The organism is Paenibacillus sp. FSL W8-0194 (assembly GCF_037969745.1).
GTDB lineage: Bacteria > Bacillota > Bacilli > Paenibacillales > Paenibacillaceae > Paenibacillus_AQ > Paenibacillus_AQ cookii.
The window spans coordinates 2,372,092-2,429,762 of record NZ_CP150205.1; the positions used below are offsets into that span (position 1 = coordinate 2,372,092).

Annotated in this window: 56 protein-coding genes and 1 pseudogene (2 of these 57 only partly in view); 52 read left to right on the forward strand and 5 right to left on the reverse strand. The window is 53.0% G+C overall.

What is annotated here, in order from left to right; translation table 11 throughout:
- From MKY58_RS10585 to MKY58_RS10665, 17 genes and pseudogenes are all read left to right on the forward strand, one after another.
- A pseudogene (locus MKY58_RS10585) lies at window positions 1-205 on the forward strand (AAA family ATPase) (its annotated part extends 215 nt beyond the left edge of the window); the annotation flags it as partial.
- Window positions 206-250: 45 nt separating this feature from the next.
- Complete coding sequence (gene hflX, locus MKY58_RS10590) at window positions 251-1,540, forward strand: GTPase HflX (protein WP_339324489.1); 1,290 nt, start codon at window positions 251-253, stop codon at window positions 1,538-1,540.
- Window positions 1,541-1,572: 32 nt separating this feature from the next.
- Window positions 1,573-2,826 (forward strand): methionine gamma-lyase family protein, encoded by a 1,254-nt coding sequence (locus tag MKY58_RS10595; protein WP_339324490.1) that lies wholly within the window; start codon window positions 1,573-1,575, stop codon window positions 2,824-2,826.
- Window positions 2,827-2,910: 84 nt separating this feature from the next.
- The gene (locus MKY58_RS10600) at window positions 2,911-3,324 is read left to right on the forward strand and encodes a MerR family transcriptional regulator (RefSeq protein ID WP_036708262.1); all 414 of its coding nucleotides are present in this window, start codon (window positions 2,911-2,913) and stop codon (window positions 3,322-3,324) included.
- Window positions 3,325-3,354: 30 nt separating this feature from the next.
- Window positions 3,355-4,683, forward strand: coding sequence for a type I glutamate--ammonia ligase (gene glnA / locus MKY58_RS10605; protein ID WP_339324491.1), 1,329 nt, complete (start codon window positions 3,355-3,357; stop codon window positions 4,681-4,683).
- Window positions 4,684-4,805: 122 nt separating this feature from the next.
- The gene (locus tag MKY58_RS10610) at window positions 4,806-5,414 is read left to right on the forward strand and encodes a DL-endopeptidase inhibitor IseA family protein (RefSeq protein ID WP_339324492.1); all 609 of its coding nucleotides are present in this window, start codon (window positions 4,806-4,808) and stop codon (window positions 5,412-5,414) included.
- 258 nt (window positions 5,415-5,672) lie between these two features.
- Window positions 5,673-7,736: an EAL domain-containing protein gene (locus tag MKY58_RS10615; protein ID WP_339324493.1), complete on the forward strand. Its 2,064-nt coding sequence runs from the start codon at window positions 5,673-5,675 to the stop codon at window positions 7,734-7,736.
- A gap of 212 nt (window positions 7,737-7,948) precedes the next feature.
- On the forward strand, window positions 7,949-8,065 hold the full coding sequence (locus MKY58_RS10620) for a hypothetical protein (RefSeq protein WP_036708264.1): 117 nt from the start codon (window positions 7,949-7,951) through the stop codon (window positions 8,063-8,065).
- Between the two features lie 467 nt (window positions 8,066-8,532).
- Window positions 8,533-9,918 (forward strand): Na+/H+ antiporter NhaC, encoded by a 1,386-nt coding sequence (gene nhaC / locus MKY58_RS10625; RefSeq protein ID WP_339324494.1) that lies wholly within the window; start codon window positions 8,533-8,535, stop codon window positions 9,916-9,918.
- 219 nt (window positions 9,919-10,137) lie between these two features.
- The gene (locus MKY58_RS10630) at window positions 10,138-10,311 is read left to right on the forward strand and encodes a hypothetical protein (RefSeq protein ID WP_156124534.1); all 174 of its coding nucleotides are present in this window, start codon (window positions 10,138-10,140) and stop codon (window positions 10,309-10,311) included.
- Window positions 10,312-10,487: 176 nt separating this feature from the next.
- Window positions 10,488-10,661, forward strand: coding sequence for a hypothetical protein (locus tag MKY58_RS10635; RefSeq protein ID WP_156124535.1), 174 nt, complete (start codon window positions 10,488-10,490; stop codon window positions 10,659-10,661).
- A 169-nt stretch (window positions 10,662-10,830) separates the two neighbouring features.
- Window positions 10,831-12,174, forward strand: coding sequence for an extracellular solute-binding protein (locus MKY58_RS10640; RefSeq protein ID WP_339324495.1), 1,344 nt, complete (start codon window positions 10,831-10,833; stop codon window positions 12,172-12,174).
- 88 nt (window positions 12,175-12,262) lie between these two features.
- On the forward strand, window positions 12,263-13,153 hold the full coding sequence (locus tag MKY58_RS10645; RefSeq protein ID WP_339324496.1) for a sugar ABC transporter permease: 891 nt from the start codon (window positions 12,263-12,265) through the stop codon (window positions 13,151-13,153).
- A gap of 14 nt (window positions 13,154-13,167) precedes the next feature.
- Window positions 13,168-14,046, forward strand: a complete 879-nt coding sequence (locus MKY58_RS10650; protein WP_339324497.1) for a carbohydrate ABC transporter permease — start codon at window positions 13,168-13,170, stop codon at window positions 14,044-14,046.
- Between the two features lie 87 nt (window positions 14,047-14,133).
- Entirely contained in the window at window positions 14,134-15,948 is a 1,815-nt protein-coding gene (locus MKY58_RS10655) for a histidine kinase (protein ID WP_339324498.1), read from the forward strand.
- Window positions 15,926-17,119: a response regulator gene (locus tag MKY58_RS10660; protein ID WP_339324499.1), complete on the forward strand. Its 1,194-nt coding sequence runs from the start codon at window positions 15,926-15,928 to the stop codon at window positions 17,117-17,119. The genes MKY58_RS10655 and MKY58_RS10660 overlap by 23 nt, the downstream gene beginning before the upstream one ends.
- 210 nt (window positions 17,120-17,329) lie before the next feature.
- Entirely contained in the window at window positions 17,330-18,361 is a 1,032-nt protein-coding gene (locus tag MKY58_RS10665) for a serine hydrolase domain-containing protein (RefSeq protein ID WP_339325116.1), read from the forward strand.
- A gap of 66 nt (window positions 18,362-18,427) precedes the next feature.
- Here the strand turns inward: MKY58_RS10665 and lexA are convergent, their stop codons facing one another.
- Window positions 18,428-19,054, reverse strand: coding sequence for a transcriptional repressor LexA (gene lexA / locus MKY58_RS10670; protein WP_212948478.1), 627 nt, complete (start codon window positions 19,052-19,054; stop codon window positions 18,428-18,430).
- Between the two features lie 193 nt (window positions 19,055-19,247).
- On the opposite strand from lexA, the gene MKY58_RS10675 reads away from it, so the two are divergent.
- From MKY58_RS10675 to MKY58_RS10695, 5 genes are all read left to right on the forward strand, one after another.
- Window positions 19,248-19,628 carry a LysM peptidoglycan-binding domain-containing protein gene (locus tag MKY58_RS10675; RefSeq protein WP_339324500.1) on the forward strand — a complete coding sequence of 127 codons (381 nt, stop codon included), beginning with the start codon at window positions 19,248-19,250 and terminating at the stop codon, window positions 19,626-19,628.
- Between the two features lie 101 nt (window positions 19,629-19,729).
- On the forward strand, window positions 19,730-19,924 hold the full coding sequence (locus MKY58_RS10680) for a DUF896 domain-containing protein (protein WP_036711911.1): 195 nt from the start codon (window positions 19,730-19,732) through the stop codon (window positions 19,922-19,924).
- Between the two features lie 34 nt (window positions 19,925-19,958).
- A complete protein-coding gene (locus tag MKY58_RS10685) occupies window positions 19,959-20,504 on the forward strand; it encodes a hypothetical protein (protein ID WP_339324501.1) in 546 nt (181 codons plus the stop codon).
- 31 nt (window positions 20,505-20,535) lie between these two features.
- Window positions 20,536-21,339 carry an HAD family hydrolase gene (locus tag MKY58_RS10690; protein WP_339324502.1) on the forward strand — a complete coding sequence of 268 codons (804 nt, stop codon included), beginning with the start codon at window positions 20,536-20,538 and terminating at the stop codon, window positions 21,337-21,339.
- Window positions 21,340-21,571: 232 nt separating this feature from the next.
- The gene (locus tag MKY58_RS10695; protein ID WP_339324503.1) at window positions 21,572-21,985 is read left to right on the forward strand and encodes a FixH family protein; all 414 of its coding nucleotides are present in this window, start codon (window positions 21,572-21,574) and stop codon (window positions 21,983-21,985) included.
- Between the two features lie 104 nt (window positions 21,986-22,089).
- On the opposite strand, the gene MKY58_RS10700 is transcribed toward MKY58_RS10695, so the two are convergent.
- The gene (locus MKY58_RS10700; RefSeq protein ID WP_339324504.1) at window positions 22,090-22,632 is read right to left on the reverse strand and encodes an acireductone dioxygenase; all 543 of its coding nucleotides are present in this window, start codon (window positions 22,630-22,632) and stop codon (window positions 22,090-22,092) included.
- A 169-nt stretch (window positions 22,633-22,801) separates the two neighbouring features.
- Between MKY58_RS10700 and metH the strand changes: the two genes are divergently transcribed.
- From metH to MKY58_RS10810, 22 genes are all read left to right on the forward strand, one after another.
- Window positions 22,802-26,245, forward strand: a complete 3,444-nt coding sequence (metH, locus tag MKY58_RS10705; RefSeq protein ID WP_339324505.1) for a methionine synthase — start codon at window positions 22,802-22,804, stop codon at window positions 26,243-26,245.
- 161 nt (window positions 26,246-26,406) lie between these two features.
- Window positions 26,407-27,336 (forward strand): ribonuclease Z, encoded by a 930-nt coding sequence (gene rnz, locus MKY58_RS10710; RefSeq protein ID WP_036711921.1) that lies wholly within the window; start codon window positions 26,407-26,409, stop codon window positions 27,334-27,336.
- Between the two features lie 316 nt (window positions 27,337-27,652).
- Window positions 27,653-28,468, forward strand: a complete 816-nt coding sequence (locus MKY58_RS10715) for a TIGR01457 family HAD-type hydrolase (RefSeq protein WP_339324506.1) — start codon at window positions 27,653-27,655, stop codon at window positions 28,466-28,468.
- 53 nt (window positions 28,469-28,521) lie between these two features.
- A complete protein-coding gene (locus MKY58_RS10720; RefSeq protein WP_339324507.1) occupies window positions 28,522-29,337 on the forward strand; it encodes a DNA-formamidopyrimidine glycosylase family protein in 816 nt (271 codons plus the stop codon).
- Complete coding sequence (locus tag MKY58_RS10725) at window positions 29,327-30,187, forward strand: deoxyribonuclease IV (protein ID WP_339324508.1); 861 nt, start codon at window positions 29,327-29,329, stop codon at window positions 30,185-30,187. Before MKY58_RS10720 ends, MKY58_RS10725 begins: the two co-directional genes overlap by 11 nt.
- A 40-nt stretch (window positions 30,188-30,227) precedes the next feature.
- Window positions 30,228-30,569 carry a cyclic-phosphate processing receiver domain-containing protein gene (locus tag MKY58_RS10730; RefSeq protein ID WP_339324509.1) on the forward strand — a complete coding sequence of 114 codons (342 nt, stop codon included), beginning with the start codon at window positions 30,228-30,230 and terminating at the stop codon, window positions 30,567-30,569.
- The gene (locus MKY58_RS10735; protein WP_212948487.1) at window positions 30,566-30,886 is read left to right on the forward strand and encodes a thioredoxin family protein; all 321 of its coding nucleotides are present in this window, start codon (window positions 30,566-30,568) and stop codon (window positions 30,884-30,886) included. The genes MKY58_RS10730 and MKY58_RS10735 overlap by 4 nt, the downstream gene beginning before the upstream one ends.
- Complete coding sequence (locus MKY58_RS10740; RefSeq protein ID WP_036711930.1) at window positions 30,883-31,656, forward strand: ATP-binding cassette domain-containing protein; 774 nt, start codon at window positions 30,883-30,885, stop codon at window positions 31,654-31,656. Before MKY58_RS10735 ends, MKY58_RS10740 begins: the two co-directional genes overlap by 4 nt.
- Before the next feature lie 6 nt (window positions 31,657-31,662).
- A complete protein-coding gene (locus tag MKY58_RS10745; protein WP_339324510.1) occupies window positions 31,663-32,718 on the forward strand; it encodes an SAM-dependent methyltransferase in 1,056 nt (351 codons plus the stop codon).
- A gap of 206 nt (window positions 32,719-32,924) precedes the next feature.
- Window positions 32,925-34,406: a protein kinase gene (locus MKY58_RS10750; RefSeq protein WP_339324511.1), complete on the forward strand. Its 1,482-nt coding sequence runs from the start codon at window positions 32,925-32,927 to the stop codon at window positions 34,404-34,406.
- Between the two features lie 33 nt (window positions 34,407-34,439).
- The gene (locus MKY58_RS10755; RefSeq protein ID WP_339324512.1) at window positions 34,440-35,567 is read left to right on the forward strand and encodes an SAF domain-containing protein; all 1,128 of its coding nucleotides are present in this window, start codon (window positions 34,440-34,442) and stop codon (window positions 35,565-35,567) included.
- A 36-nt stretch (window positions 35,568-35,603) separates the two neighbouring features.
- Window positions 35,604-36,320, forward strand: coding sequence for a hypothetical protein (locus MKY58_RS10760; RefSeq protein WP_339324513.1), 717 nt, complete (start codon window positions 35,604-35,606; stop codon window positions 36,318-36,320).
- Complete coding sequence (locus MKY58_RS10765; RefSeq protein ID WP_339324514.1) at window positions 36,317-37,162, forward strand: hypothetical protein; 846 nt, start codon at window positions 36,317-36,319, stop codon at window positions 37,160-37,162. The genes MKY58_RS10760 and MKY58_RS10765 overlap by 4 nt, the downstream gene beginning before the upstream one ends.
- A complete protein-coding gene (locus tag MKY58_RS10770) occupies window positions 37,163-39,073 on the forward strand; it encodes an ATPase, T2SS/T4P/T4SS family (RefSeq protein ID WP_339324515.1) in 1,911 nt (636 codons plus the stop codon). It begins immediately after the preceding gene.
- Window positions 39,063-41,138 carry a hypothetical protein gene (locus MKY58_RS10775; RefSeq protein WP_339324516.1) on the forward strand — a complete coding sequence of 692 codons (2,076 nt, stop codon included), beginning with the start codon at window positions 39,063-39,065 and terminating at the stop codon, window positions 41,136-41,138. The genes MKY58_RS10770 and MKY58_RS10775 overlap by 11 nt, the downstream gene beginning before the upstream one ends.
- Window positions 41,139-41,152: 14 nt before the next feature.
- A complete protein-coding gene (locus tag MKY58_RS10780; RefSeq protein ID WP_212948496.1) occupies window positions 41,153-41,632 on the forward strand; it encodes an ABC transporter permease in 480 nt (159 codons plus the stop codon).
- A 28-nt stretch (window positions 41,633-41,660) separates the two neighbouring features.
- Window positions 41,661-42,068, forward strand: coding sequence for a hypothetical protein (locus MKY58_RS10785; RefSeq protein WP_339324517.1), 408 nt, complete (start codon window positions 41,661-41,663; stop codon window positions 42,066-42,068).
- A complete protein-coding gene (locus tag MKY58_RS10790; protein WP_339324518.1) occupies window positions 42,065-42,619 on the forward strand; it encodes a hypothetical protein in 555 nt (184 codons plus the stop codon). Before MKY58_RS10785 ends, MKY58_RS10790 begins: the two co-directional genes overlap by 4 nt.
- Window positions 42,606-43,586 carry a hypothetical protein gene (locus tag MKY58_RS10795; protein WP_339324519.1) on the forward strand — a complete coding sequence of 327 codons (981 nt, stop codon included), beginning with the start codon at window positions 42,606-42,608 and terminating at the stop codon, window positions 43,584-43,586. The genes MKY58_RS10790 and MKY58_RS10795 overlap by 14 nt, the downstream gene beginning before the upstream one ends.
- A gap of 123 nt (window positions 43,587-43,709) precedes the next feature.
- Complete coding sequence (locus tag MKY58_RS10800) at window positions 43,710-45,263, forward strand: ABC-F family ATP-binding cassette domain-containing protein (RefSeq protein ID WP_339324520.1); 1,554 nt, start codon at window positions 43,710-43,712, stop codon at window positions 45,261-45,263.
- A gap of 230 nt (window positions 45,264-45,493) precedes the next feature.
- On the forward strand, window positions 45,494-46,534 hold the full coding sequence (locus MKY58_RS10805; protein ID WP_339324521.1) for a thiazole biosynthesis adenylyltransferase ThiF: 1,041 nt from the start codon (window positions 45,494-45,496) through the stop codon (window positions 46,532-46,534).
- 117 nt (window positions 46,535-46,651) lie between these two features.
- On the forward strand, window positions 46,652-47,347 hold the full coding sequence (locus tag MKY58_RS10810; RefSeq protein ID WP_339324522.1) for a response regulator transcription factor: 696 nt from the start codon (window positions 46,652-46,654) through the stop codon (window positions 47,345-47,347).
- A 28-nt stretch (window positions 47,348-47,375) separates the two neighbouring features.
- Here the strand turns inward: MKY58_RS10810 and MKY58_RS10815 are convergent, their stop codons facing one another.
- Both MKY58_RS10815 and MKY58_RS10820 read right to left on the reverse strand, forming a co-directional pair.
- Complete coding sequence (locus tag MKY58_RS10815; RefSeq protein WP_212948504.1) at window positions 47,376-47,900, reverse strand: C40 family peptidase; 525 nt, start codon at window positions 47,898-47,900, stop codon at window positions 47,376-47,378.
- 302 nt (window positions 47,901-48,202) lie between these two features.
- The gene (locus tag MKY58_RS10820) at window positions 48,203-48,844 is read right to left on the reverse strand and encodes a thiamine diphosphokinase (protein ID WP_339324523.1); all 642 of its coding nucleotides are present in this window, start codon (window positions 48,842-48,844) and stop codon (window positions 48,203-48,205) included.
- Window positions 48,845-49,010: 166 nt separating this feature from the next.
- Between MKY58_RS10820 and MKY58_RS10825 the strand changes: the two genes are divergently transcribed.
- Both MKY58_RS10825 and MKY58_RS10830 read left to right on the forward strand, forming a co-directional pair.
- Window positions 49,011-49,676 (forward strand): trimeric intracellular cation channel family protein, encoded by a 666-nt coding sequence (locus MKY58_RS10825; RefSeq protein ID WP_036712015.1) that lies wholly within the window; start codon window positions 49,011-49,013, stop codon window positions 49,674-49,676.
- 21 nt (window positions 49,677-49,697) lie between these two features.
- The gene (locus MKY58_RS10830; RefSeq protein ID WP_339324524.1) at window positions 49,698-50,162 is read left to right on the forward strand and encodes a low molecular weight protein-tyrosine-phosphatase; all 465 of its coding nucleotides are present in this window, start codon (window positions 49,698-49,700) and stop codon (window positions 50,160-50,162) included.
- Between the two features lie 204 nt (window positions 50,163-50,366).
- Here MKY58_RS10830 and MKY58_RS10835 read toward each other — a convergent pair whose 3' ends face one another.
- A complete protein-coding gene (locus tag MKY58_RS10835; protein ID WP_339324525.1) occupies window positions 50,367-51,098 on the reverse strand; it encodes an alpha/beta hydrolase-fold protein in 732 nt (243 codons plus the stop codon).
- Between the two features lie 257 nt (window positions 51,099-51,355).
- On the opposite strand from MKY58_RS10835, the gene pdhA reads away from it, so the two are divergent.
- From pdhA to MKY58_RS10865, 6 genes are all read left to right on the forward strand, one after another.
- Window positions 51,356-52,423: a pyruvate dehydrogenase (acetyl-transferring) E1 component subunit alpha gene (gene pdhA, locus MKY58_RS10840; protein WP_339324526.1), complete on the forward strand. Its 1,068-nt coding sequence runs from the start codon at window positions 51,356-51,358 to the stop codon at window positions 52,421-52,423.
- A gap of 61 nt (window positions 52,424-52,484) precedes the next feature.
- Window positions 52,485-53,465, forward strand: coding sequence for an alpha-ketoacid dehydrogenase subunit beta (locus MKY58_RS10845; RefSeq protein WP_212948510.1), 981 nt, complete (start codon window positions 52,485-52,487; stop codon window positions 53,463-53,465).
- A 31-nt stretch (window positions 53,466-53,496) separates the two neighbouring features.
- A complete protein-coding gene (locus MKY58_RS10850) occupies window positions 53,497-54,810 on the forward strand; it encodes a dihydrolipoamide acetyltransferase family protein (RefSeq protein ID WP_339324527.1) in 1,314 nt (437 codons plus the stop codon).
- 3 nt (window positions 54,811-54,813) lie between these two features.
- A complete protein-coding gene (gene lpdA / locus MKY58_RS10855; RefSeq protein ID WP_036711967.1) occupies window positions 54,814-56,235 on the forward strand; it encodes a dihydrolipoyl dehydrogenase in 1,422 nt (473 codons plus the stop codon).
- A 325-nt stretch (window positions 56,236-56,560) separates the two neighbouring features.
- Window positions 56,561-57,355: a thymidylate synthase gene (locus tag MKY58_RS10860; protein WP_339324528.1), complete on the forward strand. Its 795-nt coding sequence runs from the start codon at window positions 56,561-56,563 to the stop codon at window positions 57,353-57,355.
- 42 nt (window positions 57,356-57,397) lie between these two features.
- Window positions 57,398-57,671 carry the 5' portion of a dihydrofolate reductase gene (locus tag MKY58_RS10865; protein WP_339324529.1) on the forward strand. Its footprint extends 212 nt past the window's final position, so 274 of the gene's 486 nt are visible here — the first part of the coding sequence; it begins with the start codon at window positions 57,398-57,400; its stop codon lies beyond the right edge, outside the window.

Sequence of the window (57,671 nt, forward strand, 5' to 3'; positions counted from 1 at the left end):
GCTTAGGCAGCACTTGATTCAGGAAAAAAACGAAACCGAGCATGCCTTCAGCAACGCCAGATACGTACGCAACACGATCGAAAAAGCGATACGCAACCAGGCCGTCAGGCTTCTGAATGTATACGCGAATACGAATCCCGGGAAGCTTGAACTGATGACGCTCAGGACCGAGGATTTCAAGCTGGAGACGAAAGGTTCGACGTAAGGGCTGGGAATGCTGTAAGGCTGCGGAAAAAGGGGCTCTTATTCATTGACACATACCACATATGACACGAATATGACCATACGCGACAGGGCGGTGCTGGTCAGCCTCGTCACGGACGAGGTCAAACGATCGGGCATCAACCCGGAGCATTCGCTGCAGGAACTTGTCAGCTTGGCCGAAACGGCCGGCGTCGAGGTGCTGGACGTGATTTCCCAAAATCGCGACGTGCCGGATGCCCGCTGGCTGATCGGAAAAGGCAAGGTGGAGGAACTGCGCCAGGCGATTCTTGCCGTGCAAGCAAACACCGCGATTTTCGATCATGATCTTTCGGGCGCGCAGGTCCGCAATTTGGAGCAGAGCCTGGACGTCAAAATTATCGACCGCACGCAGCTTATTTTGGATATTTTTGCGCAGCGCGCCAAAACGCGCGAAGGCATCATTCAGGTGGAGCTGGCACAGCTGTCCTACCTGCTTCCGCGCCTGTCCGGCCACGGCAAAAATTTGTCGCGGCTCGGCGGGGGCATCGGGACGAGAGGCCCGGGGGAAAGCAAGCTCGAAACGGACAGACGCCATATTCGCAGCCGCATCGGCGATTTGAAAAGGCAGCTTGAGGCGGTCATTAAACACCGCAAGCTGCACCGGGGCCGCAGGCAAAAAAGCGGCGCCATCCAGGTCGCGCTCGTCGGCTATACGAATGCTGGGAAATCGACCCTGCTTAAACAGCTGACCAGCGCGGATGTATACATCGAAAACCAGCTGTTTGCGACGCTCGATCCGACCTCGCGCACGCTGGTGCTTCCGGGGGGAAGCGAAGTCATTTTGACGGATACGGTCGGGTTCATCCAGAATCTCCCCCATGACCTTGTGGCGGCATTCCGGGCGACGTTGGAGGAAGCTAATGAAGCCGATCTCATTTTGCATGTCGTCGATGCTTCGTCTCCGATGCGGGAAGATCAGATGAAGGTCGTCGATTCGATTTTGGAGGATTTGGGGGCTGCCGACAAACCGCAGCTGGTTTTGTTCAACAAAAAGGATGTTTGCACGCAAGAGCAGCTGGAGATGCTGCCTTCCGGTCCCGGGCATTTGAAGATCAGCGCGTTGGACGAAGGAGATTTGCTTGCCGTGAAACAGGCGATCCAGGAACGTTTGTCTGGGGGAATCCTGTCGTTCCGGGTGCCCTCAGAGGATGGCAACGCCATGGCTTTGCTGTACCGGATCGGAGACGTTGTGGAGCAAAAAACCGAAGAACATGATATGATTTATAAGGTACAGGTTCACAAACCCGATTACGATAAATGGGGACATATGGTCGAACCTTATCTGATCAGGGATTAAATGGGAAAAAGCAGAGGGGAAATTCGATAGACATGGTACAATTCGCAGAACAATTGGAACAATGGAAGGAAGCCGCGGAAGAGCGGATAACGGAGCCGTTTCGGCAGCTGGATCGCGTGATCGACCACAATCAATGGAAGGTCATCGAAGCGTTCCAGAAGCATCAAGTCAGCGACTTTCATTTTGCAGGCTCGACGGGTTATGCTTATAACGACCGGGGAAGAGAAGTGCTGGATCTGGTATATGCGGACGTATTCGGGGCCGAAGCGGCCCTGGTGCGCCCGCATTTTGCTTCAGGCACGCATACGATTTCCACAGCTCTATTCGGGGTATTGAGACCCGGCGATGAGCTGTTTTACATTACGGGGCGCCCGTACGATACGCTACATAAGGTGATCGGCCAAGAAGGCGACGGGACGGGGTCGCTGAGGGATTTTGGCATCACGTACCGGGAGGCCGCCTTGACGGCGGACGGAGGCATCGACTGGGATGCGGTGCGCGCAGGCATCCATGAATCGACGAAGGTCATCGGCATCCAACGCTCGCGGGGTTATGATTGGCGCTCATCGTTTACCGTCGGCGAAATCGGCGACATGGTGAAAAAAGTGAAAGAGATCAAGCCGGACGTCATCGTGTTCGTCGACAACTGTTACGGGGAATTTACGGAAACGATGGAGCCGACAGAGGTAGGCGCCGACCTGATCGCCGGCTCGCTGATCAAAAACCCGGGCGGCGGCATTGCGGAAACCGGCGGGTATATTTGCGGCCGGCAGCATCTGGTAGATCTGTGCGCATACCGGCTGACCGCGCCGGGCATCGGCAGCGAAGTCGGGGCCATGCTCGGGACGACGCGCGGCATTTACCAGGGGCTGTTTCTCGCGCCTACGCTTGTGGGACAAGCGTTAAAAGGAAGCATTTTTGCGGCGGCCATGTTCGAGCAGGCGGGATTCGTCACCAAGCCGGCATGGAACGAAGCGCGAACGGATTTGATCCAAGCCATCTCGTTTAAAGAAGCCGGACACCTGATCGCATTCGTGCAGGGCATCCAACGGGCAGCCGCGGTGGACAGCCATGTCGTTCCCGAACCTTGGGACATGCCGGGTTACGATCATCCGGTGATCATGGCCGCAGGGACGTTCATTCAGGGGGGAAGCCTGGAATTGTCCGCGGACGCGCCGATTCGGGAACCTTACATCGGGTATATGCAGGGAGGCTTGACCTATTCCCATGTCAAGTTTGGGGTCATGTTGGCCTTGCAACGGATGATTGACCAAAAATTATTGTGAGTTTTTCTGACATGTCATTGACGCGACAGATCAGGAAAGGTACAATATGAGTGAGAAAAGTTAACTGGAAGGTTGAGATGAGTCATGGGTGATGAGATTCGCAGAAACATGGCATTGTTCCCGATTGGGATTGTGATGAAATTGACCGATTTGTCCGCCCGACAAATCCGGTACTATGAACAGCATAACCTGATAGTTCCTGCGCGCACCTCGGGCAATCAAAGGCTGTTCTCCTTTAATGACGTGGAAAGATTGCTGGAAATCAAATCCTTGATCGAAAAAGGCGTCAATATTGCCGGCATCAAGCAAGTGATGAACCCGGTGTCAAAGGAATCGGAGGAAGCGACGGTCATTACCGCAGACACGGAAGTAAAGCGGAAAGAGATGACGGAATCGCAGCTGCACCGGTTGCTCAAGCAGCAGCTTGTTTCGGGTAAGAGACCGGGCCAGGTATCTTTGATCCAAGGCGAGTTGTCCCGGTTTTTTAATAAAAAATAACGAGTCATAATAGGAAAGGGAGAGGATCTTGTGAGCTACACAAAAGAAGATATTCTTCGCATCGCCGAGGAAGAAAACGTCCGTTTCATCCGCCTTCAATTCACCGACTTGCTCGGTACGGTCAAAAACGTGGAAATTCCCGTCAGCCAGTTGAAAAAAGCCCTTGACAATAAAATGATGTTCGACGGTTCTTCCATTGAAGGTTATGTACGTATCGAGGAATCCGACATGTACCTGTACCCGGACCTGGACACATGGGTGATTTTCCCTTGGGTAACCGAAGATCGCGTCGCGCGTCTGATCTGCGACGTTTACATGCCGGACGGCACGCCGTTTGCCGGAGATCCGCGCGGCATTTTGAAGCGCAACCTGAAGGAAGCGGAAAAAATGGGCTATACCTCCATGAACGTCGGTCCAGAGCCTGAATTTTTCCTGTTCAAAACCGATGAGAAAGGCAACCCGACGATGGAGCTGAACGACCAAGGCGGATATTTCGACCTGGCTCCGACTGACCTCGGTGAAAACTGCCGCCGCGAAATCGTGCTTACGCTCGAGGAAATGGGCTTTGAAATCGAAGCTTCCCACCACGAAGTGGCCCCGGGACAGCATGAAATCGACTTTAAATATGAAAATGCCGTTAAAGCGGCGGATCAGATCCAAACGTTTAAGCTGGTCGTAAAAACGATCGCCCGCCAGCACGGCTTGCATGCGACGTTTATGCCTAAACCGCTGTTTGGCGTGAACGGCTCCGGCATGCACTGCCACCAATCGCTCTTCAAAGGCGACGTCAACGCGTTTTACGACGAGTCCGACGAGCTGGGCCTGAGCAAGGAAGCCCGTTACTACATGGCCGGCATCCTGAAGCACGCGCGCGCGTTTGCGGCGATCACCAACCCGACCGTAAACTCCTACAAACGTTTGGTTCCGGGTTACGAAGCTCCATGTTACGTAGCATGGTCCGGCAGCAACCGCAGCCCGATGATCCGGATCCCGGCTTCCCGCGGTCTCAGCACGCGCGTCGAAGTCCGCAACCCGGACCCTGCGGCGAATCCTTATCTGGCGCTTGCCGTCATGCTTCGCGCCGGTTTGGACGGCATCAGCAAAGAAATGCCGCTTCCTGCGCCGATCGACCGCAACATCTATGTGATGTCCGAAGAAGAGCGCATCGAAGAAGGCATCCCAAGCCTGCCGGCTGACCTGAAAGAAGCGCTGAACGAACTCGTTCGCGACGAAGTCATCGTCGAAGCGCTGGGCGATCATGCCATGTCCCACTTCTATGAGCTGAAAGAAATCGAATGGGATATGTACCGCACGCAAGTTCATCAATGGGAACGCGATCAATATATGACGCTTTATTAATCTGGAAAATCCCTTGCGCCGTCCGGCGTGAGGGGTTTTTAATTTTGTTGGAAAAAGATCCGTCCGAGCTAAGCTGAAACATATTGCCTGCTTGCTTCGTATAGATGGTGGAGGCGATACATATGAAACGAAATAAAAGATTCACTTTTACGCTGACTGCAGCAGTCCTGGGTTTAAGCATGTCGATGTCCATGGGTGCCGCTGCAGCGGGAGCAGGAAACCAACAAACGCAAGGGCAAGCACAAAAGGTTGAAAAGGTGGTTGTTACCGATCCGACAGCCATCACCAAGCTCAACAGCACGAGCGTGCCGTCACTGATCGTGGAGGCCGAAAAAAGATATTTTTACGCCATGGGCGGCGGCAAGGGTTCGACCGAGGTTTTCGAGATCAACGGCCAGCAATACCGCTATTTGTCCGATGACATCGGAACCCGCGCAAAGCTGATGGATTACCTGAAGCAAGCCTATACGGAAAAAGCGGCGGCTTACTTTGTCGACAAATATTTCATCAGCCATGGCGGACGTCTGGCACAGCTGAATGCCGATACGGGGAATATACTTGAATTTGGCAAGGCGACCGCCAAAATGCTGTCCATGACGCCGACGCAACGGGTGTACAAGTTGTGCGTCCCTTACCCGGAACATCTGCAGGGTCCCGAATATATAACGGTAAAATTCGAAAAAGTCGGGGACCACTGGCGGGTGGGGACTGCTCCGCATGCCGTTTTTTAATGTTCTGCCTCATCGATGACACCATAAATCAATAATCCCGGCCAGCAGGCTGATTAAAAAATGCTCGCTTTGGAACGACCGGAGAACCTCGGGGTTCAACGGATCGTAGGCCAAAGGGGCATTTTTTTGCGGTTTCCATATAGGAAAAGCGGGAGGGTAAATAGAACCGGATCTGAAATCCATATTCAGGTCGTCAAAGATTGTGATAAAATGTAGAAGAATGTAGACAAAACGGTGTCATACGACTCGAAGAGCTTATTGACAACAAGGAGTGAGCTTTCCATCTTTCTGCTACAGGAAACGTATAACCACTGGGTCGTCATCCTTTCATTGATCATTGCCGTCTTTGCGTCCTATTCGGCGCTGAACCTTGCGTCTAAAATATCCGGGTCCCAGGGATTAACGCAAAAATGGTGGTTGATCGCAGGTTCATGCGTCATGGGGTGCGGCGTATGGGCCATGCATTTTGTCGGCATGCTCGCGTTCCACCTCAATGTACATATCCATTATGATTTATCGGTTACGCTGCTTTCCATGTTATGCAGCATCGTTGCTTCGTTTATCGCTTTTCAAATCTTGTTGTCCAAGCGGATCGATTGGCGCAAATTTGGCGTGAGCGGCTTTATTATGGGCAGCGGGATCGTGGCCATGCATTACACGGGGATGGCTGCCATGCGGCTTCCCGCGACGGTGGCGTACGACAGGGGCTACTGGCTGCTTTCAGCGGCTATCGCCTTGGCGGCATCGTATGTGGCCTTGTTCCTTTTCATTAAATTTCGGGGGAACGTCTCGGTGAGCTGGTGGAAATGGGCTTCCGCCTTGCTCATGGGAATCGCCATATGCGGGATGCATTTTACCGGGATGAGGGCTGCTGATTTTTGGTGCGGGGATGCCGGTGCCCTGATCGCAACCGATAGCGGGGAAGTCAACCTCGTTTTATTATCCGGCGTCACCTTGGCAACCTTTTTTATGCTGATGGTTTCGTGGGGAGCGATGTTTTTCGATCGGCATGTTTTGGAGAAAATGGCTTATAGCGACCCGCTAACAGGACTTCCCAACCGGCATGATCTCAATCGTTTTCTTAAAGACGGCGTCGACGGCTCGCGCGAAACGGCGGTGCTTTTTATCGATTTGGACCGCTTCAAAACGATTAACGATACGCTGGGTCATGATATCGGCGATATGCTAGTCCAGGAGGTCGGAAGAAGGCTAAGCGGGTTAACGGGCGAAGGTCGGAAAGTATTCCGCCTTGGCGGGGATGAGTTTTTGATTGCGGCTGAACGGTGCAGCCAAGATCAGGCGGAACAGCTTGCCGGAGACATTTTGGAGGCGATCACCAAACCGTTTGACCTCAAGGGGAATGAGCTTTACATCACGGCGAGCGTTGGAATCAGTCTGGCGCCGAAGCATGGAACGGACCGCGAATCGCTCCTCAAGGCATCCGATACGGCAATGTACAATGCCAAAAGGGCGGGAAAAAACCGGTTTTGCGTGTTTGACGATGAAATGGATCAAATGCTGCTTCGCCGTCTCGAATTGGAAAAAGACATGCGGGGCGCCTTGGAACGAAAGGAATTTTATATCGTTTATCAGCCCAAGTGGAATGCGCTAACGGAAAAAGCCGTCGGTTTCGAATCGCTGATGCGCTGGCCGCATCCGAAATTCGGCGAAGTTTCCCCCAGCGAATTTATTCCGATTGCCGAGGAAACGGGATTGATCATTCCCATGACCCGATGGGTGTTCTCCGAAGTGGGCAAGCTGCTTCAACAATGGATGGAAAAAGGCGTTCCGCTGCTTCCCGTATCGATCAACGTATCCATTCGTTTATTCGAAAGCCAGCAGTTGATCGAAATGACCCGTACATTACTGAAGTCCGCGAACTTATCTCCGCATGTTATTGAGCTTGAAATTACCGAATCCATGATGCTGTACGATGTGAAGGACATGATCAGACAGCTCAGCGAGCTTCGCAGCCTCGGCGTTCGCATTTCGATGGACGACTTCGGGTCGGGGTATTCGTCGCTCGGGACGTTGGATCAAATTCCGATTGACACGATCAAAATCGATCAGCTTTTTATCAGGGAAAGCGATTCGCCCGCCAAAAGGGCCATCGTGGGCGCGATCATCGAGATGGCTCTCAACCTGCAGCTGGACCTTGTCGCCGAGGGAGTTGAAACCGTGGAACAAATCGATTTTCTTCGGTCCTCTGGATGCAATGTGATGCAGGGGTATTATTATGGAAAGCCGATGGACGTGAGCGAAATGGACGATTGGATCGCCCGGAATATGGAAGAACGCCTCACGGAAGACAGTAGGCTTTAAGAAAACGATCGATCATAAACATGGCGCTGCCAGCCGATCATTCATGGGATTCGATCTTAAAGCCGCGCTGATCCCTCCGTATTTTTGCATACACCGGCGGTGTGCCCGGATGGTAAACTCATATCTATTTTCGCAAGGAGTTTCCTATTTGCCCTTCCCTTCCAAAAGCATAATCATAAGATAAAGTATGCTTCTGAAAGGAGGGTGAACACATGAGTGAAGTCGTTGGAGGCGTAGGCGGTTACGGCCATGGCGGGTATGGCAGCATCGGTGCGATTCTGGTTCTCTTTATTTTGCTCGTTATCATCACCAAAGCTTTCATTTACTAATTTCGTATTTTCAAAGCTCTTGCCGGCATGCCGGCAGGAGCTTTTTCGCGTTCCCTTCATGATGGGGATTCAGGGCATCAGCGGCATGCTGACGAACTTATACCATAAGTATAATAACCCCAGCGGGATGCAGCAGATCAGGCCAATCCCCATGACGATCATCCGGTTTTTCCAAGACCCGTTCATGCAGGTACCTCTCCTTCAAAATGCCATACATGTTTATAACGCAATGAAACCGTATCATGTTACGCTTCTTTCTGATTTTTTTGGCTGAAAAATCCTGCAATGCATGTTCATAACATTGACTCGGCCGTGGTTTTGGTATATATTGTTCCCCTGTGCTTCAATGCAAAAAAGCCAAAAAGCATAAAAGCAAAGAAGGACTTGATTACGGATCAAACAAAGCGGACGGAGACGTCATGCAATTTCCCTGTCTGCGACAATTATGTACAAGGAGTATCATCTTCATGGACCGACAGCTCACTTTTTCGAAAAGCATTTTGATTATTGCATTCATTCTTGCGCTATTGTTCATCTCGATTTTTCTGCTCAAAGCGGAGCCGCATCTTCCGCTGCTCGCCGCAACGGTCGGGACCGCAGCTTTGTTGCGGCTGTTCGGCATTCCTTGGAAGAAGCTTGAAGCTTCCATCCTTCAAGGCATTCAAACGGCCATTATGCCGATTCTCATTCTTTCGCTGATCGGCATTTTGATTGCCGTATGGATGATGAGCGGGACGGTGCCGACGATCTTATATTACGGCATGGATTATATCAAACCGCATTTATTTGCGGTGAGCGCGTTATACGTCACCATCGTCGTGTCGATGTTTACCGGAAGCTCGTTTACGACCGTCAGCACCGTCGGCGTCGCCTTTATGGGGATTGCCGCGACGACGGGAGTTTCCCCGGCGTTGGCCGCGGGAGCGGTCATCTGCGGGGCTTGCTTCGGGGATAAAATGTCGCCGCTATCCGATACGACGAATTTTGCCCCGGCCGTGGCCGGCATTCCCATCTATACGCACATCCGCAACATGCTCTACACGACGGTGCCGGCGCTCATCGTCACGACGATATTTTTCTTGTTCGCGCCAAGCTCCGGCACGGTCGATTTATCGTCCATCGAGCAAATCAAGTTTGCGCTGCAGGATGGGTTTCGCATTCATTGGCTTACGTTGCTGTCGCCGATTGCCGTCATTGCCTGCTCGATCAAACGGATGCCGATTCTCCCTACGCTGATCGTCGGCATCGCGACGGGTCTGCTGGTGACGGCTGTCGTTCAACGCGAGACGGCAATCGACGTATGGTTTCAGGTCATGCAAAGCGGCTATCAAACGGCCAGCGCCAACGAAACGGTCGCATCGATCGTAAACCGGGGAGGTTTGCAGTCGATGATGTGGTCCGTCTCGCTGATCCTGATCGCGCTGTCGCTGGGCGGATTGCTGCAGCATTGCGGCGTCATCGAAGCTTTTTTCCAAAAGGCCGTTCAGCCTTTAAAACGCGGCAGCAGCATCGTTTTGATGACGGGAGCGTCCTCGATTGCGGTAAACGCCATGACGGGCGAGCAATATTTGTCCATTCTTTTGCCGGGTCAAATGTTTAAGGACGAATATAACCGCAGAAAACTGCCCGCAAAAACGCTGTCCCGAACCCTCGAAGATTGCGGTACGCTCGTGAATCCGCTTGTTCCCTGGGGCGTCAGCGGCGCTTTTTTTGCGGCTGCCCTCGGGGTTCCGGTGCCGGAATACGTTCCGTACGCCGTCTTGCTGTGGGTAAGCCCCCTCATTACGTTCGGATATGCGCTTATACCGAAGCTGCAAAAGAACGCGCTTGGCCCAAACACATGGTCTGCTTAATATAACGTCTACGCTCGGTCTTGCCGCCTAATGGATTAGGGGCAAGGCCTTTTTGCTTTGCAATTGCGGCACCCGTGGCGGATGAACCGGGGGGCTCCAGGCATTATTGTCGGTCCGCACACATAAGGTGAGGAACCTTAGAGCATAGTAAAAAACGATTCCTGCCCTTATGGGGAGGTCGATCCATATCACAGGATGCAGAAGGGAGGGGGAGCGCTTATGCTGAAAAGCAATAAATATAAAGAGGCCGAAGCGGACCGTTTGAATTTTCACGACCAAACCGACGACGTCGTCGGACGCGAGCCTGCCACAACGAATGTCGACGATGCCGTCGCGGCCATGACCTCGCATATCAATAAATACGACGTTCCGGACGAACTCGAAGAAAAATAACCAACAGGAAAGCGCGCACAGGTGGAACTGATGCGTGCTTTTTATTTTGTTGGCGGATGCGGATCGGCGTCATCATCTTGGCATGCCATGCTTTTTTTGATTTACAAAATCACCCATATTATGTAATCTGGTAGAAACATATTCGAGATCTTAGATATTGGGAAGGAGCACCGGACATGAACGGTCAAGACGAACGTTTGCTGGCGTTGGAAGAACGGGTAGCCGAACTTGAGGATCAACTCCGCGAAACGCGGAAGGGTTCGAAAGGGCTGCGGATCGTGTTGTACATCATTTACGGCGTATTTATTTTATTGATTTTGCTTGGCGTTCTGCAATTCGTGTCGGTCTAACCTGCGGCTGCATATAACAACTGAGTGAGTCCTCCCGGCTTGGGGGGATTTTCTTTTTTTTATAAGCGATATCTATAGAAAACAAACCTAAAACCTGAATTTCTCACCTCCCGATCTTTGCCGTTTCCCTGCATAATGGGTTCATACCAAACAAAAAGGGGAATAAGCAATGGCGAAAATGTCGAAATGGCTAAGCTTGGCGATGGCAGGCGCGTTAGTCTTCAGTTTGGCGGCATGCGGAGGCAAAGCCGATGAAGGAAGCGCTTCGTCGGGAGCGGGAACCGGCGGCGACAAGGCCGGCACGGTGAAAGAGAAAAACGTAACGATCACGTTCCAAAACATTTATCCGGATCCGACCGATCCGAAAAACAAATTGATGAACAAGCTGGTGAAGCAATACGAATCGGAGCATCCGAACATCAAAATCGAGCTCGATTCCCTGAACACCGATCAGCAAAAGCTGAAGCTGAAAACGCAAGCGGCGTCCAAAGAGGTGCCGGACATTACCGTGGTCAACCCGGCCGCGCAAATGCAGCCGTTCGTGGAAGCGAAGCTGCTCGCGCCGCTGGACGACATGCTGGACCAAAACGGACTCCGGGGCACGTTCCAGGACGGGCTTCTCGATTGGTACAGCTTTGACGGCCATACCTATGCCGTGCCGGACGGCAACAACATCGGCGTGGTGTACTACAACAAGGAGCTTTTCGAAAAAGGCGGGGTTAAGGTGCCGACGACGTTCGAAGAAATGGTTGATGTCGTCAAAACGCTGAAATCCAAGGGCATCCAACCGATGGCGATCGGCGAAAAAGACACCTGGACGGGATCGTTCCTGTTCATGAACATGCTGCTTCGGACCAACAACGGCCCGGGCTTCCTGAAGGACGTGCTCGATAAAAAGAAAACGTTCGAAGATCCGGCATTCAAGGAAGCGGTCGACGCGTTCCAAAACCTCATCCAGGCCGGAGCCTTCCAGGAAGGCGTCACGTCTTTCGACTACAACGCAGGCGAAAACCTGTTCAAGACCGGCAAAGCGGCCATGTACTTTATGGGCACGTGGGCGACGGGAGGCATCGAAACGTCTTCCGTCAACGGAAAAGTCGGCGTGTTCAAGTTCCCGACGATCAACGGCAAAGGCAACCCGGACGAGTTCATGCTGGCGCCGGGTAGCGCGTTTGCGATCTCCGCGGACAGTAAACATCTGGATGAAACGAAGGCGTTCCTGAACTGGTTTATGCTGAACTTCCCGAAAGAAGCGTTCGAAGCCAAAGGCGCAGTGGGAATCGGACAAAAAGTGGACGGCGATTTCAAGGCGGCCGGATACTCCGACATGGCGATGGAGGTGCTGAATCTGTTCAAAGACGTGAAGGGCGGGGATCTGGCGTTCGACAACACGATGAACCCGGGAACGGCGCAAGCTCATCTTGCCAGCATCCAAAACCTGTTCGTACAGAAAAAGGATTCGGCCGAAGTCGCGAAGGAACATCAGTCGGCATTCGAAGCCAACAACAAATAAGCTTGATGTAATGGAGGGAACGCGTGCGAAAGGCGGCATGCCGTTCCCTTCTGCTTCACTAGACCAGCCAGAAAAAGGAGGGGTTCCCATGAACGTGCTCAAAGTCTCCCGCTGGACGATTGCCGCGTTTGTGCTGCCTTGCTTGATCCTATACGCAGGCATCGTATTCGTGCCGATCCTCGTCTCCATGTACAGCGGTCTGCTGGATTGGAACGGCATCGGGGAGTCCAGGTTCGTCGGGTTCGAAAATTTCAAAAACCTGTTTTTCCATGATCCGGTATTTTGGCCGTCCGTACGGAGAACGCTGCTGTTTGCCGTGTTTTCGATGGCGGAAATCCCGATTGCGCTGCTTGTGGCCATTTTGCTCAAACGGTATATCCGCAGACCGAATTTTCTCGTGTCGAGTTACTTTTTGCCCGTCATTCTGTCGGTCGTTGTCGTCGGCCAGCTGTGGAAAACGATTTACAATCCCGCGTCGATGGGGGGCATGCTGAACCAGGTGCTGGAAGCGGTCGGCCTAGGATCATGGACGCATGAATGGCTTACCGACCCGTCGGTTGCGATGTATTCGCTGTATTTCGTGGCGCTCTGGCAGTACTTGGGTTACCACACGCTGATCCAGTATACGGGGATATTAAACGTTCCTGAAGAAATCTATGAGGCAGCGCGGATCGATGGCGCCGATGGGTTTGCCGCCGACCGATACATCACGTTTCCGAACATCATTCCGATCTTCAAAATCTCGATCGTGCTGGCGTTTATCGGCTCGCTGCAGGCTTTTGACATGGTGATGGTGATGACGGGCGGCGGACCCGCGCACGCAACTGACGTCATTTCGACCCATATGTACAACATGTCCTTCCTGTCCATGAAATACGGGTACGGCAGCTCGATTGCGGCATGTTTGGTCGTGCTATGCCTTGCGGCCACCTTCCTGATCAATCTGATATTCAACAAGCTGGAGAAACGCTTTTCGTAAAGGAGGAAAACGCCATGAATACGAGCTCTGCCGTTACGTTGAACAAGCCGGCGGCCGCTGCCCGCCGCGGACGGTTTTCCGCTGCGAAAACGATCGTCATCCTGTTTTTGTCCATATTGGTGGTCACGCAGGTATATCCGCTGCTATGGCTTGTGCTGTATTCGCTGAAAACGAACGAAGAAATTTTGTCGGGCAGCTTTTTCGCCCTGCCGCACGCTCCGCAATGGAGCAACTATAGCGCGGCGCTCGAAGGGAATTATTTTCGATATTTGCTGAACAGCTTATTCGTCACGTCGGTGACGATGGCTGCGGTCATTTTGCTGAGCTCCCTGTGCGCGTATGCGATCAGCCGATTCCGCTGGCGATACGGGCAAGGGGTTATGCTGCTGTTCCTGATCGGGATGATGATCCCGATGCAGGCCACGCTGCTGCCGCTCATGATCATTTTCAAAAACATGCACGTGCTGAACACGCATTTGTCGCTGATCCTGCCTTATGTCGCGTTTTCGATGCCGATCGCGGTGTTTATTTTGAGCGGGTTCATGAAAACCATTCCGCATGAAATCGAAGAGTCGGCCGTGATCGACGGGGCCAGCATCTGGCGCATTTTCCGCAGCATCATATTGCCGGTGTCCGTTCCGCCCGTCATGACGGTTTGCATTTTGACGTTCATCAACATTTGGAATGAATACATTTTGGCGGCTACGTTCATTTCGTCGGAAAAGCTCAAAACGCTGCCGTTCGGCGTGAACAGCTTCGTCAGCCAATATTCGGTCAATTACGGCGCGATCGGTGCTTTTCTCGTGCTCGGCGCGCTGCCGGTCATCCTGATCTATTTCTTGTTATCCGATAAAATCACCGAAGGCATGGTGGCAGGCGCCGTCAAGGGATAAAGGGCCAAAAAATCGGGCGGAACAAGCGGCGCATATGCTAAAATGGACACGAAAAGCCGATGCTTTGAAAGGGGGAAGCCGAGGTACGTGAGACGCTTCCGATCCATACGCAGCCGCTTGTTCCTGCTTTTTATGGGATGCATGACGGGAATCCTGATATTGATGAGCATGCTGTATTACAATCGAACGTTATCGATCATTCACGCCAAGGTGGGCGACATCGCCGAAAAAAACATCTCCCAGACCGCGGGGCTGTTCAACTTGATGCTGCAGGGCTATAACAGCTTGTCCAAATCGCTGAACAGCAACTACGAGCTTACCCGCCTGCTGCAGGAAAAGCCGGACGATCCGGCGGCGGAAATCATGAACGAACGCACCATCACGAACATTATCGGGGCGGCCTACTATTCGCGGGACGATGTGCTGGGCATCCACATATTATCGCCCGACGGCAAGGTGTACAGCTACGAAAGGCAGTTTGCCGGGGTCATCGACAACAACTACGCCCAAACCGAATGGTATAAAAAGCTCGAAGCATCCTCGGGCAACATGGTCTGGCTCGGGTTATACCCCGGTTCGCCGATCAACACGCTGCAGGCGGAAAAGCAGGCGTTCGTGTTCGGGCGCAAGCTGTACGATTTGGATAACCATAAAGAGATCGGAATGTTGATGATCGAAACGAACCCGTCTCCGATGATGGAAGCGCTGTCTAACGTGAGCATCAGCCCCGGAACGCAGGTCTACATTTTGGACGAAGCGAAAAAAATCATCGCCTCCTCCGAACGAAAAGGAGCCAAACGCCCGGAGCTGGACCGGCTGCCGCAGCCGTCGCCGGAAGATAATATCTTCGTTGACGGCACGTCCAAGGAGCTGATCGTCGCCGCCAACACGACGATGGCCGGGTGGACGATTTACGGCCTGACGCCGAAACAGGACATCCAGGCGGAAGTATATCGGACGACGAAAGTTTTGGTGGTTGTCGTGCTGGCGCTGATCATTTTATCGACGGTGCTGGCTTCGATCGTCTCCCGCAATATCGCGTCTCCGCTCAAGCTTTTGATCCGGGAGATGAAAAAGGTCGAGATGGGAAATTTCAGCGGTTCGGTCAACGTGGATTCCTTCGACGAAATCAACAGCCTGGTCTCGTCGTTCAACCGGATGGTGCACCGGATGGACGAGCTGATCGAAACGATCAAAATTTCGACCGTCAGCGAAAAAAACGCGCAGCTGCAAGCGCTGCAGGCCCAGGTGAATCCGCATTTCCTCTACAACACGCTCGACATGATCTATTGGATGCTGGACGAGCAGGAAAACGAACGGCTGAGCAGGGTGGTTCTGTCGCTTTCGCAAATGTTCAGGTACAGCAGCAATTGGGAAGAAGCGGCGCGAACCACGCTGGGGCGCGAATTAGAGCAAATCGGCCATTACTTGACGATCATCGAAACGCGGCTCGGCGGAAGGCTGCAAACGAACATTGACGCGAACGCAGCCTGGCTGGACGCGCCGCTTCCGAAAATGACGATTCAGCCGATCATCGAAAACGCGGTCAAATACGGTTTGGAGCCGAAGGAAGGCATGGGCGTGCTGAACGTGCGCACGGAAAAGGAAGGGAACAAGCTGCTGATCAAAATCGAGGACAACGGAATGGGCATGGATGCCGAGACGCTGGAGCGGGTAAAAGAGACGATGCACGCCAAACATCAGCGGTCGCCGGATGCGGATTCGCCCGGAAGAAGACGCGGCATCGGGCTGCGGAACGTACACGACCGCCTGGTGATGATGTTCGGCGGACCATACGGTTTGAGCATCGAAAGCGAGCCGCTGCAAGGAACGACGGTGACCGTTGCCATACCGATTCCGGCCGAAGGGGAGGACGAAGATGAACATATTGGTGGTGGATGATGAAAGCGTGATCCGGGAGGGGATCAAGCGGACGATCCGCAAAGCGTTTCCCGGCCACGGCGTGCAATTGGCGGAAAATCCGGACGAAGCGGCGCAAATTCTCCGGGGCGGCCAGATCGACGTGGTGCTCACGGATATTTTGATGCCGGGCATGACCGGACTCGAATTGATGCAGGTGTCCCGGAGCAATTATCCGCACGTGAAATGGGTAATCATCTCCGCGTATTCCGAATTTGCTTACGCCAAAGAAGCGGTCAGGCTCGGGGCCAAGGATTATATGCTTAAGCCGATCGGCAAGGAGGCGCTGATTTCGATGATCGGGCGGCTCGGCGAGGAAGTGGAGCGGGACGCCGAGCTGGAGCAGGAAACGCGGCTGCTCCGGAGCAACCTGAAGTTTTTGCGTGAAGCGGTATTCCAGCGCTGGGCGACGGGACTCGACATCGGGAACTTGGACATCGCCCCGTTCGTGGAGCGGTACCCCCGCTTTTATTTGGTGCTGGTCAAAATGGAAAGCGACGACGCTGTACATCTCGAGCATTTTATCGTCGAAAACGTGCTGACCGAGCTGATCGAACGCCACGGAAAAGGGTTCGTCACCAGCCTCGACGGCAAAAGCCTGCTGGGCCTCGTGACGCCGGATTCGCCGGACGGGGCAAAGCGCTTGAGCGACGAGCTGCGGCTGCATCTGAAAAAATACGTCAAGGTGCCGTTCCAAGTCGGGCTGTCCGAAGAAATCCGCGACTTTAACAGCATCCCGGCGGCGATCCGGGGGATGGGGCGGCAGTCCGGAACGCTCGAATTCGAATATTACGCCCCGGGCGGAAACCGGGCGGTCGAAGTAGCCCTCCAATATATCCGTGCGAACTACAATACCGACGTGACGCTGGAAAAGGTCGCCTCCGTCGTCTTTTTGAACCCGGCATACTTCAGCCAAGTGTTCAAGCAAAAAACCGGAAGCGGGTTCAAGGAGTACGTCATTTCGCTGCGGATGGAAAAAGCGATGGAACTGCTGAAGCATACGCAGCTGAAGCTGATCGACATCGCCGAAAAGGTCGGTTACCAGGACGTCAAACACTTTACGCAGGTTTTCCGCAAGCGGACGAACATGACGCCGACGGAATACCGGCAGCGGGGATGGGAGGAGGACGGGCTGAACCGAGCTTGTCCGTAGAAGGGAAAAAGGATGCGCCTCGATATCCGCCTTGGGCCGTGCCAGTTCGACTGGCACGGTTCTTTGCGTTTCTTGCCTAGGAAAGTCCGGTTTTGGGCGATGTTAGGAGATGCTCGCTAGGTTGCTTATTGCCAAAAGGGAACAAATGTTCTATAATTGATGTATTGTTACTTTGGTTGGGGAGGGGGGGGAAGGGAAACAGTGGATCCAATGAGCGTCAGCGAACGGATGGATAGGGAGGGAATTCCCGGGTTAAGCATCGCATTCATTGAGGATGGTTTGATCAGCCATCGGGAGACCTGGGGAAAGCTTGCGGCGGGGGAGACGGAACCGGTCCGGATGGATACGATGTTTAACGCATGTTCCATCAGCAAATTTGCGGCAAGCGTTTTAGCGCTTGTTCTGGTAGAGGAATGCGTCCTTCAATTGGATGAAGAAGCGAATCGGCGCCTGATATCGTGGAAGATTCCGGAGCATCCGCAATTCCGTTCCGGCCGCGTCACGCTGCGCAGGCTTCTTGGCCATCAAGCCGGCTTTTCCGATCCCGATGGAAGCTTTCCGACGTTGGCCAGGGACCGCAAAGCTCCGTCCATGGCGGAATTGTTAACAGGATTAACGGTTTATAGGCAGGAGCCTGCTTTACTGGTCGCCGAGCCGGGAAGCCGGTTCATCTATTCGGATACGGGATTTTGCGTCATGCAGCTGCTGATTGAAGATGCGACGGGGGAGCCGTTCGAAAAGCTGATACGGAGAAAGATATTTGAACCGCTGGGGATGAAAAACAGCCGTTTCGTCATGGACGAATCCGACATTCGCGCGGGATCTGCCGCCGGACATAACCGATATGGCGACCGGTTGGCCAGCCCCTATCCGATTTATCCGTATGCTGCGGCTGCCGGGCTTTGGACGACACCGACGGACCTCGCGATGTTGGCCGCCGAGCTGATGGCTTCGCTGCAGGGGAAGGGGATATTGGGGATTTCCCCAAAGACCGCAAAGGAAATGTTTACACCGCAGAACGGTTTTAAGTGGGCCGGGCTGGGCGTATTCATGGAGTGCCATGGCGGGAAGCTGGAGATTACCTCGCTCGGGTGGGGCAGCGGTTTCCAATGTATGATGACCGTTTATCCCGAGAAAGGCATAGGGGCGGTATGCATGATGAACGCGGATCCGGGCGTGCATCAAGCCGAGAGCCTCCTCGGATATATCACAACGATGTGGCAGCAGGAGAAATTCGGCTAACCCAAATAGAAAGCCCTTGTTCTCCTGGAAGAACAAGGGCTTGTCCATTGGCGAGGCCAACACGGATCAATGAATGTCGCGGAACAAACCGACGACCTTGCCGAGAATGGTCACGTGATTCAAGCGCAGCGGCTCGTAAGACGGATTCTCCGGCTGCAGACGGATATGATCCTTTTCTTTATAGAACGTTTTTACGGTAGCTTCGTCTTCGTCCGTCATGGCAACGACGATATCTCCGTTATCAGCGGTCTGCTGCTGGCGGACGATGACGTAGTCGCCGTTGTGAATGCCCGCCTCGATCATGCTGTCCCCTACGACCGATAGCATAAAGACTTTCTCGTCCCCGACAAAATGCTGGGGCAGAGGGAAATAATCCTCGATATTTTCCGTAGCGGTAATCGGTACGCCGGCCGTAACCTTACCTACCACGGGAACCCGCGCGATCGTTTGCGTGAACAGGTTGCTGCTTTCGGATTCTTCCTGGCCCAAAATCTCAATGGCGCGAGGTTTCGTTGGGTCCCTGCGGATCAATCCCTTTTTCTCCAGTCTGTCCAGATGGCCGTGCACCGTCGAGCTGGAAGCCAGTCCGACGGCTTCGCCGATCTCGCGGACGGAAGGAGGATAACCTTTGGCCCGGACTTCGTTTCTTATAAATTCCAATATCGCTTGCTGCCGGCTAGATATCTTCGACATTCCCCATCAACCCCATTAGTAACGTTTGGTAAAAGTATAACATAGAACTGCCGTTCGTACAAACACAAGTTCTAAAACGGGAACATGATTTTTCCTTAATGGAGAACAATTGTTCGAAAAAACTATTGAACAAAACATGTGTTCGTGTTATATTGTTCTCATACAAGAACAAATGTTTGGAGGAACGGTTAACATGTTAAAATACAGTACATATCAAAGCATATATAATCATGAAATTTCCGGGGGAGACCGCAACGGCGGGAAACTAAAAGAACAGCTTCACGCTTTCCAGGCCATGTTCACGCGGCGCCAGATGGTGAAGCTTCTGCTGATCGTCATAATTATGACGGCAGGGTGTACAGGCATGGTACGCGTATTTGCCGGTTCCCCTCAAGACGAGGTGCAAATGGAACAAATCGTTGTGTCCCAAGGGGACACGTTATGGCAAATCGCCCGGGATCATAAACCGAAGGACATGGATACCCGCGCATACATTCAGATCATTAAGAAGACGAACCATCTGAAATCCAGCGGCATTCAAGCCGGAGATGTCCTTTCTCTTCCTATATATTAGACTTCGTTTTTATGCCTAAGAGCTTGGTAAGGTTCACGCCTTGACAAGCTCTTTTTCTCATGGCAAAGTTAGGTATGAATTGATTATTGGAGGAGTCATGTATGGATATCGACAGCTTAGTTCAGCGCATTAATGAGCTTGCGCGCAAAGACAAAGAGACTGGCCTGACCAAGGAAGAAACCGAAGAACGTGCGAAATTGCGCGAGAGATATCTTCAAAACGTCCGTCGGAACTTCAGGGCCCAGTTGGATTCGATCGAATGGGTAGAAGACCGCAATGACGGAAAGCGCAAATAAAAATACAGAACATCATGGTTAAGGGGGAAACACGATGTCCCGATCTTGGGAAAGAATGGTTCAGAAAAACTCGGCTCAACTAAACAAGCAGCGTAAAAAACAGGGGAAACCTTCGCTGTATTCCTCGAACGGCTCCGCCACGGCCGACGTCTTCAAAGGGCGGAACTTTGTTCTTCCCATCACGCTGGTAGCGCTTGCCGTCATTTACCTTTTGCTCGGAATGACGAGCCAGCAGGCGGCGATGAACACCTCCTTGAATTGGATCGTGGTCGGATTGTACGTTTTGCTGGCGATTATGATTTTTTTGCGCCGCCCGTTTCTTAAAGTGGACAAAAATACGCTTTCCACGATCAAGTTCAATCGCGACCGGCGTTTGACGGCGGACCAAATCGCCAAAATCAAAGCAGGATCCGGTTCGATCGTGATCGAAATGAAAGGAACGAAGGGGAAAAAGGGCAAGGAAATAAAGGGCGGCAATTGGGTGTTTACCCGTTTGATCAACCGCTACGATACCGAAGCCATGGCAGAACGTCTTGAGCGTTTTGCCGCCTCTTTTAATATTCCGTTTGAAAAACAATAGTACAGATTAACGTTGGGAGAGGGATGGGAAGATGGGAGTTACCGCCGTTTTTTTTGATTTGGACGATACGTTGTTGTGGGATGAGCGCAGCGTGAAGGAATCCTTCCAAGCGACCTGCGAAACGGCCGCCGCCAAAACCGGGGTCGACGCGGAGGCGCTTGAAGCGGCTGTCCGCAAAGAGGCGCGGGCTTTGTACGAGTCGTACGACACGTATGCTTTTACCGCCATGATCGGCATTAACCCGTTTGAAGCATTATGGGGGGAATTTACCGTAGGGAAGCAGCCCGAGTTTCAACGGATGGCCGAAATCGTCCCTGAATACCGGAAGGAATCTTGGCGCCGCGGCCTCGCCGAGCTGGGTGTGGAAGACGCGCAGCTGGCCGAAGAACTTGCCCGACAATTCGGGATGGAAAGACGCTCCCGCCCCCATGTGTATGAAGAAACGTTCCAAGTGCTGCAAGAGCTGAAAGGGAACTATAAGCTTCTGTTGCTGACGAACGGCTGCCCGGGATTGCAGCAGGAAAAACTGGATGGCGTACCGGAGCTGGTCCCTTATTTCGACCAAGTCGTCATTTCGGGCAACTTCGGCAAAGGCAAGCCGGATCCTACCATTTTTGAGCATGCGCTCTCCCGCCTGGGCGTAACCCCGGATGAAGCCGTTATGGTAGGCGACAAACTTTCGACGGACATTAAAGGCGGACTGGCCGCCGGGTTAACGACGGTTTGGATCAACCGTAACGGCAGGCCGTATCATTCGAACATCCAGCCGCATTATGAAATCAAGCATTTGTCCGAGCTGCACGGTATTTTGGAGTCTATGAAGCAGCAAGTTTAACCGGCCAAGCATTAAATGCGATATGTTAATTAAAAGTCTGCCGTTTGCGGTTCTGCCGCATGCGCAGGCTTTTTTCATGTTCTTATTGCGGGATCGCCCCAGCACATTGCTAATATTGTCATCAATTTGTGATCAACCCGCCGTTTTGGAAGCCTGAAAAGCATGTATAATAAATGAAGTGCGGTCAAAAAGCCTACATATCTGCAGATTGACGTAAGGGAGTGGCAGGAATTTGAAAAAGAAATATGTTTTCATAAGCATCATCTTGCTTGTCGTTTTTGCTTTGGCAGGCTGCGGCGGCAGCGGCGGACATGACGGCATGAACATGGATGAAGGCATGATGGAACCGTTAAAGGTCGATTTAACTTTGAATCCGGAGCAGGCAAAAGTCGGGGAAAAGGTTTCAATTGAAGTGTTGGTTACGCAGAAGGATCAAAAAGTGGATAAAGCGGATGAAGTCGAAATCGAAATCATAAAAGACGGCGACAGCAGCGTGCACGAGAAAGTGCCTGCCGAAAATGCGGGGGACGGAAAATACGTGCTCGAAAAAACGTTCGACGGCGCGGGAACCTATAAAATCACCTCTCATGTAACCTACGGACCGCAGCATACGATGCCGACCAAAAGTTTGACCGTAAGCGAGTAACGGAATAAGAAAGTAAAAACGAACCCCGTCCCTTGGACAACAAGGAGCGGGGTTCGTTGCATGTATATCATGAACGGGAGGAAGGCCTGACTTCCAATCTCCGTTTAGGCTTTTTGGAAACTCGGATCTTCGACGGGATAAGCGACCCAGCCGTTTTTTTCGATGAAGAGACGTACGGCGATGATTTGGCGGTTATCCATCAGCGTAAAGAAATGGTTGGTGTTTTCGGGAACGGAAATGACGTCGCCGGCTTCGAGTTCCACGTTAAAATATCCGATATCGTCGCTGCCTTTGATGACGAAGATGCCTTTGCCGCCGACGATGGCGCGGATTTCATCCTCCGTATGGGTATGTACCTCTTCGAATTTGTTGAGCAGATCCTCCAGATTCGGCGTCGCGTCCGACAGCGTGATCACGTCCCAGATTTGGTAACCGCGGCGTGCCGCCAAATCGCGGATTTCTTCGTCGTACACCTTCAAAATTTCGTTTTTTTGCTCGTCGGTTAATTGAAAATTATTACGAAGCTCGGCGGGCATCTTGGAAGCGTCCCATTTCTCGAACAATACGTTTTGTTTGTTTAAGAATTCACGAACATTATCGTCACCGGTGATTCTTTCATTCGTATTACGAATTACGATTTCAGCCATTGCCTTTCCCCTCTTTTCCACTTGGTTTAATTTATATTATAACGAAGCCGCCATTTTTTGTCGATGCGTTTCTTCCGTTCCAGCCGTCGCCGTACCGCCGTTTTGGCACTTTTCTAAATATAGGTATTCTGCTAAACTAAGATTTAACGTTTCGCGAGGGGGAAAATACATGAACAGACCTAGCTTGCAGGAAATCATGAAAGACCGAATATTAATACTCGACGGTGCCATGGGCACGATGATCCAGCAGGTCCAGCTCGGTCCCCAGGATTTTGGAGGAGAAGAACTCGAAGGCTGTAACGAGATGCTTGTGCTGACGCGTCCGGACGTCATCGAAGAGATCCATGAAAAATATCTGGAAGCAGGGGCCGATTTAATCGAAACCAATACCTTCGGCGCAACGTCCGTTGTGCTGGCGGAATACGATATACCGGAGAAAGCAAGCGAAATCAATGTAAAGGCGGCGGAAATCGCCCGCCGGGCGGCGGATAAATTCAGCACGCCGGACAAGCCCAGATACGTGGTCGGAGCCATGGGACCGACGACCAAAACATTGTCGGTTACGGGCGGCGTGACGTTCGACGAGCTGGTCGCCAGCTACAAAGAGCAGGCACTGGCTTTAATCGAGGGCCGCGTTGACGCGCTGCTTCTTGAAACGAGCCAGGATACGCTGAACGTGAAAGCCGGAAGCATCGGTATCCGCCAAGCGTTTGAAAGCAGCGGCACGACGCTGCCGGTGATGATTTCAGGCACGATCGAACCGATGGGCACGACGCTGGCGGGGCAGAACATCGAAGCCTTTTATATTTCGCTTGAACATTTAAACCCGATATCCGTCGGGCTTAACTGTGCCACAGGCCCGGAATTTATGCGGGATCATATCCGCTCTTTGTCCTCCATGGCCAAAACGGCGATCAGCTGCTATCCGAACGCCGGGCTGCCGGACGAAAACGGGAACTATCATGAATCCCCGGATTCTTTGGCGCGCAAAATGGAAGACTTCGCGAAAAACGGCTGGTTAAACATCGCCGGCGGATGCTGCGGCACGACGCCGGAGCATATCCGCGCCATGTCCGAAGCGATGGGCAAGTACGAGCCGCGGCCGCTTGCGGGGACCCATGCCCCAGCGATTTCCGGCATCGAACCGGTCTACATCGAACAGGATAACCGCCCTTACATGGTAGGGGAAAGAACCAACGTACTCGGCTCGCGCAAATTCAAGCGGCTGATCGTCGAGGGCAAGTTCGAAGAAGCGTCAGAAATCGCCCGCGCGCAAGTGAAAAACGGGGCGCATGTCATCGACGTATGCGTGCAGGACCCGGACCGCGACGAAGCGATCGACATGAAAAAATTCCTGGAGCTGGTCGTGAAGAAGGTCAAAGTGCCGCTGATGATCGATACGACCGATGCCGAGGTCATCGACCTTGCCTTGAAATATTCGCAGGGCAAATCGATCATTAACTCCATTAACCTTGAAGATGGTGAAGAAAAATTCGAAAAGGTGACGCCGCTGATCCATAAATACGGCGCGGCCGTCGTCGTCGGCACCATTGACGAAAGCGGACAAGCGATACATCGCGACGACAAGCTTAAAGTCGCCCAAAGATCCTATGATCTTCTCGTGAATAAATACAAGCTTGCCCCGGAGGACATCATTTTCGATACGCTTGTCTTTCCGGTCGGCACGGGGGACGAGCAATATATCGGCTCCGCCAGGGAAACGATCGAAGGCATCCGTTTGATCAAACAAGCCATGCCGGAATGCCATACCATCCTCGGCATCAGCAACGTATCCTTCGGCCTGCCCGAGGCCGGGCGCGAGGTGCTGAATTCGGTATTCCTGTACGAATGCACGAAAGCGGGACTTGATTACGCGATCGTCAATACCGAAAAGCTGGAGCGCTACGCTTCGATTCCGGAGGAGGAACGCAAGCTGGCGGAGGCGTTGATTTACGACACGAACGACGAGACGCTTGCCGCGTTTGTCGCCGCATTCCGGAACAAAAAGGTCGAGAAAAAAGAAAAACTGTCCAACCTGACGCTGGAAGAGAGGCTTGCTTCTTACGTGGTGGAAGGCTCCAAGGAAGGGCTGATCCCGGATCTGGATGCGGCATTGCAAAAATACGGCGCGCTGGAAATCATCAACGGGCCTTTGATGGACGGCATGGCGGAAGTCGGAAGGCTGTTCAACAACAATGAACTGATCGTCGCGGAAGTGCTGCAAAGCGCGGAAGTCATGAAAGCGTCCGTGTCGTACCTGGAACAATTCATGGAAAAAAACGAAACCTCGGTCAAAGGCAAAATGCTGCTCGCCACCGTCAAAGGCGATGTGCATGACATCGGGAAAAATCTGGTGGAAATCATCCTTTCCAATAACGGTTACGAGATCGTCAATCTGGGCATAAAAGTAGCACCGGAAACCATTATCGAGGCTTACCGCAGGGAAAAGGCCGATTTGATCGGTTTGTCCGGCCTGCTGGTCAAGTCGGCACAGCAAATGGTCGTGACCGCGCAAGACTTGAGAAATGCGGGCGTAGACGTTCCGATTATGGTCGGCGGTGCCGCGTTGACGCGGAAATTCACAAAAACGCGGATCCGTCCGGAATACAACGGGCTTGTCGTGTATGCCAAGGACGCGATGGACGGGCTCGATCTGGCCAACAAGCTGATGGATCCGGTACAGCGCGAAGCGATGCGGGCGGAAATGGAGGCCGAGCTGGAAGCGCTCAAGGCCGAAACGGAGAAGCCGCAGGTTTTGCCGGAGATTACGCGAGCGGCAAAGTCCAGCGTATCGACCGATGTTCCGGTGTTTATCCCGCCGGATTTGGAGCGTCACATCATCCGGAATTATCCGATTACCCATATCGTGCCGTACATGAACATGCAGATGCTTTTGGGACATCATTTGGGACTGCGCGGCCAGGTGGAACAGCTTTTGGCCGAAGGCAACGAAAAGGCCGTGGAATTGAAAGCGACCGTCGACAGCCTGCTGGAAGAGGCGGCCTCCGAGGGGATCATTCAAGCGCATGCGATGTATCGCTTTTTCCCTGCGCAATCCCGGGGCAACGATATCGTCATTTACGACCCCGAAGACATGTCCAAAGTGCTGCATACGTTCACTTTTCCGCGCCAAAACGTGCCGCCGTTCCTTTGCCTTGCGGATTTCCTGAAATCCCAAGACAGCGGGCAGATGGACTATGTCGGATTTTTGGTGGTCACGGCCGGTCAAGGCATATCGAAGCTGTCGTCGGAATGGAAGGACAAAGGGGACTATCTGCGCTCCCATGCCCTGCAGTCGGTGGCGCTCGAAACCGCCGAAGCGCTTGCCGAACGCGTGCACCACATCATGCGCGACTCTTGGGGATTCCCGGACCCGGCGGATATGACGATGAAGCAGCGCCACGGGGCGCGTTATCAAGGGATCCGCGTTTCGTTCGGTTATCCCGCCTGCCCGGATCTCGAGGATCAGGGGCCGCTGTTCAAGCTGATGAAGCCGGAAGATATCGGCGTGCATCTGACGGAAGGGTTCATGATGGAGCCGGAGGCGTCGGTATCGGCGATGGTGTTTGCGCATCCGGAAGCGCGTTACTTTAATGTCGACAAGGCAAAATGATGTACTCATCCTAACGGATGATGCGAGCGAAAAAATCCTCCTTTTCGGGAGGTTTTTTTGCCGCCATGCCAAGCTTTGCAAGCTTGTTTCGCTGAAGCGGCCGTTTGCTTGTCAAGGGCGGCCGCTTTTTTGCTGACATTACAGAAAGAAGGTTGCTTGTTATGGAACTTGAATTTTTGGGGACCAATGCGGGAGTGCCCTCGCTGCAGCGGAACGTAACGTCGATGGCTTTGCGCATGTTCGAGGAGCGCCGCTCGTTTTGGCTGTTCGATTGCGGGGAGGCGACGCAGCATCAGATCCTGCGATCTTCGTTAAAGCTCAGCAAATTGGAGAAAATTTTCATCACGCATTTGCATGGTGACCATATTTTCGGCCTTCCGGGATTGCTGTCCAGCCGGGCTTATCAAGGCGGCACGACGAAACTGCACGTGTACGGCCCGCCGGGCATCAAACAGTATATCGACGTCAGCCTGACGCTCAGCCAATCCCGGATCGAATATGAGCTTGAGGTCGTTGAACATACCGGGGGAACGGTCTACGAAGACGAGGACATCGTCGTCGAATCGCTGCTGCTCGATCACCGGATCGACAGTTACGGATACCGCATCGCGGAAAAAGACAAACCGGGGAGCCTCGATTTGCAGCGGCTTGCCGAATACGGGTTAAAACCCGGACCGGCATACGGGCGGTTGAAAAGAGGGGAGAGCATCGACCTGGGAAATGGAACGACGCTGCATCCCGGAGAAGTGCTGGGAGCTCCGAAAAAAGGGCGGGTCGTCACGATTTTGGGCGATACCCGTCCTTGCGGAAACGTTTTGAAGCTCGCCCGCGATGCGGATTTGCTCGTGCACGAAGCGACGTTCATGGACGATCTGAAGGAATCGGCGCACAATTACCATCACAGCACGTCCGTTCAGGCAGCCGAGGCTGCGGCCGCCGCCGGGGCCAAAGAACTGATTTTGACCCACTTCAGCTCGCGGTATAAGGACATGGAACATTTAAAGCCGCTGCTCGAAGAAGCGCAGTCGGTATTTCCCAAAACGCTGCTTGCCGAAGAGCTGATGTTGTTCCCCGTGCACAGGCATGAATGAAGCAAGGACGCGATTTCCGGTTTCCAGAAAGGCTCCGTACGGAGCTCTTTTCTTTTTGGAATTGCCCGGGGAAATGGATTATTTTCCGGGAAAGCGCAGGAAATGACATAAGGCACCAGCACCAGCCATCGAAGAGGCGGCCCATGAGCCGTTCTTTGGCGAACCTCATAGAAAAAATGTCTAATGCGTCGCGGCGTGGGAGGCTGCGGTCCTGATAAGTTGCGGCATTCCTCCAATTTTTTTAAAATAGAACTGTCGAAGCGAAGAAATGCCATCTTCGATTACCCAGGTTTACACAAGAAAAGAGGAAGCTGACATGCCCCAAAACAAAAAGACCAAAGGTCTGTTGATAGATCTTGACGGAACGCTTTACCACGGCAACCATCGGATTCCCGGCGCGGATGAACTCATCCGGTCGTTAAAACAACGCCGAATCCCTTATATGTTCGTGACGAACAACTCGTCCCGTACGGCGGAAGGCGTAGCGAAGCATTTGAATGAGATGGGAATCGAAGCAAGGCCGGAAGAAGTGTGCACTTCGTCGCTTGCCGCGGCCGAATACATCGCCGGAGAATCTCCGGGAGCTTCCGTGGCTATGCTAGGAGAAGAAGGACTCCGCCAGGCGTTGTCCGATGCCGGATTACATATCGTAGACGAGAATCCGCAATATGTGGTGCAAGGAATCGACCGTTTTTTTACATACGAAAGTTTGGCCAAAGCCGTGCAGTGGATTCGCGGCGGGGCAAAGTACGTCCTGACCAACCCCGATCTGCTGCTCCCGTCGGACCATGGCCTGGTGCCCGGAGCAGGTTCGCTATCCGCGTCGATACAGGCCGCATCCGGAACGGAGCCGATCGTCATCGGCAAACCGGCGGGGCATCTGATGAGCTTTGCAACGGACAGGCTCGGGATCTCTCCTGCGGATGCGACGGTGGTGGGCGATAATTTGCGTACCGACATTGCCGCCGGGGCGGCTGCCGGATGCGAAACGATTTTGGTTTTGACGGGACTGACGACGGAGGAAAACATGGAGGCTCTGATCGAGGGAGCCGGCGTCCGTCCGGATGTGGTTTGCAAAGACCTTTATGAATTAATGCAACGGATTTGTCCGGATGAAACGGAAGTTTACTGAATTTTTGAAATAATCATGTCATCTATGCTGCAAACGAAAGGATCGATGAACGAATGCCGGAACTGCCGGAGATGGAGAATTACCGAAGACTGCTTTCGGAACATATTGTCAACCTGCCGATTACCCGAGTGGTAATCCATCGGGAAAAATCGCTGAACGTCCCGGCCGAACAATTTATCGGAGAGGTAACGGGACTGCGCGTCATTTTCGTGGAACGAAGGGGCAAATTCCTTGTGTTCCATATGAACAACGGGCGGCGTTTGCTGCTGCATCTGATGCTGGGCGGCATGCTGTATTACGGGACGGAGGAAGACCGCCCGGACCGGAATACCCAAGTGGAGATTTCTTTCGGGGCGAATACGCTTTATTTTATCGGGCTTCGCCTCGGATATCTTCACTTGCTGTCCGCGAAGGAAACCGAAGAAACGCTCAAACCGCTGGGGCCGGAGCTGTTGGACCGCCGGATGAACAAGGAGCGTTTTACGGAACTGATCAAAGGCCGGCGCGGCTCGTTGAAAAGCCTGCTCGTCAATCAGCATGCCATTGCGGGCATCGGCAACTGCTATGCGGATGAAATCGCGTTTGAGGCGGGGCTGCTGCCTTCGGCCAAACTGCAGGATTTATCCGAGGAGTCGATCGGACGCTTGTATGACGCCGCCGTCAAAGTGTTGCCTGAAGCGCTGGAACATGGGGGTTACATGGAGTCGCCCTTCATGGCCGGCGATACGTTGACCGGAGGTTATGACAAGATGTGCAAAGTGTACGACCGCGAAGGGGAAAGCTGCGTGCGCTGCGGCGGGGTCGTGAACCGAATCGAATTGACGGGGAGAAAAGCCTTCTTCTGCCTGTCCTGCCAGCATGACCGCTAATCGAATGATCGGCTGCCATGTCAGCACCCGCGGCGGTTTTGGGAGAGCCGCCAGGCGGGCCTGGGACATGGGGGCCAAATCGTTTCAATATTTTCCGAAAAATCCGCGCAGTCTTTCCATCAAGGAACTTGATGCATCCGCTGCGACGGATTGCTTTCGTTTTTGCCGGGAAAAGGGAATGCCGAGCATCGCCCATACGCCGTACCCGGTCAACATCGCCATCGGCGAGACCCGCGGCCGCGAGTTATACGAAGCTACGGTCGCTTCGCTGAAAAACGATTTGATCATTGCCGAAGCCTGCGGCTCCGTCGGGATCGTCGTCCATTTCGGCCATTTGAAAAGCAGCGACCCGTTACAGGGCTACAAAAATATAATACAATGTTTAAATGAAACGCTTGGCGGATGGCAGGGCAAGACCAAAATTTTGCTTGAAAACCAGGCGGGACAGCCCGGGGCGATGGGAATTACGCTGGAAGAGCTGGTTTACGTGAGGAACCTGGCCGAAGAGCCGGAGAAAATCGCATTTTGTTTGGATACCTGCCATGCGTTTGCATCGGGAACGTGGATTCCGGAGGAAACGGACAGATGGATGGAACGGGGGAGGGAGCTTGGCTACTGGCAAAACCTCGCCGCCGTCCACATGAACGATTCGAAATACCCTTCCGGCTCGGGAAAAGACCGCCATGCCCGGATCGGGGAGGGCCGCATCGGCGCGGATCGCTTGGCGGAGCTGATTTCGAATCCGGAATTCGAGGGGTTGCCGATCGTATTGGAGACGGATCCCGGACCGGATGGAACGCACGGGGACGAAATGGAATTGCTGTACCGTCTTTTGGAAGGAAAAAGATAAGAAGCGTTGCTTGCAAGGACGGGAGAAAGGAGGGGAAGCCGTGCTGCATGTATTTTTGGATGATTACCGGCGATGTCCCGACGGTTTTGTTCTGGCGAAAAATGCGCAGGAATGCCTTCTTTTGCTGCAGGAATGCGAGGTCGGCATATTGTCGCTGGACTACGACCTCGGACCCGGCGAGCCGTCCGGAAAAGAGGTCGTGCACGGCATGATCGCAGGGCGGCTGTTCCCGCAAGAGATTTTTTTGCATACGTCCAGCATGCGGGGGAAGAGGGAAATGTACGAGCTGCTCTACCAATCGGTGCCGGATCATGTGAAGCTTCATAACGGGCCCATGCCTCCGGACGTACTGGAACGGGCCGCCAAGGGGGAGCAGGAATGAGGCCGCTGGACGAAAAACAGCTTCTAGAGGAGCTGTGGCGCAAAGGCGAACCGTTGGCCGTGTTTCTGCACACCCCATTTTGCGGGACATGCAAAGTGGCGCGGCGAATGCTGGAAGTGGCCGAACATTTGCTGCCGGAGGGCTTATTGGCCGAAGCCGACGTCAATATGACGCCGACGGTTGTGGAGCAGTACAAAATCCGCAGCGTTCCGGCCCTGCTTTTGGCGGACAAGGAGCGGAGCGGAAAGCCGGAAATCATCTATTCCATGGGATCGGTCGGAGACTTGTTAGCTCAAATAAGGGGAGTGCTTTCATGATTACGATGCGGGATGTGTCTTTGCGGAGAGAAGAGAATCAGATTTTGGACCACGTCTCCCTGAACATTCGAAAAGGGGAAAACTGGGTTATTTTGGGGCGCAACGGCTCCGGCAAAACGACCATTTTGGAGATGCTGACGGGGTACCTTTTTCCAAGCAGCGGCCGGATCGAGGTGCTCGGCAACGTTTACGGGGAATGCGACGTGCGCGAGGTCCGCAAAGAGATCGGATATATCAGTCCGAGCTTGCTGGAAAAACTCAATTTGAGCGATCCGGTGTGGGAGGTCGTGGCCACGGGCGCTTACGCGTTTTTGCGTTTCTATCAGGAAATACCCGAAGACGTGAAAGAAAAGGCACTGAAGCTGCTGGAAGAAATGAATTTGGGCAAGTTGTCCTACCATCCGCTCGGCACCCTGTCGCAAGGGGAACGGAAAAAGGTGATGCTTGCGAGAAGTTTGATGAGCGAGCCGAAGCTTCTGATCATGGACGAGCCTTGCGCCGGGCTGGATTTGTACGAACGCGAAAAAATGCTGGCGGAGGTGGAACGTCTCGGCGAACGGGACATCACCGTGGTGTACGTGACGCATCATGTGGAGGAAATTATGCCGCTTTTCAGCCACGTCGCTTTGATCCGGGACGGGAAAATCGCGGGCTCCGGCCCGAAACAAGAAGTTCTGAACGACGAAATGATAAAACAAACCTACGATATTCCGGCACGGATCGAATGGGATGGCGGCCGGCCTTGGATTAAAGTGGTTTCTGGAGGTTAATCCGTTTTGGATGATAAACAAACAACAAACGATGAAAAAAACACGGGAATTTCCCGGTTTATATGCACGGCCAACCACGGGTTTGCACCCTATGCCCAGGAGGAGCTGCGCCGGAGATTCGGCAAGCTGAAAAGCAGCATGCTGGTTTCAGGCGAGGTTTTTCTTGTGACCTTGTTTGAAGATGCGGACAGGGCGATCGCAAGCATCGTTTCCCACCCGCCTATTTTTTTGCGCCACATACAGCCGGTGCACCTTGAACTGCGAGCGGATCAAGACAATGCATATCCCCAAATGGTTCAATTTTTGCTTCGCCAAGACAAACTTCATGGGGCCGCGGTTTCGCTGCAGGTAAGGAAAGCGGAGCAAAGCGCCGTATCCGGCAGCGCCGGCGAGATTCGCGAGAGCCTCCAAGAGCAATTAACGGGGTTAAACGCCGAATTTGTCGTTCGCGACGCCGACTGGGTCATATCCGTTTTTGCAGCAGGAGAGATGCTGTACGTCGGGGTTTCCGAACCGAACGACAACCTGTCCGACTGGAGCGGGGGCGCGGTCCGCTTCCAGCGCGAGGAAGGGCAAATATCCCGGGCGAAGTTCAAGCTCTTGGAGGCCGAGCAAAGCTTCGGGATCGATTTCAAGTCGTTTCATACCGCTCTGGATATCGGGGCCGCTCCCGGCGGCTGGACCTCGTTCCTGTTGGAGCGGGGACTGCAGGTGACGGCGGTGGACCCTGCCTTGATGCACGAGTCGCTGCGAAATCATCCTGGCTTGCGTATTTTCAAGAAAAACGCCTCGGAAGTTCATTTTCAGGAAGGCGAATTCGATCTGCTAGTTTGCGATATGAGCTGGAGCCCGAAACAAATGGTCAAACTGGTTACGGAACTGCTTCCAAGCCTGCGGGCAGGAGGCACGGCCGTCGTGACGGTCAAGCTCATGCACAAGAAACCTATGGCGCTTGTCGACGATGTCATGTCGTCTTTCGAGGCCGCGAACATGCAGATTCAGCGAGCGAAGCAGCTGTTCCACAACCGGGACGAAATCACCTTATACATGATTAAATATTAACGGAATAAAACAAGGTGATGGGTACATGAAGATAACGAATATAAAAATAGTACTTTACACAGATATTGCCATTGCTCTATAATGATACCAAATTCACCATACGATAATTAAAGGGAAAGCATCCCTGAGCAAAGCCTTACGACTGATCGTAAGCGTCTTTGCCGGGGAGGCTTTCCCTTTTTTTGTCTTGAAAGAGAGGGACACGCATGAATCATCCTTCCAAGCTGCATGCCGGCCATTCGATTGGGGGGAGATACGAGATCATACGCAAGATCGGCGAAGGCGGCATGAGCCATGTCTATCTGGCCGAGGATTTGAAGCTGCCGGGTAAACTCTGGGCCGTCAAGGAGAGCGTTTCCGACCCGGCCCGTTACAGCAGCATACGGGAAGAAGCGCAGCTTTTGATATCCCTTAGCCATGCCAGGCTGCCCCGAATCGTGGATTTTTTTCCGCCGGACGAGGACGGTTACACCTATCTGGTCATGGATTATATCCAAGGGATTACGCTGGAGAAATATTTTCGCGGATACCGCGGCCGGATTCCGGTCGATTCGATTCTGCAGCTGGCGGATCAGCTGCTGGAAGTGCTGGATTACCTGCACACGCATGATCCGGTCGTCATTTTCAGGGATTTGAAGCCGTCGAACATTATGCTGACGGAGCAGCTGGAGCTGAGGCTGATCGATTTCGGCATCGCCCGCAATTACAAGCAGGCGCAGGCGCAGGACACGGTAAAGCTGGGTACGGTCGGGTTTGCCGCTCCGGAGCAGTATGGTTCAGGCCAAAGCGACGCCCGATCCGATTTGTACGGTTTCGGGGCGTTGATGCTTTATTTGACGACGGGAGGGGCTTTCAGCGAGTGGACGGAGGACGCGGCACACAGCATACGCCAAGATTTGCCCCGTCAACTCGTTCCAGTCATACGGAAATTGCTCGAGCCCATGCCCGAAAACCGTTACGCCTCCGCCGCCGAAGTACGCGGGGTGATCGCGGCGGCCGTCCGGCAGGAAATGAAGCCGGCCCCGAAGCGGGGAAAGGACATGGCCGGGCGAAAAAGCACGCAGGTGATTGCGGTGATGGGAGCCAGCGGCGGCACTGGGACGACGCATACGGCGATCGCTATCAGCCATTTCTTGGCGAGAAGCCGCAGCAAGGTCGCGCTGGTCGAAATGAACATGAGGTCGCCGGCATTCCGAAGGATCCAACAAATCGTCGACGGGGAAAGCTCCGCCGGGCCGGGCAGCCGCAAATTCGAGGTGGAAGGCGTGGATTATTGGCGGCAGACGGCCAGAAGCGACGTGATAACATTATTGTCCGGCAGCTACGATTTCCTTGTGATCGATCTCGGAACATTCAGGGAGCGGGAACGGCTGGAAGAGTTTCTGCGCGCCGACTTTCCGATCATCATCGCCTCCGGCGCGGAGTGGCGCCAGCAGGACGTGCTGGATATGGTCCACGGCTTGTCGCGATATCCCCGGCAGAAGTGGATGTATGTCCTGCCGCTGGCCGGGGAGGATGCCGTATCCCGGCTTCGCAAGCAGCTGGATTCCACGCAGGTGTTTGCGCTGCCGCTGCAGATGGATCCGTTCGATCAATGCGAAGAGACGGACAAAGTGCTGAGCCGCATTTTTCATGGGGCGGCTGCCGGAATCCAGCGGAGAAGGAGATTCCGGTTCGGTCTCAGCTGATCCGCGGTTTAATGGAGGGGGATGATCAAATTCATGTCAAAACTGAGACAGCGAACGAGGCATATGCTTTACGCCGGTTTGGCTGGAGCCTCGGCGGTGGGCATCGTGTTTGCGGCGTACGCCGCCGTTAGCGGGATTCGGCACCATGCCAAGGAAAACGAGATCAGGGAAGAGTACCGCCGGCAAATCGCCAAGTTGGAACAAGCGAGGCTGAATGAGGAGAAGCAGATGGTTCCGGCCTGGACGCTTGCGCGGGACGTTGCCGCCGGCGAGGCCGTCACGGCGAAAGACCTTGTGCGCGCCAAGCTGCCGAAAGGAACGGCGCCCGCGAATCTGCTGGAAGGCGGAAGCGGCGACGAAATCAAGATTGCAAAAATCGAGCTGAAAAAGGGGACGCCCCTGACGGAGGCCATGGTTTACGAGGGCCAACCGATCCAAGCGGATCTTCGGAACAAGGAGATTCAGGCCGTCGTATTGCCATCGAATTTGCGCGAGCGCGACGTGGTCGACGTACGCATCCAATTTCCTACGGGACAGGACTACATCGTTTTATCCAAAAAGAAAATCGATAAGCTGCTTAGCCCGGCCATGTGGATCCGGTTGACGGAGCAGGAGATATTGGCATTGTCCAGCGCGATGGTGGATGCTTACCTGCATGACGCGAAGCTGTACGCCGTGACTTACGTGGAGCCGGAGATGCAGGATCGGGCGATTCCGACTTATCCGGTCAACAAGGAGGTGATGAAGCTGATCGCAAGCGACCCGAACATCGTAAACAAAGCGGAACGGAAGCTGTCCGAAGCCATACGCGTTTCCCTGGAACAAGACTTGGAAAAAGCGGTGCAGCAACGGCCAAACGGCAGCTTCGCCGAATCCGAATTCGCTCCCTCAGGCTTGAGCGGAGGCATGTACTCTTCAGGTCGTTCTGCGGCATCGGACGTTTCCGGAGCATCGAACGCCGACGGCTTATGGAACGATGAAGCGTCAGCGGCGGCGAACGAACACGCGGGGAATCCCGCTCCGGGAACAAGCGGCAAGATCACGGCCCCGGATCCAAACCAAGACAGTTTTTCGCTGGGGGATGTCCAGGAAAACAAACTGCTTGAGCAAAGCCTGAATGATCGCCGGGAGGGCAGCGCGGCACCTTCGGATCAACCTTGAGGCTGCCGGCGGACGAAAGAAAGGAGACGGACATCTTTGAATACTTGGATTTTTGCCGGCCTATGCGATAAAAGCGACACCCTGATGCATATTTGCAAATTGCTTGCGTCCGGGGGCAGCAGCGTCCTGCTGGTGGACGCGAGCGAAAAAAGAAGATATCCCTATTTCATTGGCGGATTGGGCGAGAAGTTATGCATCACGGAATTTGCCGGTTTCGACGTCGCATGCGGATTCGCGGATTCGGCCGGGTTGAAAGCCTACTTCCAAAGCCATGGCGGCGCCTTGGAACATTACGACTATGTTCTTTACGATCTGGAACTCCCGGACTTTTGCGCAAAGGAGGATTGGATGAGCGCTTCCGAACTCGTCTGGGTGACGGATTACGAGGTCTGGACGCTAGAAGAGGGCGGGAAATGGCTGTCGGAAGCGGTCTTGCGTTATTTCGATCCGGGAGCGAGGCCGGAAATGAAGCGGCTCATCGTCAGGGCCGTCGAGGAATGGTTCGGCCCTTCCTATTTGGACGGGTACTTCGAACGTCTGCCGGTCCGCTGGAAAGGAGATCCGGTCGTCATGCCTTGGAACGAGCTGGATTATTCTTTGAAACTCAGAAACGAACATGCGAAACGAATCCATATGAAGGCACTGACACGCACCTATAAAAAACGGTTGTGCGGCATTTTTGAAACGTTCACGGATTGGGATCGAAAACAAATACAGCGCGCATTGAAGAATGCAGAAAGGAGTCGAGCATGAGTACGATCGCATTTTGGAGCCCGCTTCAGGGCGGCAGCGGAAATTCGGCGCATGCTGCCGCGGCTGCGGCGACGATCGCCATGGATTACCGTTTGAAATTGCTGATGGCGCATGGGGGCATGGCCAAGGAAAGGGTCGAAGGGGCCTTCCCGATGTCCGCCTATGCTTTGGACCATTCGCTTGTTGCTTTTCAGGACCACGGGATGGACGCTTTGGAGAGGTTATGCATGAACCGCAGGCTGACCCGTGAAAATTTGCGGGATTATACGCTTCCCTTGCTCGCCGACCGTTTGGATCTGGTCCAAGGGAACGCCAAGCCCGAAGGCACGATGCCGGGGTATAGGAAACAGCTGCTTCAGTCCATATGCTCGGTGGCGAACCAATGTTACGATCTCGTATTGGTCGACGCCGGATGCGGATGGCCGAAGGAAGGAAGCGGCGACCAAGCGTTGCTCGAAGCATCGGATCTGGTCGTGGTCAGCATGAATCAGGGCATCGAAGGTTTGGATTCGTTTTTCAAGAACGGCGGATGTCCGCCGATCGTTCGCGAAAAACCCTATATCGTGGTGCTGGGCAGGTACGACAAATACTCCCACTGTACGTTGAATAACGTCAAGCGCAGATTCGGCTACAAGGGCAGCATCCATGGAATTCCGTACACGACGGACTTTTTGGATGCGTGGAATATGCGCGGCGTTCTTCCGTTCCTTCAGCGGAGCCGCAGCCTGAACGGCAGACAGCCGGCCGCCGCGTTTCTGGCCAGCATCCGCTCGTTGGCCAAAGACATATTGACGCAGCTCGAAATGACCGCGGCATTGAAGCTCGTGGAAAGGGGGGCGTAAATGGGCTCCGGAATGATCGTCAACATGTTGATGATCGCGCTCATCATGTTATTCGTTCTATTGCTCCTCTACGTCAAATGGCTCGATTACCGCCGTCCGCAGGCTTCAAGCCAAACGGAAGGCAAACAGTGCACGATCGAAGCGATGACGGAATTCGTGAAGGAAACGCTGCATGAGCTCACCCACAGGCAGCTGACCGACCTGGGCCTCCACGAGGAGGAGTACAGGCGCAGAATCAATAAACGAAGCGAGCTGCGCAAAGCGCTGAAGGACTGCATTTCAGGCGACGTCCGCGAAAAACAATACGTCAAGCAGTTTATGGCGGATCTCTTGGTCAAAAGCTACGGGCTTAACGAAGACCGTATCGAAGACGCCATTCCTTTTGAAGATATCGGCCGGTTGACGCCGCAGGACCAATTCGAAATCATTTTTTATTTATATCAAAAGCAATATGGTCCGGAGGCGTTGTCCGCGCTGTTCGAACATTACGGGCTCGCGGAGCCGCGGATGCTTGAGGGTTATGGGGAACAACCGGTGTTCGCGGTCACGGCGGAAGATATCGAACGGATATTTACGGCGGAATATCGGAGCCTTTCTTTCCACGAAAAACTGGACATTGTAGTGCAGCGGATTTATCAGCAGTACAAAGGATTTTCGGTCGTGGACGATTTGCGCGATCAGCGCATCGACGGAGTCAGCGGAGGGGTCAGCGGCATTTTGACGGATGATGGACAGCTGGAAGCATACGTCGGGCCGGGTGTTCCTTTTCCGCCGTCGTACGTGGACAAATGCCGCAAGCCGATGTCTGCCACGGAAAGCGTATGGGTTTTTTATAGAGGCAAGTCGGTGCACATGTCCTTTCTTTCCTTCGGATCCGAGCTGGAGCTTAAACGGGTTTGCCAAAACATCTATAAGTATAACCACCCCGGCCAGCTGTCGGAATCCAACGGCTACAAAGTGAACGAGATGAAGGACGGGTCCAGGGTGGTCGTCGTTCGGCCGCCGTTTGCGGAATCGTGGGCATTTTTCGTGCGCAAATTCGATATTCCGAACGCTTCCCTGGAGCAATTAATCACGGGGGACAATGCCGAGCTGCCGATCGGTTTGCTTGCATACCTCATGAAAGGAAGCCGGATCACGGCCATTACCGGAGCGCAGGGTTCCGGCAAAACGACGCTCCTGATGGCCATGGTGGAGCATATCGACCCTACATATACGTTGCGCGTGCAAGAAATGGCATTCGAGCTTCATTTAAGAAAGATTTACAGCCGGAGAAACATCCTTTCCTTTCGCGAAACGGAACGGATTACGGGACAAGAGGGACTGGACTTGCAGAAAAAAACCGACGGCACGGTCAATATTTTGGGCGAAGTGGCAAGCGACGAAGTGGCTGCCTGGATGATCCAGATGTCGCAAGTCGCCAGCTTATTCACCGTGTTTACCCATCATGCCAAGACATTCCGGGATCTCGTGTTTTCCCTGCGGAATTCGCTCCTGAAAATCGGGGTGTTTCATCATGAGCGCATCGCCGAGGAACAGGTGGTTCAGGTCATTAACTTTGATGTCCACATGAAGCGGGATGCGGACGGCCGGAGGTATATCGAACGGATTACCGAGTGCGTTCCGCTGGAAGATGCCGCGGACCCTGCAGGGAACGACGACGGCGAAGCAGCAACGGTCAAACAAATGCTTAGCCGACTGATCAAGCTCCAAAACGAAGCCCGGCTGAATGAGCATCGGAGGTCGTATATTTCCCGCAATGTCATCGAATACCGGGATGGCCGGTATGTTGCGGCCGATCCCGTTTCGGACCGAAACGTGCGGGAAATGGCAGATCAGATGGGCGCAAGCGATGCTGAAAGTTTCATTGATTTTCTAAACCATCATTGGAGCGGACGTTATGAGTATTAAATCCATTCTGCTAATCGTATTGCTTTCGTCTCTCGTATTGTTTGCCGCAGCGTATGCGGTTTTGGCATGGATCGGCCGCAGACAGCAGCAGGACGTGCATGACAAGTTTTATGGGGAAGCGGGAGGCAAACGCGTCGGTTGGAGGGGGCATTGGAACCGCATCCTGCAACAATCCTACATTTGGATGGTTCGGGTTCCGTTGCTGTCGGCCTACATCCGAAGGATCAGAAAACGGCTCGCCATTCATGCTTACGATGAATTCCGCTTGAGACATGAGACGGCGCAAGTGACGTTGGCGGTTTTAGGCTTGCTAAGCCTTTCGGCATGTATTTTATTGCTGCTGAATCCGAGCGTCAGTTTTTTGCTGCTGGTGTTGCTTACGGCAGTGATCCTCAACAGTTTGCTGATCGATATGTACGTGAACCGTTTGGAGAAGCGGCTTCTCGTCCAAATGGTGGATTTGTTTTCGGAGGTGCGGCATCGTTACCAGCAGCATGAAATGATCGACGAAGCGCTGTATGAGGCGGCGGAAACCGCTGGCTACGAGGCGGCAATCCACACTCGGAGAATCTACGAGGCGTTGAATGCCAAAGATCCTTCGGTGGAATTGGAGAAATATTACGAATCCGCGCCCAACCGTTTTCTAAAGGCGTTTGCGGGCATCTCCTATATGATCATGGAGTTTGGAGACAAAGTGAAGGAACAGGGCTCCATCTATTTAAAAGGCCTCGGGGGATTAACGAAGGAAATCCATTTGGAGATCCTGCGGCGGGACAAGCTTGATTATCTTTTGAAGGGGTTGAATGTCATCGCCCTTGCCCCGGTGTTTTTTGCCAAACCGATCGAACGCTGGGCACGCGGAAGCTTTCCGGCCATGGACGCCTTTTATACGAGCAAGCTGGGGTACCTGACCAAAATCGTCATTTATGCCGTGATCATCTTATCTTTTGTTTTATTGCAGCGCCTGCAGCAGGACAACGAAACCGCATACCGGACCGGGGATCGGAAGAAGTCCTGGGAGCAGTTTCTGTCTTCGTTTGCGGTGGTCCGGGCTATCGCCGCTTTTGCCGCTCCGCGCCCGGCATCGCCTGCTTATGCCAAAATCATCCGTTTGCTTAGGGAGAGCAGCACCCATCTGCGGTATGAATGGTTTTACGTTCGCAGGATAGCATTTTTCTGCCTGACCTTTGCCGTCACGATGACCATGATCCTGTTTTTGCATCAATCGGCTAAAAAACAGATCCTGTACGCCCCCGTCCAGGGAACGACCTTTTTCGGCCAACTGTCGAGCGAACAACGGGCGGAAGGGCAGCGGATCAGCGACCGGGATCGGGAGATCATGGAGGAGGTCGGCCTGTCTTCTACAGCCACCTACGACGATGTCGCAAGCCGTTGGAGCGTCAAGCAAGAGCGTACCGGCATTGGAAGCAAGGATACGATGGTGGCCGACGTGAACCGGATCTTGGCCAAGATCAAAGCTTATCATGCCGAGTATGTCAAATGGTGGGAGCTGCTTGCGTCCCTGTTGGCGGCTTGGGCGGGGTACCAATTTCCGCTGTGGCTGCTCTATTTTCAGCGAAAGATCCGCTATATGGACATGCGGCATGAGGTGTACCAGTTCCAAACGGTCATCTCCATGCTTCGGGAAATGGAACGGATATCGGTTGAGGAAATATTGGAATGGATGAACCGATTCGCGATCATTTTCAAAACGCCGATTCAAAGATGCGTGCTGCACTATGATCACGGCGCGGAAATGGCGCTGACCGAGCTGAGGGAGGAGGTCCGATTGACGGAATTCCAAAGATTGGTCGATAAACTGCTTTTGTGCGTGGAGAAAATTCCGATCGCACAGGCCTTCGATGATATCGACAACGAAATGGCCTTCTATTTCGAACAACGCAAGCAGGAATACGAAAAAATCATAGACACGAAAGCGGCGCTCGGAAAGATGCTCGGTTTTGCGCCGATGTATGCCCTTGTTTTTATGTATCTGGTCATACCGTTGATCGCGATGAGCTTTATGCAGATGAATGTTTATTATGAAGAAATCCGAAAAATTTAAGGAGATGATATTCAATGAATAACGCATCCAGCGCGTTGAAGGTTGCCGCAGGCATCTTTTTGACCATTGCACTTATTACCATTGTCGTGATCCTGTTCATTTCGGCCCAGGAAGCGACCAAAACGGCCCAAAACAATTTCTCGGACATCCAGACCGAACTTTCGCAGGCTTCCTTTACGGTCTATGACGGCACGAGCATCAGCGGCTCGCAGGTAACGAACGCTTTGCGGAAGTTCAGGGACAAGGATCAATTCGGCATCCTGGTCAAAACAGGGAAAAACAGAAACGGCCAATGGTACGGCAACAGCCTGTACATCGGTAACGTGGCGGATGACAAATACGGATCGGTCATCGACATTAACAACCGGGAAGGGGATTTACGGAACACGATGAACGAATCCAGCAATGAATACGTCAATCCGAGCGGGAAGTTCAAAGCCAGCATCATCAAAGACAAATCCAACGTCGTTCGCGGGCTTGTGTTCGAGCAATAATGCGTGACAAAAGGGAGGGAAGGGCACCGTGAACGATAATGTGCAGAATATGATCGGGATAAGCGCCATTCTTGCCCTGTTTCTAAGCGCCTGCTTTTTGGCATTGGGACTGACCAGGCAAATCGACGGGGCTTTGGACGAAGTTTCGGCAGTCGTTTCCGGCCAAAAACGCAGCGTTCATTCTACGTTGACGCTTGCCCGGCCTGACATCTACAGCGGTTCGCAGGCATTTTTGGTTACCGTGGATCAGGTTGGAGCGGGAGTCGCCGTCAAGGTCGATGGCGTTTCGGTAGCTTCGGGCGATCCGCTCGAACTGGCCGGAACGGCCGTCTTCCAGCCGGAGGCCAAATACCGGGCCGAATATGCGAGGGATTGGAACGGGCTGTTGAAGGAAATACGTTTTGCAAAATTAAAGCCCGGTGAGGACGTTCTATGAGCAGCGCCGTATCGAAATTCGTTGCCGTATTGCTAGCCGTTGCCCTCCTGTTCGTTTATCCGGCGGCGGAAGCGTATCAGAAGCAGGATGACTTGTCGCGGCTGGTCGTTTACAATGCCGTCACGCAGTTCGTTGACGCCGTCAGGAACAAAGGTTATCTTACGCCGGTCATGTACCAGGACTTCCTGCAAGAAATCGAAGCTACGGGCAATGCGTTTGACGTCCAAATGGAGCATTTGCACAAAAAATATACGCCCGTCTACGCAGATGCCGCGAACCCGGATACGTTCCAGGACGATGTGGACGTTTCATACGAAGGATTTTATACGGCAGATATTTTGTCTGTCATCTACCCGGACAACACGCTGCCCAAAGACCACGAGGCCAGAAAGTACAGGATGAACGTCGGCGACTTTTTTAAAGTCACGGTCCGAAACATCAATCGTACGGCAGGAACGATCATGTTGGATTTTGTTACCGGATCCATCTCCGGGGCCGCTCCCGTGCTCGCATTTCCTTACGGAGGCATGGTGCTCAATGAAGATTACTGATTTTTCAATCGTGTTTGTCCTTATTTTCGTTCCGGCATTTCTGATGAGCGGTTATTCCGTCAAGGATCAGCAGAACGTCCATTTCCTTGAAACCAAATACGCCGCGGCGCTGCGGACGGCGGTACAAGACGGTGCCAGCGTGCTGAACAAAAACGAAAAGCAGGAGTTTGAGGCCGGGTACGGATCCGAAAAGTTTTTCCGGGCCGACAAGGAACAAGCGTTGGCGATGTTTTATAAAAGCTTGTATGCGAATTTGGGGATCGATGACGATGCACCGGCACAAGCCGCCTTGGACTATTACATCCCTGCCGTGGTCGTGATCGACTATGACGGATATTACGTATATGCGGACGAAGAATATGTCGGAGAGGATAACAAGCCGCGGATCAGGCATGTATGGAGTCCGAAGAAGCCCTATGCTTACGGCGACGCAAACGGCAATCTCATTCGATTTACCTTGGACAATGAGGTGGAAGTGTATGATCGCGATGCCGGGCAGTGGATCAGGGGGCTGCAAAGAGAAATGATGGCGACGACCAACGTCCCGCTTCTTGCCCGTTCCGAAACGTTTGAGCAGGTGAAAAAGGCGGCGATCGTCCAAACGATTCAAAGCGATTTGGCGAACGTCATTAACCGTCATAACGAATATGCAGCCAAAAACGGCATATCGTACCTGTTCACTTTGCCTTCGATAACGGGCGAGGAGTGGAACAATTCGATTCAGGATATCGGCATGATGGCTTTTATCCAGGGCATTCCGGTCGGAAGCGGTTATATCAACAATTATGCTCTCGGCGGAGGAAGGCTCGTAAAACGACCCGATCTGTTCGCCGGAACGGATCCTGCGACCGGCATTCGATATTTCGAGCGCGGAAGCTGCCGCAGCGGACTGATCTACGAAGAAACCTTCACGGATGCGAAGGAAGCCGCGGCTAACGGTTATTTTGAAAGAAGCTGCAGGCAGTAACCGTCATTTTTCATCTTTCATGAAAACTCCTTCTTATGATAAAATGGTATCTTGAATGCCTGTAAGTTAGGGTAATGTGCAAGCCAAGAACTATTTATCATAGACAGGAGCCAGAACGTATATATGAGCTTATTGACCGTTGAAAATGTTTCCCATAATTTCGGGGAACGCACATTGTTTAAAAATGTTTCCTTTCGCCTCCTGGCAGGCGAGCACGTCGGGCTGGTCGGCGCAAACGGTGTCGGCAAATCGACGCTGATGAATATTTTGACGGGGCAGCTGTTAAAGGACAGCGGAAAGGTGGAATGGACGCCGAAGGTCCGTTACGGCTACCTGGATCAGCACTCCAAGCTGACGCCGGGCAAAACGGTCCGCGACGTATTGAAGGACGCCTTCCTGCCGCTGCTCGAGCTGGAACAGGAAATGATGGAGATCACGAATAAAATGGCCGACGCAACGCCGGAAGAGCTTGAAACGCTGTTGGAGCAAATGGGAGAAATCCAGGAACAGCTTGAAATCGGCGATTTCTACATGATCGACGTCAAAGTCGAGGAAATGGCGAACGGTCTCGGACTGTCGGCCATCGGTTTGGACAAGGACGTGTCGGCGCTGAGTGGCGGCCAACGCACCAAGGTTCTATTGGCCAAGCTTCTGCTCGAGAAACCGACCGTGCTGCTGTTGGACGAACCGACGAACTATTTGGACGTGGAGCATATCGAATGGCTGACCCAATATTTGAAGTCTTATCCGTACGCTTTCATCCTGATTTCCCATGACACGGAATTCATGAACCAGGTCGTCGACGTAATCTATCATTTGGAATTCGCCAAGCTGACAAGGTATTCGGCCAACTACGAGAAGTTTCTGGAGATGGCCGACATCTCGAAGAACCAGCATATCGAAGCGTATGAAAAACAGCAGGAGTTCATCAAAAAACAAGAGGACTTTATTCAGCGCAATAAGGCCCGTTATTCGACTTCCGGACGCGCAAAAAGCCGCGAGAAGCAGCTGAACCGCATCGAACGGATCGACAAACCCGAAGAAGCGGCGAAGCCGGTGTTCCAATTCAAGGAATCCCGCGCCAGCGGCAAGGTCGTGTTCGAAGGCATCGACTTTGAGATCGGCTATTCCCATCCTCTGCTGCCTAAAATGAGCATGACGATCGAACGCGGCGAAAAAATCGCCATCGTCGGCTGCAACGGCGTCGGGAAATCGACGCTGCTCAAAACGATCCTGGGCAAAATTCCGCCGATCAGCGGCAAAACGTATTTGGGCGATTTTCTGCATCCCGCTTATTTCGAGCAGGAGGTTCGACCGGGCAACTTGACGCCGATCGATGACGTTTGGAACGAGTTTTCTTCCTTGAACCAGCATGAAGTGCGTGCGCATTTGGCGCGCTGCGGACTGAAAAACGAGCATATTACCCGCCCGTTGAACATGCTGAGCGGCGGCGAGCAGGCCAAAGTCCGGTTATGCAAGCTGATGATGCGGGAATCCAACTGGATTTTGTTCGACGAACCGACCAACCATTTGGACGTCGTCGCCAAAGCCGAGCTGAAACGCGCCCTGCAAGAGTATAAAGGTACGATTTTGCTCGTGTCCCACGAGCCGGATTTTTATGAGGATTGGGTGACGAAAATTTGGAACGTGGAAGAATGGTCGCATCAAAGGGCTTGATTCGCTCTCTTCCGATAACGAGCTGCCGTGTTCCCGAAGGGAACGCGGCTTTTTCAAAATATATGTGACGGATGGCATCAACGAACTCATTTTCCTCTCCATGACAAGAAGAAGCCTGAGTGATCGTTCTGCCATTTTATTGGAGAAATAAGCAGCAGGCCTGCGTATGTTTGTTTTACGCCTGCGTGCGAATTTTATTTGCGAATTTTATTACTGAGCATGTACAGGAGATGAAACATGTGAGCACCGGTAATGACCGTTATTCCAGACAAGAGCGTTTTGCGCCGTTGGGACCCGAAGGCCAGCGGAAGCTGGGGGAGAGCCACGTTTTGATCATTGGTGCGGGCGCGCTTGGCACGTCGATCGCCGAAACGCTTGCGAGAGCGGGCATCGGACGTTTGACGATCGCTGACCGCGATTACGTGGAGTGGAGCAATCTGCAAAGGCAGCAGCTATTTTCCGAACAGGACGCCGAACATAGGCTGCCTAAAGCCGTAGCCGCCAAACAAAGGCTGGAAGCGATCAATTCTTCCATTCGGATCGACAGTCATGTCATGGACGTCAAGCTTGACGAGCTCGAGTCGCTCATCCAAGGCGTGGATCTGATCATGGACGGAACCGACAACTTCGACACCAGGCTGTTGATCAACGATATTTCCCAAAAATATAAAATCCCGTGGATATACGGGGGATGCGTCGGGAGCTACGGCATCACGTACACCATATTGCCGGGACAGACGCCCTGCTTGAATTGCCTGCTCGGAGCGGTTCCGCTCGGTGGAGACACCTGCGATACTTCGGGCATCATTCCTCAGGCGGTACAAGTGGTGACGGCGCATCAAACGGCAGAGGCTTTAAAGCTGCTGAGCGGCCATCCGGAAGCGCTTCGCGATAAGCTGCTTACGTTTGACCTCTGGCGGAATGAACATATGTCCATGGGCGTCAAGCATGCGCGGAAGGCGGACTGCCTTTCCTGCGGCGACCATCGGACGTATCCATATTTGTCCGCGTCCAACCTGGAAAAAACCGATGTGTTATGCGGGAGGGACACGGTACAAATCCGTCCCGGCCAAAAACAGTCCCTTGACCTGCAGGAAACGGCAAATCGCTTGTCCTCGCTTGGGGAGGGGAAGGTGGAAAGCAACCCGTTCCTCGTTTCTTTTACGACCGGAGACAAACGTCTCGTCGTTTTCTCGGACGGAAGGGCGCTTATTCACGGCACGAAAGACATCGCCGAAGCCAGAACGATATATCACCGGTATTTTGGTTAAGTCCGCCAAACCGGAGGAATCCATAAAAACCATTCCGCAGGGAATGGTTTTTATGATGCGCGGCAACCCTATGGGAAGCGTTCCAAACGGACGACAAGCGGAAATACGGGTGATACGATGAACGAGCGGCTGTTGGCGGTAGGAGAATATTTCGGGCAAAGCGGCATCCTTGAGGCGCTCCGGTCAAAAGGATTCGAGATCGAGGCCGTTTCCAGCGAATATGAGGCTCTGCGCCTGATCGGCGAGCATGAAATTGACCTGCTGCTTTTGGACCGGGCCGAATACGCGGGGATCTCGCTGCCTAAATTATTGAAGGCCCTGCTCCGTGAGCAGGCGGATCGGCCGTTTCCGATCATCGTTTTCGAGGATCCTTACGACGAGCAAGCGGTTATCGCGGGATTGGAGGCGGGAGCGAACGATGTCGTGCCCCGGACGGTTTCAGCCGAAGAGCTGATGGCACGAATCCGGAATCTGCTGCGAATATTTCGCATCGAACATGAGCGCAGCCTGAAGAAAGTTACGGTCGGGGATTTGATCATCGACCCCGCCACCCGAACGGTTTCCAGATCGGAGAAGGACATTGAGCTTACCGTTAAGGAATTCGATCTGTTGCTTTATTTGGCGCGGCATGTCAATGAGGTATGTACCCGGGAGGATATTTTAAAAGAGGTATGGGATTATGATTTTAATATGGGCACGAACGTGGTAGACGTATATATCAGGCATCTTCGCACAAAAATGGACAAAGGGTTCCGCAATAAAATGATTCAGTCGGTCCGCGGGGTCGGTTATATAATAAAAGAAGGCGAGTAAGTTTTCAGCTTACCGCCTTCCTTATATGCTACAATACCCGACGTGCTTTCAGGTACGTTCTCTTCCAGTTGCCGGAATTCAGGTCGGAGACCGTTACGCCGGGGGAACCGTAAGTGTGCAGGATTTTGCCGTTGCCTGCATATACTGCCACGTGCGTTACGTTATGGCCGTTGGCTCTGCTGCCGCTGGAGAAAAATACGAGATCGCCAGGTTTCAGGTTCGATTTGGAAACCGCAACGCCGACTTTGGATTGCTGTACGGACGTACGCGGCAATTTGATTCCATAATGTCCGAAAATATATTTCATGAACGAGGAGCAGTCGAATACGCGCGTTGTGCTTGTGGAAGCTCCGAATTTGTAAGGCGTGCCCATGAATTTTTTGCCATAATTAACGATGGCCTGTCCTTTAGAAGAAGAGTAAGAAGAAGCCGTGACGGACTTGGAAGAAGAAGCCTCCGTGACCGATGCTCCCGTTGCCAACATTCCTGTAATGCCTATCGATGCACATAGCCCTACGGCTACTAATTTTTGGAATAGATGTTTTTGGTTCATGTTGTGTTTACCTCCAAATTTCGTTTTCTTTCAGGCTCGATTCCGAGTATAACAGTTTTGTAACACCCTAAAATATGGATGACATGTCTCAAACCCTTGGGGCTCTAAGAAATTTCCTTTTTTATTAAAAAACGATTAAAAGTTACAAAAAATTAAGAAATAGAGTGAAAATGGTTCAGAAAATAAAAAAAACCCTTGATGCGCAAGGGTTTTTTCGAGTCTGTTTTTGGGTTGCAAATTCGGCAAACTGTAACCATTTTAAACTCTTTCAATGGCAGCGGACCCAACGAGTTTCCAATCCGTTAGTCATTGCTTTGAATGACGAGCAAAAGACCGCCGGCAATGCTTATTTGTCCGCGCTCTCCGAGAAGGACGTTGCTGATGCCAAGGGATTCTCCCAGCTTAAGCGTGGCGTTGTCGAGCGGATACCGAAAACCTTCGAGCGTAATGCCGGTTACTTCCGGCGTCAGCGGAAGCAGCGATACGTATTTGTAGCCGCGGTCGATTACCTCGAGTTTGGAGCCGGTTAACGTAATGTAATTGTTGCGGTCCATGATGGCGCACTGGATTTGATGCTGAAGCGCCCGGTTCAGCATTTGCACGTTCGCCAGCGTGTGATCCATGCGCGTTCCCGTTCCGCCGATCAGCAAGATGAAGCCGGGTTCTTCCCTTGCCGCCATTTCAATGGCCAGTTCCGTATCGGTCAAGTCTTTATCGACGGGATCGCATTCGACGATGTTTCCGCATTCCGCCCGGACATGCTCCAGCTCCTGCGGAGAAATCGAATCGAAGTCGCCGACGGCCAGATCGGGTTTGATGCCGTGGCGTATCAAAAACAACGCTCCTTTGTCCGCCCCGATGACATAATCCGTCGGTCGAATTTCATCTATGTATTGGGGATACAGATCCCCTCCGGAAAAAATAACTACGCGTTTGTCGTTCATCGGCGTTTCCCCCTAAAATCGATTTTCTCCTACTATATCGTGCTTCCAGTATAAATGAGGATTTTGCAAAAATCCAAAAAGTTAAAAACAATCTTGCGCAATTCGGCAGGACACGACTACAATAATGGAGACATAGGATAGGGGAGAGGTTAGAGAGAAATTGGACATGCATGCTTTTGAAATATTCAGCATCATCGGCACGATCGCTTTTGCGATGTCGGGAGCTTTTGTGGCCATGGAGGAAGAATACGACATTTTGGGCATCCTGGTGCTGGGGCTTGTGACGGCTTTCGGCGGAGGGGTGATCCGGAACGTGCTGATCGGGGTTCCCGTCACGACGTTATGGAGCCAAGGCCTGCTGATCAAGCTGGCGATTTTGTCGGTCATCGTCGCGTTCCTTCTGCCTTTGGGCTGGATCAGGCATTGGAAGCGGACGGAGGCGTTTTTTGATGCCATCGGCTTATCGGCTTTCGCCATTCAAGGGGCGCTTTATGCCCAGAATATGCATCATCCGCTGTCAGCCGTTATCGTTGCGGCCGTCATGACGGGAATCGGCGGCGGCATTATCCGCGATTTGCTGGCCGGGCGCAAGCCGCTCGTCCTCAAGGATGAAATTTACGCCGTATGGGCGGCCATCGCCGGCGCGGTCATCGGGATGGGCTGGATTCACTCGACATGGCAGGCGGTGCTTCTGTTTGCGGTGATCGTCCTGCTGCGCATGCTTTCCGTACATTATAAATGGAAGCTGCCGCGGCGTTCGCTTCACATGTCTTCTTCGACCGATCTATCCATACAGGGAAACAAGGGCAAACACAGCCGGAAGACTGCATAACAGAGGAGGCAATTCATAATCATGGTATCCGTATTATTCGTATGTTTGGGCAACATTTGCCGATCGCCGATGGCCGAAGCGGTCATGCGCCACAAGGTGGAGCGGGCCGGGCTTCAACACCTGATCACGGTGGACTCCGCCGGGACGGGGGACTGGCATCTCGGGCAAAGACCGCATCAAGACACGCGCCGTATTCTGGACCAGCATGGGATCGGGCACGAAGGCATCCAAGCCCGCCGCATCGCCAGCCCGGATTTTGAGACTTTTGATTACATGGTATGCATGGACGACAGCAATTTCGAAAACGTAAAAAAGCTTCCGGGAGCCAAACCGGAGCTTTTGCTCAAGTTCATGGATCTGCTGCCGGACCACGTGCTTCGGGAAGTGCCGGACCCGTATTACACTGGGAATTTTGAGCAGGTGTACGAAATGATCGACGCAGGTTGCGAGGCGCTTTTGAAAAAGATACGCGCAGAGAAGCTATAATTTTTTATTGAAGAGCAGGAATAAAAATTTTCGTTTCCATGAAAAAGCGGCATGTTTGCCGTTTTTTCGGAAAAACAATGAAAACGCAATCATTTCGGATTTGAGAAGAGGAAGGGTTGAAAAGAAAGTGAACCAAGACCATTGAGCCATAGGCATCGTATGTTCCCGGTTCACCTTTTTGATCTACGATGAAGACTGTCAGGGTTACGCGCGAAGAAAGTACGTCAGCGCATCCGGCAGTTCTTTTTGCCAGAATCCCCAAATATGCTTGCCGTCTTTTTCGGCATACTCCACTTTTGCACCACGATCCAGCAGCAGCTCGCGGGTCTGGCGGTTCAGCTCCACGAAGTTATGGATGCCGTGATCGGTTTCGAATGCCGTTTCCTGCAATCCGACGATCATGTAGATGTCCAGCCAGGACAAGTCGTCCTGCGCCTCGTAAATATCCTGGGAGGCCGGATAATAAGCGCCCGACAGGCTGATGATGCGCCGAAACAGCTCCGGATACCGGACCGCCAGGTGCAAAGAGACGCTGCCCCCGAGGGAATCGCCGGCCAGCACCCGTTCCGAAGGCTCTCTCCGCACGGGATATTTGGCTTCGATGAAGGGAATAATCTCTTCTGCGAAGCAGCGCGTATAGGCGTCGAACCGGCTGCCGAACGGAGCGTACTCTTCGGTGCGGACCGACGTGTTCACATCGACCCCGACGATGATAAACGGCTCCGTATGGCCGTCCAGAATCAAATGGTTGGCTGTCGTGGCAATGCGTCCAAAGTTAAAAAATTCTTCGCCGTCCTGACAATAGACGACAGGGTAGCTCAGAATTTCATTGTAGCCGGGCGGGAGGTACACGCGCAGATGGCGTGTTTCATTCAAAAAACGGCTTTCGATTTCTTCCTTATGGATCGTTCTTTTCAAATACTTTGAATCCGTCATTCGTGTTCACCCTTCTCGCGGTTGATTTTTCAGCCTGAAAAAAGCGTTGTCATTCGGTTTCCATCATGTGGGAATCTCCACGCTTTTGTCAAATGATTGAAAACTGTTATATTTTTATTGGCACACTGTTATACATACAAAACTCGATATTTTCGAAATTTATCCGCAATTGCTTTGACGAATCGAGTAAAACAGGTGTATAATAATTCTATAACAGCAGAGCCTGATATTCAAATTTTTTTGTTGAGGTGAAGATAATGAGCAAGGTGCCTTATGAAGTGTATACCGAGGAAGTCGAAGCGCTTTCCGTGCTCTCTCCCGAAGGTGAAATCATTAACGAAGATAAAATGCCTAACCTTACTGATGATCAACTTAAAGAAATTATGTACCGCATGGTATTTACCCGCACTTGGGACGACCGCGCCGTTAACTTAGGACGCCAAGGCCGTTTGGGCTTCTACGCGCCAGTATCCGGCCAGGAAGCGACGATGGTCGGCAGCGAATTCGCACTGGAAAAAGACGACTTCATCTGCCCTGGTTACCGCGATATGCCGCAAATCGTATGGCATGGATTGCCTCTGTACCAAGCTTTCCTGTACTCCCGCGGACATCAGCATGGCGGTCAGATTCCGGAAGGCGTAAACGTATTGATGCCGCAAATCATCATCGGCGCGCAAATTTTGCACGCGATGGGCATCGCGATGGGTTACAAGCTGAAAAAACAAAAACAAGTTGTCATCACTTACACGGGTGACGGCGGTTCTTCCGAAGGCGACTTCTACGAAGGCCTCAACTATGCTGGACGTTACAAACTTCCGGTCATTTTCTTTGTGCAAAACAACGGTTATGCCATTACGACTCCTTTCTCGAAGCAAACGGCTGCATTGTCCATTGCCCATAAAGCGGTGGCGGCAGGCATCCGCGGCGTCAAAGTCGACGGTATGGACGTATTTGCCGTCATCAGCGCTGTTCAGGAAGCGGCGGAACTTGCGCGCAAAGGCGAAGGCGCAACGTTGATCGAAGCCGTAACGTACCGTTACCGTCCGCACTCCTTGTCCGACGATGCGACCAAATACCGCACAAAGGACGAAGAAGGCGAATGGAACGCGAAGGATCCAATCATCCGTCTGGGCAAATACCTGGAGAAAAAAGGACTGTGGTCCGAAGAAGATACGGCTCGCGTTAAAGATGAAGCGAAAGCCAAAGTGAACGAAGAAATCAAAAAAGCGGAACAAACCGAAAAAATGACGGTTCCCGGCCTCATCGACAGCATGTTCGAAACGACGCCGAAACATTTGGAAGAGCAAAAGGCCGATTTCCAATAATCGAAGATCCGCTAGGCTGGAATAGCAACGTGAACAGTATTGTTAAGGAGGAAATGAAGCAATGGCACAAATGAATATGAAAGAAGCAATCCGCGACGCAATCCGCGTGGAAATGAAACGTGACCCTAACGTCATTGTGTTCGGTGAAGACGTCGGTAATGTAGGCGGCGTGTTCCGGGCAACGGAAGGACTGCAAAAAGAATTCGGCGAAGAGCGCATCTTCGACACCCCGCTGGCCGAATCCGCGATCGGCGGTCTGGCTGTCGGTTTGGGGATCCAAGGTTTCCGTCCGGTAGCCGAAATCCAGTTCGTCGGCTTTATTTTCGAGGCGATGGACCAAATGTTCGTGCAGGCTGCGCGCATGCGTTACCGTTCCGGCGGCCGTTACAACGCTCCGATCGTGTTCCGTACGCCGTTCGGCGGCGGCGTTAAAGCGGCTGAGCTGCACACCGACTCGCTCGAAGGTTTGGCGGTGCAAACTCCGGGTATTAAAGTGGTAGTGCCTTCGAACCCTTACGACGCCAAAGGCCTGCTCATCGCAGCCATCCGCGACAACGACCCTGTATTTTTCATGGAGCATTTGAACTTGTACCATGCGTTCCGCGCGGAAGTTCCTGAAGGGGACTACACGGTTGAAATCGGCAAGGCGAATGTCGTCCGCGAAGGTTCCGACGTGACGATCATCGCATACGGCATGATGGTTCATACGGCAACGAAAGCTGCCGAAGAACTTGAAAAAACGAAAGGCATCAAGGCCGAAATCATCGACCTGCGTACCCTGAATCCTTTGGATATCGATACGATCGTTGCTTCGGTGAAGAAAACGAACCGTGCCATCGTCGTTCAGGAAGCGCAAAAAACTTCCGGCGTGGCCGCAGAAGTCATTGCACAAATCAACGAAAAAGCCATTTTGCACCTGGAAGCGCCCGTTCTCCGCGTAGCGGCTCCGGATACGGTATATCCATTTGCGCAAATCGAAGATACATGGCTTCCTACGCCGGCCCGGATTATCGCTGCAGTTAACAAAGTCATGGAATTCTAAGAAAAAGAAGTTTTGATAGGAGGTACTTAAGGTGGCAAAATTTGAATATCGGTTCCCGGAATTGGGCGAAGGCTTGCATGAAGGCGAAATTATTAAAATGCACATCAAGCCCGGCGATAAAGTAACAGACGACGACATCATCATGGAAGTGCAAAACGACAAAGCGGTGGTCGAGGTTCCTTGTCCGGTAAACGGTACCGTGCAGGAAGTTTTCGCCAAGGACGGACAAGTGTGCCGCGTAGGCGAAGTCGTTGCCATCATCGATGCGGAAGGCGAACTTCCGGAACAGGACGCTCCTGCGGCGGACCATGGTTCCATGGAAGCCGACGCGGCCCAAGGCGGTGCGGACACCACTTCTTCTCCGGCCCAAAACAGCCCTGAAGCGGCTAAGCAGGGCGGGGAAAACGCTCCGGCTCCTGCGGCTCCGAACAAGGAAGTGCTGGCTACGCCAAGCGTCCGCAAATTTGCGCGCGAACAAGGCGTCGACATCACGCAAGTGACCGGCACGGGCAACAACGGCAAAATCACCAAAGAAGACGTTGAAGCCTTCAAAAACGGCGGAGGCCAAGCAGCAGCTCCTGCGGCCAAAGAAGAAAAAGCCGCACCTGCAGCGTCCGCGGCCGCTCCGTCTGTCGATGCACGCGCCGAAGAAGAACGCGTACCGTTCAAAGGCATCCGCAAAGCGATCGCCAACGCGATGGTCAAATCGGCTTACACGGCTCCTCACGTGACGATCATGGACGAAGTGGACGTTACCGAGCTGGTGGCATTCCGCACGCGCATGAAGCCGATCGCCGAGAAAAAAGGCACGAAAATCACGTACCTGCCGTTCATCGTCAAGGCGCTGGTTGCGGCTTCCCGCCAATTCCCTGCCCTGAACGCGACGATCGACGAAGAAAACAACGAAATTGTGTACAAAAAGTACTACAACATCGGTATCGCTACGGATACGGACAACGGTCTGATCGTACCGGTCATCAAAGATGCCGACCGTAAGAGCATCTGGATGATCGCCGACGCGATCCGCGACCTCGCGGCACGCGGCCGTGAAGGCAAACTGACTCCGGCCGAAATGAAAGGCAGCACGATCTCCATCACCAACATCGGTTCCGCCGGCGGCATGTTCTTCACGCCGATCATCAACTTCCCTGAAGTTGCGATCCTGGGTACCGGCCGCATTACGGAAAAACCTGTCGTGAAAAACGGCGAAATCGTAGCGGCGCCTGTCATGGCTCTGTCCTTGAGCTTCGACCACCGCATCATCGACGGCGCAACGGCTCAAAACTTTATGAACTATATCAAATCGCTGCTCAGCAATCCTGAGCTGCTGGTAATGGAGGTATAAGACATGGTAGTAGGAGACGCTTCTCTCGATATCGACACATTAGTCATCGGTGCGGGTCCCGGCGGTTACGTAGCCGCCATCCGCGCTGCTCAGCTGGGTCAAAAGGTACTGATCGTGGACAAATCCGAAGTGGGCGGCGTGTGCTTGAACCGCGGATGTATTCCTTCCAAAGCGCTGATCGCTGCGGCTCACCAATATGAATCGGCTAAACATGCGGACGCGTTCGGCGTATCCGTCGAAAACGTCAAAGTGGATTTCTCCAAAACCCAGGAATTCAAAAACAGCGTCGTGAAAAAGCTGACCGGCGGCGTTGCGGGCCTTTTGAAAGGCAACAAAGTCGAAGTATTCCATGGCGAGTGCATGTTCATCAGCGAAAACGAAGCACGCTGCTTCAACGAGCATGAATCTCCTCGTTACCGTTTCAAACATTGCATCATCGCGACGGGTTCTCGTCCGATCGAGCTGAAAGCATTCCCGTTCGGCGGACGCATCCTGTCTTCGACAGAAGCGCTCAACCTGCCTGAAATTCCGAAGAGCCTTGTCGTCATCGGCGGCGGCTACATCGGCGCGGAACTTGGCCAAATGTTCTCGAAATTCGGCGCAAAGGTTACGATCCTGGAAGGCATGGACACGATCCTGAACGGATTCGATCCGGACATGACGAAGCTGGTCGTAAAAAGCATGAACAAAACCGGCGTCGAAATCATCACGAATGCCAAAGCCGAAAGCGCAGAGCAAACGGATAACGACGTGACGGTGAAATATTCCGTGAACGGCGAAACGAAAGAAGTTACGGCAGATTACCTGCTCGTAACGGTTGGACGTCGCCCGAACACCGACGGCGATCTGGGTCTGGACCTGATCGGCATCGAAATGACCGACCGCGGACTCATCAAAGTCGACCATCAAGGCCGCACCAACAAACCGAACATTTTCGCGATCGGCGACGTCGTTCCGGGACCAGCGCTTGCGCATAAGGCTTCTTATGAAGGCAAGGTAGCTGCCGAAGCAATCGCCGGACATCCTTCGGTTGTCGATTACAAAGTGGTTCCTGCGGTGGCATTCGTTGATCCTGAATGCGCAAGCGTAGGTTACACCGAAAAAGAAGCGAAAGAAAAAGGCTACAAAGCGAAAGCCGCCAAATTCCCGTTTGCGGGCAACGGACGCGCGTTGTCGCTGAACAATGCCGACGGCTTCGTGAAATTGATTTTCGACGAAGAAACGCAGTTGGTTCTGGGCTGCCACATCGCCGGCATCGAAGCTTCCAACCTGATTGCCGAGCTGGGTCTCGCAATCGAAATGGGTGCTACGCTTGAAGATATCGCCCTGACCATCCACGCTCACCCAACGCTGGGCGAAATCGTGATGGAAACGGCTGAGCTTGCGCTTGGCAACCCGATCCACGTCATTGCGCCTCGCAGATAATACGCTTTTAATAAGGCGTTAAAAGAACAAGAGCCTGCTTTTATGCAAGGCTCTTGTTTTTTGTTTTACGGCCATTTTGTGCGGGATTCGGCCAAAATGAACGACTCCTCTGCCGTTTTTCCGAACGTTATGGAGATCGGAGGATGAAATTATCTATTTCCGTGGGGCTTTGCGGATGGTAAACTAGTAAAAAGGATTATGATCAAACGACGGATCTTGCTTTGGAGAAGATGGACCCGCTGCTATTCAGGGCATCTTAAGCTTAAGCCGATCCGGATAGGCATACAGCATACAGCATACAGAGCGGAAGGGTTGAGCAAAAAACATGAAAAAATACTTGGACTTGTTGAAAGATATTTTGGAAAACGGCACGCCGAAGGAAGATCGGACCGGAACGGGCACGATTTCCGTTTTCGGTAGACAGCTGAGATTCGATCTTTCCGAAGGTTTCCCTTTATTGACGACGAAGCGGATTCACATTAAGTCCGTGGTGCACGAACTGCTATGGTTCCTTAGCGGTGAAACCAACATAGGTTATTTGAAGGAAAACGGCGTAACGATTTGGGATGAATGGGCCGACGAAAACGGGGATTTGGGACCGGTGTACGGCTCGCAGTGGCGCCACTGGAAGTCGCCGGACGGCACGCATATCGACCAGATTGCAAACGTGATCGATTCGATCAAAAACAATCCGGATTCGCGGCGGCATATCGTCAGCGCATGGAACGTAGCGGAAATCGAGCAAATGAAGCTTCCGCCGTGCCATTTCGTATTCCAGTTCTACGTAGCGGGCGGCAAGCTGTCCTGCATGCTGACGATGCGGTCCGTCGATACGTTCCTCGGCCTGCCGTTCAACATCGCCAGCTATGCGTTGCTGACGCATATGGTTGCGCAGCAATGCGGGCTGGAACCGGGAGAATTCATCTGGTCCGGCGGCGACGTGCATATTTATACGAACCATTTGGAGCAGGTCAAAACGCAGCTGGAACGGGAGCCGTACGATCTTCCGCAGCTGGTGATCAAACGCAAGCCGGAGTCGATTTTCGATTATAAGTTCGAAGATTTCGAATTCGTCAATTATAAGCATCATCCGGGCATCAAAGCGCCGGTCGCCATATAAGCAAAGAGCTGCATCATCCCGGAAAAAAGGAGCGTGAATGGCATGAGCATGACGTACATTTTGGCTATGGGAAAAAACAGGGTCATCGGCCGCGACAACGCCCTTCCTTGGCGGCTGCCGAGAGACATGGCCTTTTTCAAAGAGCAAACGATGGGCAAAAAAGTGCTGATGGGGCGGAAAACGTGGGAGTCTTTCGGAGCCAAGCCGCTGCCAGGCCGGACCAATATCGTAATGACGCGGGATGCACGATATGAGGCCCCTGGGGCCCAGGTGATCCATACCGTCGAAGAAGCGGTCGAAACGAGCAAAGGGGAGG

Excerpts from the sequence above, each read along its gene's own strand:
- MKY58_RS10825 (WP_036712015.1), top strand. The coding sequence starts at position 49,011 with ATGCATGCTTTTGAAATATTCAGCATCATCGGCACGATCGCTTTTGCG.
- rnz (WP_036711921.1), top strand. The coding sequence starts at position 26,407 with ATGGAACTTGAATTTTTGGGGACCAATGCGGGAGTGCCCTCGCTGCAG.
- MKY58_RS10755 (WP_339324512.1), top strand. The coding sequence starts at position 34,440 with ATGTCAAAACTGAGACAGCGAACGAGGCATATGCTTTACGCCGGTTTG.
- MKY58_RS10680 (WP_036711911.1), top strand. The coding sequence starts at position 19,730 with ATGGATATCGACAGCTTAGTTCAGCGCATTAATGAGCTTGCGCGCAAA.
- MKY58_RS10835 (WP_339324525.1), bottom strand. The coding sequence starts at position 51,098 with ATGACGGATTCAAAGTATTTGAAAAGAACGATCCATAAGGAAGAAATC.
- MKY58_RS10810 (WP_339324522.1), top strand. The coding sequence starts at position 46,652 with ATGAACGAGCGGCTGTTGGCGGTAGGAGAATATTTCGGGCAAAGCGGC.
- MKY58_RS10600 (WP_036708262.1), top strand. The coding sequence starts at position 2,911 with ATGGGTGATGAGATTCGCAGAAACATGGCATTGTTCCCGATTGGGATT.
- MKY58_RS10630 (WP_156124534.1), top strand. The coding sequence starts at position 10,138 with ATGCTGAAAAGCAATAAATATAAAGAGGCCGAAGCGGACCGTTTGAAT.
- MKY58_RS10790 (WP_339324518.1), top strand. The coding sequence starts at position 42,065 with ATGAGCAGCGCCGTATCGAAATTCGTTGCCGTATTGCTAGCCGTTGCC.
- MKY58_RS10645 (WP_339324496.1), top strand. The coding sequence starts at position 12,263 with ATGAACGTGCTCAAAGTCTCCCGCTGGACGATTGCCGCGTTTGTGCTG.
- MKY58_RS10635 (WP_156124535.1), top strand. The coding sequence starts at position 10,488 with ATGAACGGTCAAGACGAACGTTTGCTGGCGTTGGAAGAACGGGTAGCC.
- MKY58_RS10815 (WP_212948504.1), bottom strand. The coding sequence starts at position 47,900 with ATGAACCAAAAACATCTATTCCAAAAATTAGTAGCCGTAGGGCTATGT.
- MKY58_RS10640 (WP_339324495.1), top strand. The coding sequence starts at position 10,831 with ATGGCGAAAATGTCGAAATGGCTAAGCTTGGCGATGGCAGGCGCGTTA.
- lexA (WP_212948478.1), bottom strand. The coding sequence starts at position 19,054 with ATGTCGAAGATATCTAGCCGGCAGCAAGCGATATTGGAATTTATAAGA.
- MKY58_RS10685 (WP_339324501.1), top strand. The coding sequence starts at position 19,959 with ATGTCCCGATCTTGGGAAAGAATGGTTCAGAAAAACTCGGCTCAACTA.
- MKY58_RS10665 (WP_339325116.1), top strand. The coding sequence starts at position 17,330 with ATGAGCGTCAGCGAACGGATGGATAGGGAGGGAATTCCCGGGTTAAGC.
- MKY58_RS10800 (WP_339324520.1), top strand. The coding sequence starts at position 43,710 with ATGAGCTTATTGACCGTTGAAAATGTTTCCCATAATTTCGGGGAACGC.
- MKY58_RS10700 (WP_339324504.1), bottom strand. The coding sequence starts at position 22,632 with ATGGCTGAAATCGTAATTCGTAATACGAATGAAAGAATCACCGGTGAC.
- lpdA (WP_036711967.1), top strand. The coding sequence starts at position 54,814 with ATGGTAGTAGGAGACGCTTCTCTCGATATCGACACATTAGTCATCGGT.
- MKY58_RS10715 (WP_339324506.1), top strand. The coding sequence starts at position 27,653 with ATGCCCCAAAACAAAAAGACCAAAGGTCTGTTGATAGATCTTGACGGA.
- MKY58_RS10820 (WP_339324523.1), bottom strand. The coding sequence starts at position 48,844 with ATGAACGACAAACGCGTAGTTATTTTTTCCGGAGGGGATCTGTATCCC.
- MKY58_RS10770 (WP_339324515.1), top strand. The coding sequence starts at position 37,163 with ATGGGCTCCGGAATGATCGTCAACATGTTGATGATCGCGCTCATCATG.
- MKY58_RS10860 (WP_339324528.1), top strand. The coding sequence starts at position 56,561 with ATGAAAAAATACTTGGACTTGTTGAAAGATATTTTGGAAAACGGCACG.
- MKY58_RS10750 (WP_339324511.1), top strand. The coding sequence starts at position 32,925 with ATGAATCATCCTTCCAAGCTGCATGCCGGCCATTCGATTGGGGGGAGA.
- MKY58_RS10690 (WP_339324502.1), top strand. The coding sequence starts at position 20,536 with ATGGGAGTTACCGCCGTTTTTTTTGATTTGGACGATACGTTGTTGTGG.
- MKY58_RS10775 (WP_339324516.1), top strand. The coding sequence starts at position 39,063 with ATGAGTATTAAATCCATTCTGCTAATCGTATTGCTTTCGTCTCTCGTA.
- MKY58_RS10660 (WP_339324499.1), top strand. The coding sequence starts at position 15,926 with ATGAACATATTGGTGGTGGATGATGAAAGCGTGATCCGGGAGGGGATC.
- MKY58_RS10780 (WP_212948496.1), top strand. The coding sequence starts at position 41,153 with ATGAATAACGCATCCAGCGCGTTGAAGGTTGCCGCAGGCATCTTTTTG.
- nhaC (WP_339324494.1), top strand. The coding sequence starts at position 8,533 with ATGGACCGACAGCTCACTTTTTCGAAAAGCATTTTGATTATTGCATTC.
- MKY58_RS10805 (WP_339324521.1), top strand. The coding sequence starts at position 45,494 with ATGAAACATGTGAGCACCGGTAATGACCGTTATTCCAGACAAGAGCGT.
- MKY58_RS10610 (WP_339324492.1), top strand. The coding sequence starts at position 4,806 with ATGAAACGAAATAAAAGATTCACTTTTACGCTGACTGCAGCAGTCCTG.
- MKY58_RS10845 (WP_212948510.1), top strand. The coding sequence starts at position 52,485 with ATGGCACAAATGAATATGAAAGAAGCAATCCGCGACGCAATCCGCGTG.
- pdhA (WP_339324526.1), top strand. The coding sequence starts at position 51,356 with ATGAGCAAGGTGCCTTATGAAGTGTATACCGAGGAAGTCGAAGCGCTT.
- MKY58_RS10830 (WP_339324524.1), top strand. The coding sequence starts at position 49,698 with ATGGTATCCGTATTATTCGTATGTTTGGGCAACATTTGCCGATCGCCG.
- MKY58_RS10595 (WP_339324490.1), top strand. The coding sequence starts at position 1,573 with ATGGTACAATTCGCAGAACAATTGGAACAATGGAAGGAAGCCGCGGAA.
- MKY58_RS10675 (WP_339324500.1), top strand. The coding sequence starts at position 19,248 with ATGTTAAAATACAGTACATATCAAAGCATATATAATCATGAAATTTCC.
- MKY58_RS10650 (WP_339324497.1), top strand. The coding sequence starts at position 13,168 with ATGAATACGAGCTCTGCCGTTACGTTGAACAAGCCGGCGGCCGCTGCC.
- MKY58_RS10740 (WP_036711930.1), top strand. The coding sequence starts at position 30,883 with ATGATTACGATGCGGGATGTGTCTTTGCGGAGAGAAGAGAATCAGATT.
- metH (WP_339324505.1), top strand. The coding sequence starts at position 22,802 with ATGAACAGACCTAGCTTGCAGGAAATCATGAAAGACCGAATATTAATA.
- MKY58_RS10720 (WP_339324507.1), top strand. The coding sequence starts at position 28,522 with ATGCCGGAACTGCCGGAGATGGAGAATTACCGAAGACTGCTTTCGGAA.
- MKY58_RS10795 (WP_339324519.1), top strand. The coding sequence starts at position 42,606 with ATGAAGATTACTGATTTTTCAATCGTGTTTGTCCTTATTTTCGTTCCG.
- MKY58_RS10725 (WP_339324508.1), top strand. The coding sequence starts at position 29,327 with ATGACCGCTAATCGAATGATCGGCTGCCATGTCAGCACCCGCGGCGGT.
- MKY58_RS10620 (WP_036708264.1), top strand. The coding sequence starts at position 7,949 with ATGAGTGAAGTCGTTGGAGGCGTAGGCGGTTACGGCCATGGCGGGTAT.
- MKY58_RS10735 (WP_212948487.1), top strand. The coding sequence starts at position 30,566 with ATGAGGCCGCTGGACGAAAAACAGCTTCTAGAGGAGCTGTGGCGCAAA.
- MKY58_RS10765 (WP_339324514.1), top strand. The coding sequence starts at position 36,317 with ATGAGTACGATCGCATTTTGGAGCCCGCTTCAGGGCGGCAGCGGAAAT.